Source organism: Tractidigestivibacter montrealensis (assembly GCF_024741235.1).
GTDB lineage: Bacteria > Actinomycetota > Coriobacteriia > Coriobacteriales > Atopobiaceae > Tractidigestivibacter > Tractidigestivibacter montrealensis.
Genome location: NZ_JANSKA010000001.1, coordinates 173,015 through 230,115, shown reverse-complemented (window position 1 = coordinate 230,115; position 57,101 = coordinate 173,015). Strand labels below are relative to the sequence as shown.

Sequence of the window (57,101 nt, the reverse complement as noted above, 5' to 3'; positions counted from 1 at the left end):
AAAAATAAATTGTACACAATTGAAATTTGGGTTTGGATGGGGGCGAATCGTGTTTCGGAGGCCGCGAGCTTCTCGCCGTCCCCAGAGCTCCGAACTACGCACGGCTGAGTCTATCGTCGAGAAAAGCCCAGCAACACACGAACCTGAATCACGACCGTGCGTAATTCCGGCGCGTCGGTTGCTACGACAGGGGTTGGCGCTGGCGGTGAAAAGAACGTCGACGAGAGCGGAACCCCGCGGGAACGCTACCATGGGGCGTACATATTACGACGGAAAGGGTGACGAGATGGACTACCGCATGAGCATCGACGAGGCCGTTGAGTCGCGGCATGCCGTGAGGCGCTACACCGAGGAGCCCATCTCGGCGGAGGAGCGCGCGGCGCTGGAGGAGGCCGTTGCCGCAGCGAACGCCGACGGCGCGCTTCACCTGCGCCTGGCCTACGACGACCCGGAGGTGTTCTCGAGCGCGCTCGCCCGTCGCGCTGGCTTCACCAATGCCAACAACTATCTGGTCGTGGCTGGCCATGAGAGCAACAACCTCGACATGCGTGCAGGCTACTTTGCCGAGAAGGTCGTGCTTGAGGCACAGCGGCTGGGCCTCAACAGTTGCTGGGTTGCCGGTACCGCCAAGCGCCGGGCCGTTCGCCAGACGCTCGCCCAGAAGGACAAGCTCGTGGCCATTGTGGCGCTGGGCCACGGCGCCACGCAGGGAGAGCCGCACCGCTCGCGCACGATTGCGCAGGTATCGCGGCCAGTCAGCAACGTGCCGGAGTGGTTTGCGCGGGGCGTTCGCTATGCGCTGCTCGCCCCGACGGCCTTGAACCAGCAGACCTTCTGGGTGCAGATGCTGAGAAAGACCAGCGCCGACGGGCTGCCGCTGGTGGGCCTGAGCACCAACGGAGGCCCCTGCGCCCGCGTTGACCTGGGCATTGTGAAGCTGCACTTTGAGCTGGGCGCCGGCATGGAGAACTTTGCCTGGGCAGACCCGGTGGTGCACTAACGCCGCGCGGCGCTCCGCACGCCTGCGTGCTGCTCGCCGCGAGACGCCGCTACAGCACCTGCTCCATGCAGGTCTTCTGGATGCTCATGCCCATCGTCTCGTAGAACTTGCGCGCGCCGGGGTTGCACTCCCACACGTTGAGGGTCACGTTGTGGAAGCCGCCCTCGCGCGCAAAGGCAATGATGTGCTGGTAGATTGCCGTGGCCACGCCGTGACCGCGCGCGGCCTCGTCCACGCAGATGTCGTCGATGTAGAGCGTGCGGATGGGCTGGAAGTTGTTTGAGTGCGTGTGGTCCTCCACTACGCAGAAGCCGTAGCCCAAGATCTCGCCGGGTGCGGCGTCCTCGTTCACGGCGACAAAGACGGGCCGGTTGTCGTCAGCGATGATTTGGCGCAGCTCGTCGTCGGTGTACTTGCGCGTGCCAGAACGGAAGAGGTCCGGACGCCCCTTGGCGTGCACCTCGAGCACCTGCGAGAGGCAGTTGTCGATTCCGGGAATGTCTGCGTCGATGGCCCTTCTCACCTGCACGTATGTGGCCTTACCCTTCTGTGTGATCGTTGTACTCGCCAGCGTTTGCCTCCGAGAAGCCCTCGGGCGCGCGCTTCTGTACATAAGCGATGAACTCCTCGCGCTCCGCCTCGGTGCGAACGCGCGCAACGTACATGTGGTTACCCATGTCATCCGAGAGAACCCCAGGCACGCGCCTCTCCATCATGATGCTTCCGCCCCAGCGCGCAAGAATCTCGCGATGGCTGTGCGCGTAGGTATGGTTGTCTCGCCGGCTGGCGTACACGGCGAACCAGTTGTCGTGCGCGTCGTGCAGGCGGCGCTCGCCAAAGCACACCATCTCGGCCCAGATGCGATAGACGTCGGTGGAGTGCGCAAAGTTCATCATGTCTGGCGTGTAGCCGCCGGCTGGGCGGCAGTTGACCTCAAGGCCAACGTAGTCGCCCGCGTGCCCCAGGCCCTCGCGGTCCTCGGCGAGACGGAAGAACTCAAGGTGGACGAAGCGTGCCCGAATCCCAAAGGCGTGCACCGCCGCATGGCCCAGGTCGCGCAGACGGGGATCGATGCCAGGGCAGCAGTAGTACGAGAGGTCAAGGCCCTGCCGCGCGACGTCGGACATCGACGGCGGGAACTCCTCCTGGTTCTCGAAGACCGGCTTGCCCCAGGGGTCGATGATCGCGTCATAGGCGGCGATGCCGCTGGCGGGGACAAACTCCTCGAGCACGTAGGGTGCTGCCCCCTGCCACGAGCAGCGGCCGACAAGGTCTCCGAGCTGGTCATCGTTGTCGATGCGCATGGCGCCGCCGGCACCTACGCCGTACTCAGGCTTGGCGAAGGCCGGAAACCCGCCCCACTCCCACACGGCGCGGCGGGCGTCGTCAAGCGAGCCCACGCGAATCTGCCTGGCAGTGGGCACGCCTCCCGCTGCGTAGAGCGGCTTCATCTGGGCCTTTGACTGCCACTCGTCTATGGTTGCCAGGCTGACACCGGTGGTGACGTGGAAGTCGTCGCGAAGCCGGGCGTCGAGTGGCAGCCAGTGCTCGTTCATCGACTCGATCCAGTCCATGTGGCCGTGCTTCCAGGAGAGATACGCGACGGCACGAAACACCTGGTCGTAGTTCTCAAGGGAGTCAACGTGAACGTACTCGTCGAGCGCGCGATGCAGCTCCGACGAGATTGCCTCCGCGGGGGTGTCGCCAATGCCGTAGACCGAGGCGCCACACGAACGCAGGCGGTCGCACCACAGCCAGTAGGTCTCGGGGAACTGAGGCGAGATGAAGACGAAGTTCATGTTGCCCTCCCTGCTGCTGGTGGAATTGCGGTTGGAGCTCGTGTTTCCAAGGCTTCATGATAAGGCCATCTGGATATTCGCGGCGCACCTGGAGTTTCCCAGAGCTTCTTTCGAGCTTCCCGGAGCTCCCTCCGGGCTTCTCGACAGGCAATTATTGAACGAAAATACTGGCATTACGAAGTGACAACTGGCCAAACACAAAGGATTGTCGGAAAAACGCTCAATAATCTGAGAGTTGCGGGGAGTGCGTACGAGGATGCTGTAAAACGCTCCTCCGGAAAAAGATGGCGCCCGAGAAGCCCCTTTTCACGTAATCCCTGCCACAACGCGTCATTGGGGAAGGCCTAGGCTATGTGCGAGAAGCCCGATCGCACGGATTCTGGCTGCGTTTCGTGTTTCTTGTGTCGGATATCCTGCAAGGCTGTGAGAGTTAGATACAGTGAGCGCATCTGTACATGTGCGAATAGTACCTAAAGCCGGGAGACTGCATTTTGGAACTGTTCTCGCTGCATTTCCTGCTGTTCCTTGCAGCATCTCTTGCTGCCTACCATGTGGTGGGGCACTTTGCGCGCAAGTATGCCTGGCTCGTCCTGCTCGCCGCGAGCCTGGCCTTCTACTGCCTGGTGGGCAGGTGGCAGACGCTCGCCTACATGCTGGCCTGCGCCGCCGTGACCTGGGCGGCGCCCCTCGCGCTCGCGCGCATGGACGCCCGCTGCAAGGAGGAGCGCGCCGCAGCCCCCGACCGCGCGGCGCGCAGGGCCGTGAAGGCCGCCTGGGCGGGGCGCCGCAGGGCGGTGCTGGTGGCCGCGCTCCTCGCCTGCTTCGGGATACTGGCCTACCTCAAGTACTGGAACGTGCTGCTCTACGAGGTGGGGCTGGCGGCGTCCCCGACCAGCCTGGGGCTGCTGCTGCCCCTGGGCATCTCCTTCTACACCTTCCAGTCGGTCTCCTACGTGGTGGACGCCTACAACGGCCGCTTCGAGCCGCAGGGGAACTTCCTCAAGCACCTGCTCTTCGTCTCCTGGTTCCCGCAGGTCATCCAGGGGCCCATCAACAGGTACGCGCAGCTCTCCCCGCAGCTCCTGGAGTACCACGAGGCGCGCTCGGTTCGTTATGACCGCGCCATCCTGCGCTTTTGCTATGGCGCCCTGAAGAAGATTGCCATCGCGAACATGCTGGTGGGGGTCATCGAGGCCATCTTCTCAAACGTCACCACGGGCATCCCCGGCAGCGTGGTGGTCTTCGGCATCCTGCTCTACTCGGCGCAGCAGTACGGCGACTTCTCCGGAGGCATAGACATGGTGGAGGCGGCCTCCTCGCTCTTCGGCGTGGACATGGCCGAGAACTTCCGCCGCCCGTACTTCTCGGTCTCCCTCGCCGACTTCTGGCGCCGCTGGCACATCACCCTGGGCACCTGGATGCGCGACTACGTGTTCTTCCCGTTCGCGGTCTCGCGCCCCATGCGCGCGCTCGGCGCCAGGGCCTCCCGCCTGGGCGAGCACCTGGGCCGGACCCTGCCCGCCTGCGTGGCCAACCTCCTCGTGTTCCTGATCGTCGGCCTCTGGCACGGGGCGGAGCCCCACTACGTGGCCTGGGGCCTCTACAACGGCGTCGTGATCGCGCTGGCGGACCTCCTCGCCCCGGCCTTCCGCCGCGCGAACGAGGCCCTGCGCGTGGACACGGAGGGCCGCGCGCACCGCGTCTTCTGCGTCGCGCGCACCTTCCTGGTGGTCAACGTGGGCTGGTACTTCGACCGCATCTACGACTTCGGCGACAGCCTGCTCTGCCTGCGCAACACGTTCACCAACTTCGACGCCGGTGCGTTTCTCGTCACGCTGAACGAGGACGGCCTCACGATGCTCGACCTGCAGTTCCTGGTATTTGCCGCGTTTGCCTGCCTCATCGTCTTTGTGGTGAGCCTCGCGCAGGAGCGCGGCGTGGACGTGTCCGAGCGCATCCTTGGCTGGAACTGCGTGGCGCGAGCCGCCCTCTACTTCCTCGTCCTTGGCCTCATTGTCATCACGAGCTTCCTCACCCAGAACGTCGCCGGGGGGTTCATGTATGCCAACTTCTAGCGAGAAGGTCAGCACGGCCGAGAAGCCCAAAGTCACCGCGCCCACTGGCTCCCCCGCTGCCCACAGACCCCGCGCACCGCGCCACGGCTGGCAACGCGCGCTCGAGGTCGTTGTCATAATTGCGCTCATCATCGGCGCAAACGTCCTTATCACCCTGGGCTTCGAGCTCTACAGCTCGCTGGCAAACGTGATGTGGGACGAGTACCGCGCGGCGGCAGGCGAGAGCATCGACACCGTGATTGTAGGCTCGTCGACCGGCCAGCGCTCCTTCGACCCTTCGATCCTCGACGCAACCCTGGGCACCACCACGTTCAACATGGCCACCCCCGCGCAGGAGCTCGACGACTCCTACACGGCGGCAAAGCAGGCCATCGAGGACCACCACGTAAAGCGCGTGGTTCTCGCCCTTGACTACGAGTCCATCTCCACGGTCAAGTGGCCGGGCTCGCACGTGGCCTTTGCCCGCGCCAAGATGGCGGGGGAGTCATTCCCGCAGGCCGTGGCCGACTACTGGCAGCTCCTCACCAGCTCCTCGTTCTTCGATGGGGCAGACTCCATCTGTGCGCTCTTCCCGTGGGGCTACAATCACGTGGAGCTTGACGCCGAGCACATCGCGACCAACTTCAACGACCGCGTGAGCGGCACTGCGCCCGTCCAGGCGGCAGAGCGCGTCATGGACGGCTGGACCTACTATGGCAACGGCTACGGCAACTACGACGGCGTGCTCGACTACTCAACGGCGCGCGACCACCTTTCGGTGACGGAGGATGGACCGGCTGACTTTGACCAGCAGGGCCTCGACTGGATCCAGAACATCTGCGACCTCTGCCGCGAGCACGGCGTGCAGCTCGTGGTTGTGGTGACGCCACGTCCGGCGTTCAACGTGCTTGTCTACGGCGAGAAGTACCCCGAGCAGATGTCGCGCCTCCAGCAGGTGGTCGAGCAGGCCGGCGGCACCTTCCTCGACGCCAACCTTGCCAAGGGCGGCTGGTACGAGCCGCGCGACGAAGACTTCTACGACGGCGAGCACCTCAACCACGACGGTGCCACGCGCTTCTCGCAGGCGTTCGCGGGCGCGCTCCAGGTGCTGGACGCGGGCGGCTCTACCTCGGACCTCACGTACTCCTACGACCAGTGGGACCAGTATCTGGCCTCAATAGACGATATCTCGGCGGTCATCTCGACAACGTATCAGGAGGACAACGACACCGTTGTCGAGGCCATTGCCTACACCGGGTCCAACGTGCCGGTGGAGTATCGCTTCTCGCTTGTGGCAGAGGATGGCAGCACGACGGTCATCCAGGACTGGAGCAGCTCCGACAGCTGTACCATCCCGCAAGACAAGATCTCCGAGGGCTCGTCACAGGTGGAGGTCTGCGTGCGCCGGGCGGGCACGACCGTGGGCTACGAGCGCTACTGCATGCAGGACATTTCGGGCTAGGTTTCCTGGCTCAGGGAAGGAAGCGGACATGAGAAACGTAATCGAGTGGCTCGAGGCCACGGCCGTGGCGACGCCGGAGCGCGTTGCCGTGGCGGACCCATACTCGAGCCTCACCTACGGCGAGCTGCGCCGAGAGGCCCAGGCAGCCGGCACGTGGCTTGCGGCGCGCACCCAGCCCCGCCAGGCGGTGGCGCTCTTCCTCGAGAAGAGCTGCGGTGCGCTTGCCTGCATGCTGGGCGCCGTCTATGCGGGCGGGTTCTACTCGGTGATCGACATCCGTCAGCCGGAGGGCCGCGTCCACGCCATCGTCGACGCGCTTGCTCCCTCCTGCGTGCTCACCGACGCCGCGAACGCCGCGCGCGCCCAGGAGCTTCTCGGCGCCACGGGTATCAAGATCGCGCGCATCGAGGACATCGTGGACGGTCCCGTGGACGAGGAGCTTCTAGCACGCAGGCGCGCCCAGGCGCTGGACGTGGACCCGCTCTACGTGAACTTCACGAGCGGCAGCACGGGCACGCCCAAGGGCGTGGTTGTCTCGCACCGCTCGGTCATCGACTTCATTCCCACCTTTGACCAGCTCTTTGGCATTGGTGAGAGCGACGTGATTGCCAACCAGGCGCCCTTCGACTTTGACGTCTCGGTGAAGGACATCTATTCGGCACTGCGCTGCGGCGCCCGGCTGCAGCTAGTGCCGCGCGAGTACTTCACGCAGCCCACCAAGCTCATGGACTACCTGGCGGACTCCCAGGTCACAACCCTCATCTGGGCGGTCTCGGCCATGTGCTTCGTCTCGATCATGAACGGCTTCGACTACCGCGTGCCCACAACGGTGCGCCGCGTGCTCTTCTCGGGCGAGGTCATGCCGCCCAAGCAGCTGGCCGTGTGGCGCCGCTACCTGCCAGACGCCACCTACGTGAACCTCTATGGCCCCACCGAGATTACCTGCAACTGCACGTATTACGTGGTTGATCGCGAGTTTGGCAAGCACGAGGTCATCCCCATGGGTAAGGCCTTCCCCAACGAGCGCGTCTTTCTTCTGGACGAGAACAACCAGGAGGTCACGGCCCCGGGCGTGGAGGGCGAGGTCTGCGTCTCGGGCACGGCGCTGGGGCTGGGCTACCTGGGAGACCCCGAGCGCACCGCCGCGGCGTTCACGCAGAACCCGCTCAATGGCCGCTGGCTCGAGCCCATCTACCGCACCGGAGACCTGGCGACGTACGACCAGGATGGCAACCTGGTGTACTCGTCGCGCAAGGACTTCCAGATCAAGCACATGGGCCAGCGCATCGAGCTGGGAGACATCGAGGCGGCCGCGCAGGCCACGGACGGCGTGGATCGCGCCTGCTGCACCTACGACCAGCGCCGTAAGCGCATCCGCCTCTACTACGTGGGCACCATCGACGAGAAGGGCCTGGCAGACGCCCTTGCGGCGGTGCTTCCGCCCTACATGGAGCCCAACCATGTGCGCCGCGTGGACCAGATGCCGCTCACCAAGAACGGCAAGATCGACCGCAAGGCGCTCGACGGAATGGGGAGGTAGTCATGACCAACGAGGAGCTTCTCGCCTGCGCAACCGAGCTGGGCACGCCAACCTACGTCTTCGATACGCAGACCTTTGGCGCTCGCCTGGACGCCGTGCGAGAGATCTGGGGGCCCAAGGTCGACCTCTGCTACTCGATTAAGGCAAACCCCTTCCTGGTTCCCACGGCCTTGGCGCATGGCTACGCGCTTGAGGTCTGTAGCCCCGGCGAGCTGGCCATCTGCGAGCGCGACGGCGTGGACCCCGCGCGCATCGTCTACTCCGGCGTGTGCAAGCAGGCCAAGGACGTGCGCGAGGCCCTGCGCTTTGGCGCGGGCACCTTCACGGCCGAGTCGCTGGGGCAGCTGGCCCTGGTGGACGCCGAGGCCGCCGCTGCCGGCGTGCGCGTGCCCACGCTCCTGCGCCTGAACGGTGGCAGCCAGTTTGGCATGAGCCGAGAGGACCTCGTCCACGCCGTTGACCACCGAGACGAGCTTGCCGGCTGCGAGCTGGTGGGCATCCACTACTTTGTGGGCACCCAGCGCGCCAAGCTCAAGTGGCAGCAGCGGGAGCTGGCCATGCTCGCCGAGCTCATCGACGAGCTGCGCCGCGACCACGGATGGCGCGCGCAGCGCCTGGAGTACGGCCCCGGCCTCGCGGTGCCGCTCTTCGAGGGCCAGGACTTCTCGGACACGCTTGCCCCCGCACGCGACATTGCGCCCGGGCTTGCAGCCATGGCCGACCGCGTGGAGCTGCAGGTTGAGATGGGCCGCTTCCTGGCAACCGAGTGCGGCTACTACCTGGCGCGCGTGGTGGACGAGAAGGACAACGAGGACACGAGCTACGCCTTCATCGATGGCGGCATGAACCACGTGACCTACTTTGGCCAGATGATGGGCATGAAGGAGCCGCGGATCCGCAACCTCTCGCACGACGAGCGCGTGCGGTCTGGGGAGGCGGCGGGCGAGGCCCGTGACTGGGCGCTCTGCGGGAGCCTCTGCACCACGGCTGACGTGCTTGTGCGCAAGGCGCCCTTCGCAGACCTGCGGGTGGGCGACCTTCTCGCCTTCGAGAACATTGGCGCGTACTCGGTGACCGAGGGCATCTACCTGTTCCTGAGCAGGACCATGCCCGCTGTTGCCCTGCGCGATGGCCGCGGGGTGCGCGTTGTGCGCGAGCCCATGGAGACTTGGCAGAACAACTGCTGCTAGGCATTACGCGCGTGCATACTGCGATAGTCTCTTATCGAAATCGACGAAATGTGCTGGACATTTTGGAGGTAGCCATGGATGACGATTTGACGCTCGACCACATGATTGAGCTGCTTGAGGATGTCAAGGGTAACGTCGACTACGAGAACTGCACCACGCTTGTGGACGACCGCGTGCTGGATTCCTTCGACATCCTCTCCATTATTAGCTCCATCAACGACGAGTTTGACGTCTCGGTGCCTGCCAAGGACATTGTCCCTGACAACTTCAACAGCGCCCAGGCAATGCTCGACATGGTGAAGCGCCTGGTGGACGAGGAGGGCTAGGAGCCGACTCTTGGATCTACTCTCACTTTCGTTCGTTCTGTTCCTTGCGGTGTCGCTTGCGGCCTACTACCTGGTAGGCCGCATTTGTTCTCGCGTGCAGTGGCTGGTCCTGCTCGCCGCGAGCCTGGCCTTCTACTGCCTGGTGGGAAGGTGGCAGACGCTTGCCTACATGCTTGCCTGCGCCGCCGTCACCTGGGCGGCCCCCCTCGCGCTCGCGCGCATGGACGCCCGCTGCAAGGAGGAGCGCGCCGCCGCGCCCGACCGCGCCGCGAGGAGGGCCGTGAAGGCCGCCTGGGCCAGGCGCCGCAGGGCGGTGCTGGTGGCCGCGCTCCTCGCATGCTTCGGGATACTGGCCTACCTCAAGTACTGGAACGTGCTGCTCTACGAGGTGGGGCTGGCGGCGTCCCCGACCAGCCTGGGGCTGCTGCTCCCCCTGGGCATCTCCTTCTACACCTTCCAGTCCGTCTCCTACGTGGTGGACGCCTACAACGGCCGCTTCGAGCCGCAGGGGAACTTCCTCAAGCACCTGCTCTTCGTGTCCTGGTTCCCGCAGGTCATCCAGGGGCCCATCAACAGGTACGCCGACCTTGGTCCCCAGCTGCTTGAGGGACACTCCGCCAAGGGCGTGCCCGTCCGGCGGTCGCTCTTGCGCTTTGGTTACGGCGCGCTCAAGAAGTACGCGATTGCCAACATGCTCGTTGGCACCATCGACAAGATCTTCTCCAACGTGACGCCCGATATCCCCGGCAGCGTGGTGGTCTTCGGCATCCTGCTCTACTCGGCCCAGCAGTACGGCGACTTCTCCGGCGGCATAGACATGGTGGAGGCCGCCTCCTCGCTCTTCGGCGTGGACATGGCCGAGAACTTCCGCCGCCCGTACTTCTCGGTCTCCCTCGCCGACTTCTGGCGCCGCTGGCACATCACCCTGGGCACCTGGATGCGCGACTACGTGTTCTTCCCGTTCGCGGTCTCGCGCCCCATGCGTGCGCTCGGCGCCAGGGCCTCCCGCCTGGGCGAGCACCTGGGCCGGACCCTGCCCGCCTGCGTGGCCAACCTCCTCGTGTTCCTGATCGTCGGCCTCTGGCACGGGGCGGAGCCCCACTACGTCGCCTGGGGCCTCTACAACGGCGTCGTGATCGCGCTGGCGGACCTGCTGGCCCCGGCCTTCCGCCGCGCGAACGCCGCCCTGCGCGTGGACACGGGCTCGCGCGCCCACCGCGTCCTCTGCGTCGCGCGCACCTTCCTGGTGGTCAACGTGGGCTGGTACTTCGACCGCATCTACGACTTCGGCGACAGCCTGCTCTGCCTGCGCAACACCCTCACCAACTTTGCGCCCCAGCAGTTCTTCCTGTGGCTTGCGCAGGTGGGCGTGCGGGACTCTGACCTTAAGTTCATGGTCTTCACGGCAGTGGCCTGCGCCTTCGTCTTTGTCGTGAGCCTCCTGCAGGAGAATGACGTGGACGTCGATGGGCACATCCTGAGATGGAACTGCGTGGTGCGCGGCCTGTTCTACTCTGCAGTCCTTGGCCTCATCGTCATCACGAGCTTCCTCACCCAGAACGCTGCCGGGGGGTTCATGTATGCCAACTTCTAGGGGGAGGCGCTCCGGCGGGGAAACGCGTGACGCCGCTCCTCGCAGCTGGCGCAGGAAGGTCGTGGAGACGCTCGTCGTGCTTGCCGTTATCGTTGCGGTAGACGCGCTCTGCTCGTTTGCCCTCGAGCAGTACGGGTCGCTCTCGAGCGTCATGTGGAGCGAGTACCGCGCGGCGGCAGGGGAGAGCATCGACACCGTTGTGGTGGGCTCCTCCACGGCGCAGCGCGCCTTTGACCCTGCCGTCTTGGACGCGACGCTGGGCACAACCACCTTCTCAATGGCCACGCCCGCTCAGCCGCTCGACGACTCCTACACGGCGGCAAAGCAGGCCATCGAGGACCACCACGTGCGTCGCGTGATTCTGGGCGTGGACTACGAGTCCCTCTCGAACGAAAACTGGGCAGGCTCGCATGTTGCCTTCGCCCGCGCCAAGATGGACGGCGAGTCGCTTTCCCAGGCCGTGGCAGACTACTGGAAGCTGCTTGTGAGCCCCGCCTTCTTTGGGCGGGCGGACTCGCTGTGCGCGCTCTTCCCGTGGGGCTACAACCACGTGAAGCTCGACCCCGGAAGCGTTGTGGCAAACGTGCGCGAGCGCCTGAGCGGTGACAGCACGCTAGAGGCGGCGGCGGTCGTGAACGGCGGCTGGACCTACTATGGCAACGGCTACGGCAACTACGATAACGTCATCGACTACTCCCTGGCGAGAAAGGACACCTCTGTTGCCATCCATGGTCTGGACGACTTCAAGGAGACCTGCCTTGACCAGGTGGCCTCCATCGCCCGGCTCTGCCGCGAGCACGGCGTGCAGCTCGTTGTGGTGGTGACGCCGCGCCCGGCGTTCAACGTGCTTGTCTACGGCGAGAAGTATCCGGAGCAGATGGCGCTCCTGCAGCAGGTGACGGAGCAGGAAGGCGCCACCTTTGTGGACGCCAACCTGCTGCATGCCGAGACGTACAGCCCTCAGGACGCCGACTTTGGCGATGGCGAGCACCTCAACCGCGACGGCGCCACGCGCTTCTCGCAGGCGTTCGCAGGGGTGCTCCAGGCTCTTGACGCGGGGCAGGACGTGGGGACCCTCTCGTACTCCTATGACAACTGGGACCAGTACCTGGCCTCGATTCACCAGATCTCTGCCGTGGTGTCGCGCCTCGACGTGGACGGGGGAGGCTCCGCGACGGTCACAGCGCAGACCTACACCGGCACAGACGTCCAGGTGGAGTACCGGTTCCTGTTGGTTGACAAGGATGGCGGCACGACGGTCCTCCAGGACTGGAGCAGCTCGGACAGCTGCGACGTGCCCCGTGGGTCGCACGGTACGGTTATGGTCTGCGCGCGGCAGGTGGGCTCGGCTTCGGACTACGAGCGCTACTGCGTGCAGGAGCTGCCACACTAGCTGCGCTGACGACTGTTGCCTGTGCTGTCTGTACGTGCCGGAGGAGGCATCTAGTGACATCGAGAAGGGCGGATAATGGCACCCCCAAGCGGCCGCGGAGCGTGCTGCGCCGCGTCGTTGAGACCCTGGTCATCTTTGGCATTGTGGTTGGCCTGGACGTGCTTCTCGTCTACGCGCTCTTTCCCTTTGGCTCCACGAGCGAAGTCGTGTGGTCCGAGTACGCTGCGGCAGCCAATCAGGACATCGACACCGTGATCGTTGGATCATCGACTGGCCAGCGCTGCATCGATCCCAACGTGCTTGACGGTGCGCTGGGCACGAGCACCTTCTCGCTCGCGACGCCGGCCCAGCCGATCGAGAACACCTACCTGTCTGTGAGCGAGGCGATCTCCAGCCACCATGTTCGCCGGGTGATCATGGGAGTGGACTACGAGACCATGTCGCTTGACCCCTGGGACAAGGGCACCGTCACCTTTGTTCAGGCAAAGGCTGCCCACGAGTCGCTGCCCAAGGCGATTGGGGACTACGCCTGGCTGCTCACGATGCCTGGATTCCCCTCCACAACGAAGTTCCTGGAGGTTCTCTTCCCTTGGACCCTTGCGCACGTGAAGGGCGGGGTTGGGTCGATTGCGGACAACGTGCGCATGCGCCTTGACGGAACAACCACCATCGAGGCGGCGGAGGTCCGCGACTCTGCCTGGACCTACGTAGGCAAGGGGTACGGCAACTACAGCTACCAGCTGGATACGAGCAAGGCCAGGGAGGCAATGTCTCCCACCCAGCATGGGATTGCCGACTTCACCGATGCGAACATGGCGACGCTCCAGAAGATCGTCGACCTCTGCCGCGAGAACGACGTGCAGCTTGTGGTGGTGGCCACGCCGCGGCCTGCCTTCAACGTGCTGTGCTACGGCGAGAAGTACCCGGAGCAGATGGCGCGGATGCGCGACGCGGTCGAGTCCGGGGGTGGCGTGTATCTCGACGCGAACCTCCTCAAGGCCAGCTATTACGCGCCGACGGCAGAGGACTTTGCCGATGGCGAGCACCTTAATGCCACCGGCGCGGAGGGCTTCTCGGCAAAGCTTGCGGATTACCTGGGGCGCCCTGATGCTGGCGAGGACGTCTCGGGGCTGTCCTACTCGTATGACGACTGGTCCGAGTACCTGGCGTCAATCGACTACATCTCGGCGGTGACGCTTGACGGAAGCGTCGAGGATGGGATGGCGACGCTTTGCGCTACGCCGTACACGGGAACGAACGTGCAGGTGGAGTATCAGTTCTGCCTGTGCGACGCGGGCGGTAACGTGACGGGCGTGCTGCGCGACTGGAGCAGCGACGCAACGGTGACGTGCGCGGTTCCGGCGGACGGGAGCCTTACGGTGCGAGTGAACACGCGGCAGGTGGGGTCCAGCGCGGACTTCGAGCGCTACTGCATGTGGAGCTCGGCGCACTAGGACGCCGTGGGCACCCTGCAAAGCCGGAGGGGCCGTTGCCGCGGCAATCCCGTACGAGATGACCGCGTGCCACAGGCCATTTTGCAGAGAATAGCTCCTTTTCTTAAACGCCCGCCGCGTTTCCGCAGGTCGCCGTAATCGGTTTAAGAAATGGAGCTATTCTCTGCGGGGAGAGCTCCATGTACGGTCGTTGGGGCCAGGGGCGAGAACAACGAGGCATACGAGAAAGGCGAGGCAGGAGAAATTCCTGCCTCGCCTTTATTGCGTGCGATGGTTGTGGGACTAGCGGGTCGACTTGCGGGTGCGCTTCGTCTTCTTTGCAGCGGGCTTTGCGGGCGCGACCTTCTTTGCAGGTGCCTTGGGGGCCGTGGCGGGCTTTGCAGCGGGCTTCTCGGCGGCCGCCGGCTTCTTGGCGGGTTCAGCCTTGGACGCAGGCTTGGCTACCGGTGCGGCCTTGGGTGCGGGCTTGGCTGCGGGCTCGGCCTTGGGTGCGGCCTTGGGTGCGGGCTCGGCCTTGGCTGCGGCCTTGGGTGCGGGCTCGGCCTTGGCTGCGGCCTTGGCTGCGGCCTTGGCCTTTGCCGCGGGAGCTGCCTTTGCCGCAGGCGCGGACTTTGCCGCAGGTGCGGCCTTTGCCGCGGGAGCCGCCTTTGCCGCAGGTGCGGCCTTTGCTGCAGGCGTGGCCTTCTTCGCAGCAGGTGCCTTCGCGCGAGACGTGCGCGTGGCCTTGGTTCCCGCGGGCTTCTTGGCGGTCACGGGCTTGGCCGGCGCGTTCTTTGCGGTCTCGGCAACCTCCTCGGCGTGGTACTTCTCGGCCTCGTCCAACACGTAGGGGAGGAAGTACTGGACCTGCTTCTGCCACCAGGGCCAGTCGTGGTCCACGTCGGTTCCCCAGTAGTCGCACCAGGCGTTCACGCCCAGCGCACGGAAGGCGTCGTCCACGATGTGCTCGGTGCGCAGGCCCTCTTCCTCCCAAGCGCCCTGGCCGCAGCACAGGGCGATCTCGCGCCTGTTGTAGAGGTCGATGTAGGGGTGGTCGTGCGGGGTGTTGGGCAGGAAGTGAACGGGGGAGTTGAAGTACAGGGTGGTGTTCATCCAGTCGCCAAAGAAGAACTGCGCGTCGTATCCGCCGGAGAGCGCGATGACGCCCTGGAAGAGGTCCGGGCGGCGCAGGAAGGCGACAAGGGCGTGCGTTGCGCCAAGCGAGCAGCCCATCGTGAGCGGGCGCAGGTCAGAGCCGTTGCGCTCGTGAACGAAGGGGACGACCTCCTCGCATACGTAGTTGTAGAACGCCTCAATCACCTTGACGCGCAGCACGTTGTCACCGCCGCGGTCGGACCAACCCTCGGCGTCGACGGAGTCGAGGACAAAGAGCTGGACCTTGCCGCCCTCGATGTAGTCCTTCATGGCGTCGACCATGCCGAACTGCTCGTAGGAGTCGCTCATCGCATCCTGGATGGGAAAAGCGACGATGGGCCATCCGGACTCACCATAGACGCGGACGCTCATGTCCTTGCCAAGATTCTTGCTGTGCGCGGTTACCGTTTCCCGATTCATCTGACCGCTCCCCTCAATTTATTGCTCAAGGTTGCAGCTTTATGGTAGCAAAACTGCGTTTCGTGCGGTTTTCCAATCTGATGAATGCAGAACCATCGTTATGCTATCCATTTGTGCGCTGCGCGCCAGGAGGACGTAACCTCGTCCACCAAAGCTGGTCGACCACCGAACCTCGCAGTTAACGCCGTTGTCACGGCGTCCTGCTATGCTAAAACCTCATGCGGGCAGAGCTCGCTTCTGTGCGTTGGGGCTCAGGTAGGGGTAAGCGTTGCGTTTGCGGAGGTTGTCTCATGGTCAGGACCCTTGTTCTCGTGCGGCATGGTAAGGCCGAGAAGGCACCGGATGACTCGTCGGATCTATACCGCGAGCTCACTCCAGATGGCAGGCACGCCCTAGAGATTGCGTATCCGCGCACGTTCTCTCTGCTCGAGGACTATGACGACGTGAACGTGTGGTCAAGCCCGGCAATTCGGGCCATGCAGACGGCGCAGGTGGTCGCAAACGTGCTGGGCGTGGATGGCATTGAGGTTGACCAGACCCTCTACGACCAGAACGTGGACGCCATTTTCGCGCAGATTTCCACCACGTCCGAGGACACCGTGGTCATTGTTGGCCATGTGCCCTCGCTTGATGCCATCGCGTCGCGCCTGTTGGGCATGACCATCAGACTGAACAAGGGTGCCGCGCTGGCGCTCGAGCTGCCGCAGCCCGAAGCTGCGGCGGAGGGCGAGGTGGCCACCCCGGCACCCGCGTCGCTTCTCTGGTTTGTGGATGGCCCCAAGCCCAGCGTTTGGGGGTCGCTCGTCTCCATCGAGGGCGAGGTCACCGCATCTGCCGGTGAGCTTGCGGCCAGCGCCGAGCGCTTCTTCAGCAACCCCGATGACACTGACGCCCTCTGTGACTTTCGCATGGCCGTCCGTAGGCTCCGCTCGCTTGTCTCGTTCCTCTCCCCCTGGGAGTCCAAGAAGCAGGCCGAGCGTGCCGACAAGATCCTGCGAAACCTGCTTGACGCCACCGCGCGCCTGCGTGGGATAGACATCTTCTCCCAGACGGTCGACGACCTTGTCGAGGCAGGCGAGCTGGGCGAGAACAGCCTGCTTCCCGTTGCGTGCGCCCACGAGCGCAAGCTCGAGCGGAGCTCGTTCATGGAGCTGGTGCGCAAGAAGAGCCTCGTCAAGAAGCTCGACGCGCTGGTGGAGGAGCTCTCGAGCTTTCGCTGGAAGAAGTCCGTGCTTGCGCGCGGCCTTAGCGAGGAGGACCTCAGGTCTCGCTTTGACGAGGAGCTCGATGCCCTTGACCAGGCGCTCTTTGGCCTTGACCTCTCTAGTGCCAATGCGGTCTACGACGCCCGTCGCGACGCGAAGGAGCTGCACTACGTGGCTAACCGCCTGGGCGTGGTGCTGGGCGACGAGCGCGCGCAGATGAGCCAGTACATGGACGAGATTCAGCGCGACCTGGGTGCGCTCTGCAACGCGCGCACCAACGCGACGCTGGCAGACGAGTTTCGCCACAGCCCGCGCTTCCGCGGCGTGCGCGCAGACCTTGGTGTTGCCGGGCGCGACCAGAGCGAGGTCGTCTCGGCGATTGTCTCGGGCATGAAGCGTCGCGAGGCAAGCGACGAGGCCGCGGAGGAGGGTGCGCTGTCCGAGGAGGCGCCTGCCGCGGACGCCGCTGAGGTCGAGAGCACCGCCCCCACCGAGGACGCCACGACCGAAACCCCTGTGGAATAGGAGACGCAGCGCATGGAGTATCGCCGCGAGCACGACTCGATGGGGGAGGTCCTTGTCCCCGCGGATGCTCTCTGGGGCGCCCAGACCCAGCGAAGCCACGAGAACTTCCCCATAGGCGCCGAGCGTATGCCCAAAGAGATCATCCGTGCGTTTGCAGTGCTCAAGAAGGCCGCCGCGCTGGCAAACGCATCGCTTGGCCGCATGGACGAGAAGGACGCCGGGCTTATTGCCCAGGTGGCGGACGAGATCCTTGCTGGCAAGCTTGACGGGCAGTTCCCGCTGGTGGTGTGGCAGACGGGGTCGGGCACGCAGTCCAACATGAACGTCAACGAGGTCATCGCCAACCGCGGCAATGCCCTTGCCGGCGAGCGGCGCCTGCACCCCAACGACACCGTGAACATGAGCCAGAGCTCCAACGACACCTTCCCCACGGCCCTGCACATCGCGGCCGCCACGGCCATCACGCAGGACCTTCTCCCCGCAATCGACCAGCTCGTGGCAACGCTGCGACAGCTTGAGGAGAGAAGCGCCGGCATCGTGAAGTGCGGGCGCACGCACCTGCAGGACGCCGTGCCCATTGCCTTCTCGCAGGAGGTCTCTGGCTGGCGCGGCCTGCTGGAGGACTCGCGCGAGCAGCTCGAGGCAACACTTCCGGGGCTCTACCGCTTGGCGCTCGGCGGCACCGCCGTGGGCACCGGCCTCAACGCGCCAGAGGGCTTCGACACGGCCGTCGCCGCGCAGGTTGCCAGCCTCACGGGCATGCCGTTTGTCTCGGCGCCCAACAAGTTTGCGGCTCTCTCCGGCAAGGACGCGGTCGCGTTTGCACACGGCGCGGTGCGCACGCTGGCCGCTAACATGATGAAGATCGCCAACGACGTGCGCTGGCTGGCGTCTGGACCGCGCTGCGGCCTGGGCGAGATTCGCATCCCTGCCAACGAGCCGGGCAGCTCCATCATGCCCGGCAAGGTCAATCCCACCCAGTGCGAGGCCGTGACCATGGTTGCGGTTGAGGTCATGGGCAACGATGCCACCATTGGCTTTGCCGCCAGCCAGGGCAACTTCGAGCTCAACGTGTTCATGCCGGTCATCGCCTACAACTTCCTGCGGTCCACGCGGCTCTTGGCGGATGCCATCCGCTCCTTCGACGAGCGCTGCGTAACCGGCATCGAGCCCATCCGAGAGCGCATGGACGAGAACCTCCACCGCTCCCTCATGCTGGTGACCTGCCTTAACCCCTACATTGGCTACGAGAACGCGGCAAAGGTTGCCCACAAGGCCTTTGACGAGGGCACGAGCTTGCGCGATGCCTGCATTGAGCTGGGTTTTCTCACCCCGGAGCGCTTCGACGAGGTGTTTCATCCAGAAGAGATGGTGTGAGCGCGGGCGACCCTCGCGCGCACGGCAGAAAGGAGTTCTCATGAGCGAACAGAGCATCGAGACCCGCTGTGTGCAGGCGGGCTACACGCCGGGTAACGGCGAGCCGCGCCAGGTGCCCATCGTCCAGTCCACCACCTTCAAGTACGACACCTCCGATGCCATGGGGCGCCTCTTCGACCTGGAGGACACGGGCTACTTCTACACGCGTCTCCAGAACCCCACGAACGACCACGTGGCCGCCAAGATCGCCTCGCTCGAGGGCGGAACGGCAGCCATGCTCACCAGCTCCGGCCAGGCGGCCAATTTCTTTGCCGTCTTCAACATCTGCGAGGCCGGCGGCCACGTGGTGGCAAGCTCCGCCATCTACGGAGGCACCTTCAACCTCCTTGCCCACACGCTGGGCAAGATGGGCATCGAGTGCACCTTCGTTGACCCCAACTGCACGCCGGAGGAGCTAGACGCCGCGTTCCGCCCCAACACCAAGTGCGTCTTTGGCGAGACCATCGCCAACCCGGCGCTGGCGGTTCTCGACATCGAGAAGTTCGCCGCGGCGGCCCATGCCCACGGCGTGCCCCTCATCGTGGACAACACCTTCCCCACGCCCATCAACTGCCGTCCCATCGAGTGGGGCGCCGACATCGTGACCCACTCCACCACCAAGTACATGGACGGCCACGGCGCGTGCGTGGGCGGCGCCATCGTGGACTCTGGCAAGTTCGACTGGATGGCCAACGCGGAGCGCTTCCCCGGCCTCACGACGCCCGACGAGTCCTACCACGGCATTGTCTACGCCGAGAAGTTCGGCCAGGCCGGCGCCTACATCACCAAGGCAACGTCGCAGCTCATGCGCGACTTTGGCAGCATCCAGAGCCCGCAGAACGCCTTCTATCTGAACCTTGGCCTCGAGAGCCTGCACGTGCGCGTGCCGCAGCACTGCAAGAACGCCCGCGCCGTAGCCGAGTTTCTCTCCACAAGTGACAAGGTGGCGTCGGTGCGCTATCCGGACCTTCCGGGAGACCCGTACCACAAGCTTGCCGAGAAGTACCTGCCCAACGGAAGCTGCGGCGTGGTGAGCTTCGAGGTTGCCGGCGGTCGCGAGGCAGCGGAGCGCTTCATGGCGGGGCTGCGCGTCTTTGCGATCGAGACGCACGTGGCCGACGCGCGAAGCTGCTGTTTGCACCCGGCGTCCTCGACGCATCGCCAGATGACCAACGAGGAGCTGGTGGCAGCCGGTATCTCTCCCGCGATGGTGCGTATGAACTGCGGCATCGAGGGAACCGACGACCTTGTGGCCGATGTGGAGCAGGCCCTGGCGCGGGTGTAAGGGAGCCTGCGTTTCTCTTGTCACTGGTATGTGCAAAACATCCGCATGGCGACAAGAAAACACCATTCAGAGGGGTGGGCGCGAGCGTCCGCCACTCTCTTCCTACCGTTCGCGGATTGACGGTTGGCGTGGCTCCGTCAGCCGGGAAACTTGAAACGTTATGCGCCCGCCTGGGTGGGGACCCAGGCCGGACGACCAAGACAAGGAGAGGACCTTATGGCTAGGCTTCATGTGATGCAGCGTAGCGAGGCCCAGGCCGTCATGGACAGCCTGCACGAGGCGCTTGGCAGGCGCCTTGCGGTTAGCTCGCTCGCTCCCTGCCCGGTGGAGTTCACCGCGGCTTACGTCAACATGTGCGCCACGCAGAGCTGCGGCAAGTGCACGCCCTGCCGCGTTGGCCTGCGCGCTCTCTCGGACCTTTTGAACGACGTCCTGGAGAACCGCGCGGACGAGCACACGCTCGACCTCATCGAGCGCACGGCGCGCACAATCTACCTCTCGGCTGACTGCGCCATTGGCTACGAGGCCGGCGACATGGCGCTTACCGCTATTCGCGGCTTCCGCGACGACTTCGAGCACCACGTCCAAAAGCACGCCTGCGGCTTCACGCAGAGCCAGCTCGTGCCCTGCGTCTCCGGCTGCCCGGCGGGCGTGGACATCCCTGGCTACATCAGCCTGGTGGAGGCGCGCCGCTACACGGACGCTGTCCGTCTCATTCGCAAGGACAACCCGTTGCCCCTGGTCTGCGGCTATGTCTGCGAGCACCCCTGCGAGATGAACTGTCGCCGCGGCATGGTCGACGACCCCATGAACATCCGCGGCCTCAAGCGTTATGCCGTCGACCACATGGAGACGGACTACCGTCCCAACATGGCCGAGAAGACCGGCAAGCGCGTTGCCGTGGTGGGCGGTGGCCCCGCGGGCCTTTCGTGCGCGTACTATCTCTCGGTCATGGGCCACGACGTCACCATCTATGAGGCGCGCCACAAGCTGGGCGGCATGCTGCGTTATGGCATCCCAAACTACCGTCTGCCCCACGAGCGCCTCGACGCCGAGATCCAGTGGATTCTCGACTGCGGCATCCAGGTGAAGTGCGACACCAAGGTCGAGGACCTCGCTGCGCTGCGCAAAGACTATGATTCCGTTTACCTGGCCATCGGTGCCCACCTCGACCGCAAGCTGGGACTTCCGGGGGAGGACTCGGTGGGCGTGCTCTCCGCCGTCGAGATGCTGCGTGCCCTGGGTGACGAGGTCCGCCCGGACTTCTCGCACGAGCGCGTCTGCGTGATTGGCGGCGGCAACGTGGCCATGGACGTGGCACGCTCCGCCATTCGCCTGGGCGCCAAGAAGGTCACCATCGTTTACCGCCGCCGCGTCGCCGACATGACGGCCCAGGACGAGGAGATCGCAGGCGCCAAGGCCGAGGGCTGCGAGCTCCTCGAGCTCCACGCGCCCATCGCCATCGAGTCTCAGGACGGCTACGTCACTGGCCTGCGCGTGCAGCGCCAGATTATTGGCGGCCTTTCTCGCGGTCGCTTTGCCCCGCGGGAGGCGGACGCCCCCGAGGAGGTCATCCCCTGCGAGCGCGTGGTGGTTGCCATTGGCCAGGCCATCGAGTCCGGGCCCTTCGAGGAGCAGGGCGTGCCCTGCAAGCGCGGGCGCATTGACGTGGGGGAGGACTCCGCCGTGCCCGGCATGGAGGGCGTCTTCTCGGGCGGCGACTGCCAGAGTGGTCCCGCCACGGTTATCCGCGCCGTCAACGCAGGCAAGGTCGCCGCGGGCAACATCGACAACTACCTGGGCTTCAACCACCAGGTCATGCTCGACGTGGACCTGCCGCCCGTGCAGTTCAAGGGCAAGACGAGCTGCGCCAGGTGCGAGATGACGCTGCGCGAGGCCGAGGATCGCAAGCGCGACTTTGACCTCATCGAGAACGGGCTCACCGAGGAAGAGGCCCACCAGGAGGCGTCGAGGTGCCTGAGGTGCGATCACTTTGGCTTTGGTGCGTTCCGCGGGGGGAGGATCGAGCAGTGGTAACCCTTACTATCGACGGCAAGCAGGTCACGGTCCCGGAGCACACATCCATCCTGGATGCGGCCAGGTCCGTGAACATCAACATCCCAACCTTGTGCTTCCTGCGCGACATCAACGAGATCGGTGCGTGCAGGGCGTGTGTGGTCGAGATCGAGGGCATCGACCAGCTGGTGGCGGCCTGCAACAACACCGTGCTCGACGGCATGGTGGTGCGCACCAACAGCCCCAAGGTGCGCATGGCTCGCAAGGCCAACGTGGAGTTTCTCCTCTCGCAGCACGACTCCGAGTGCACGAGCTGCGTGCGCTCCGGCAACTGCACGCTGCAGACGGTTGCCAACGACCTTGGCATCACGAGCCTTCCCTACACCAAGCACCTCCCGCACCAGCCCTGGAACCAGGACTTCCCGCTCATCCGCAACAACGACAAGTGCATCAACTGCCTGCGCTGTATCCAGGTGTGCGAGAAGGTCCAAGCCGAGGGCATCTGGGACCTCACCAACCGCTCGAGCCACACCTGCGTGGGCGTTCGCGGCGGCGGCTTGATCGAGGACTCCGACTGCGCCCTCTGCGGCCAGTGCATCACCCACTGCCCCACTGGGGCGCTCCGCGAGCGCGACGACACCGACCGCGTCTTCGACGCCCTGGCGGACCCCGAGAAGATTGTGGTGGTGCAGGTGGCGCCCGCCGTGCGCACCGCCTGGGGAGAGCCCTTCGGCCTGCCGCGCGAGAAGGCCACCGCGCAGCGCCTGGTTACCGCGCTCAAGGGGATGGGCTTCGACTACGTGTTTGACACGGACTTCTCGGCTGACCTCACCATCATGGAGGAGGGCTCCGAGCTGGTGGAGCACCTGAAGCACCCCGAGGGCGTCAAGTTCCCCATGTTCACGAGCTGCTGCCCCGGCTGGGTGCGCTACTGCAAGGCGCGCCACCCCCGCTTCACCGACCAACTCTCCACCTCAAAGTCGCCCGGCCAGATGTTTGGCGCCATAGCCAAGAGCTACTACGCCGAGCTTCTGGGCGTCGACCCGCACCGCATCTTCTGTGTGGAGATCATGCCCTGCCTGGCCAAGAAGGCCGAGGTCGACATTCCCGTGCTGAACGACGCCTGCGGTGACCCCGACGTGGATGTGTCGCTCACGGTGCGCGAGGTGGACCGCATGATCCGCGCCGAGCACATCGACGTCTTCTCGCTTGCCGAGACGGACTTTGACCAGCCACTTGGCACGGCAACGGGTGCCGGCGTGATCTTTGGCGCTACTGGCGGCGTCATGGAGGCTGCGCTGCGCTCGGCATACTACCTGGTCACGGGCGAGAACTGCGACGCCGACGCGTTCAAGGACGTGCGCGGCCTCGACGGCTGGAAGGAGGCCAGCTTCGACATTGCTGGCACCACCCTTCGCGTGGCTGTGGCGAGCGGGCTGGGCAACGCCAACCGGCTGCTCAACGCGCTCGAGGCCGGCGAGGTCTCCTACGACTTTGTCGAGATCATGGCGTGCCCGGGAGGCTGCTCTGGCGGCGGCGGTCTGCCTATCCACGATGGCGAGGAGCTCGCGGGCGTCCGCGGCGACGTCCTGTGGGGCCTTGACCGCGTGGCCAAGCTGCGCCGCAGCCACGAGAACCCTGCGATCCAGGCGGTCTACCGCGACTACCTGGGTGCGCCGCTCTCCGAGCGCGCGGAGGAGCTGCTCCACACCAACCAGCACGCGTGGAAGATGCCGAGAGAGGCATAGGCGCTGCGGCTAGGTTGCAGGGTACTTTACGGCTTTTACGGCAACTCGCCCTCTGGCGTCAATCCGGCGCCAGAGGGCGAGCTATTGCGGGGTTCTCGTACGGAGTGTGTCTTTGGGCATCGTGCGCTGCCGCCGGGCGTGGCGAGAACTACTCCTCCACCTCGAGGAGCTCGATCTCGAAGTTGAGGTCCTTGCCGGCCATCTCGTGGTTGAGGTCGAACGTGATGTTGGTGTCGTCCTTGGCCGCGACCAGGGCGGGGAAGGGCTGGCCAGAGGGGGTGGCCAGCGTCACGTGGTCGCCCACCGAGAGCTTCTCGGCTCCGGGCATCATCGCGATGGGAAGTGTCTGGACGAGGTCCTCGCGCCTCTCGCCATAGGCCTCGGCGGCGGGGATGTGGACGTTTCTCGTCTCGCCGACGGTCATCTGGTCGACGGCGGCGTCAAAGCCCTTGATCATCTGGCCTGCCATGCACGTGAAGGCCAGCGGTTCGTTGCGGTCGCGGGACGAGTCGAACTTGGTGCCGTCGTCGAGGGTACCAACATAGTGCACCTTGACCTTCTTGCCTGCGTTGCTCATGGGTCCTCCTTGGGGCGGCCGCGCACGGCCGCTTGTGGCTGCAATGGCAACAACTCTACGCCACAATACCTGCGGCTGCGAGTGGCATACTGGTTCCATGCAGGTATCGTGGGGAGGAACGCATGGCGGAGCAGGACAAAGGTTTTGTGGGGGTGTTCGACTCGGGAGTGGGCGGCCTCACGGTGCTGGGGTGCCTTGTCGCCGAGCTGCCGCACGAGCGCTTTGTCTTCTTTGGCGACTCTGCCCATGCGCCCTATGGTGACAAGCCCCCCGAGGAGGTCCTGGAGCTCTCGCGGCGCATTGCCGCTTCGCTTGTGGACCAGGGCGCAAAGGCGCTGGTCATCGCCTGCAACACCGCCACCTCCGTAGCCGCGCAGGCGTTGCGCACGGAGTACCCCACCATTCCCGTGATTGGCGTGGAGCCGGCACTCAAACCGGCAACGCTCGCGCCGCAGCACCGCCGCATTCTGGTGATGGCCACGGCGGCCACGCTGCGGCTGGGAAAGTTCCAGCGTCTCGAGGACCGCTGGGGCGCGGATTCCGAGGTCATCGAGGTGCCATGCGTGGGGCTGGCCGACCTCATCGAGAAGGGCGACCCCGCGTCGCCCGCAATCCACGAGCTGCTCGAGCGCTACCTTGGTCCGTGGCGCGGCAAGGTCGACTCGGTGGTTCTCGGCTGCACGCACTACCCGCTGATTCGCGAGCAGATCCGCGAGGTCATGGGTGACGTGCCGCTCTTTGACGGTGGAGAGGGCACGGCGCGAGAGACGCGCCGGCGCCTTGAGGCGGCAGGCCTTCTCGCCCCGGATTCCCAGGAGGGGAGCGTGGAGCTTCGCTCAAGCATCGATACCCCGGATGAGCTGGCGATCTACCAGCGGATCTTCGAGCTGGCGCGACGCTAGGGGCCTGCGTACGGCGAGGGCGCCTCTTCCAACGCCCCTCTCTGCAACTTGCCCAACGTCCTTCTCTGCAGAGAATAGCTCCTTTTCTTAAACTGCCGTTGCGTTTCCGCAGGTAACGAGCACCGGTTTTAAGAAAGGGAGCTAAACTTTGCGGCTGGCAGTTATGCCCGGAGCAAGTATTGGCCGCCGCTCGTTGTTATTGCGCGATATTCCTCGTCAATAGAACGTTCGCCCAGTTGGCAACCACTACATCAAGGAATTTCGCGCAATAATTTCTACCGAGAAGACCCGATGCCCCGAGGCGAGGCCACGGACGAAGCTGAGGGGGCCTCACCCACCCACCCACCTACCCATCCATCCGCCCAGTCGTTCTTTAGCGGTTGTTGAGATTCGAACGTGACGTTTCCGCAGGTCGCAGTCAGCACGATTCTTAGATGCCGATAAAGAACGGGAGATGGGAGATTGGGGGAGAGGGGCGCAACGGCAAAGAGTACGGCCGGCACCCAGAGGGGGCCGGCCGCGTTGCGGTTCTCGCTATGTTCTGGCTTCTAGAAGATGCCGAGGAACCCGTGCACGAAGAGCGCGGCCACCGTCGCGCCCACAAATGGCGCGAGGCCTGGGACGGTGAGGCCGTACTTCCAGTTGTTGTCGGCCTTGTTCTTGATGGGCAGCACCTGGTAGGCCATGCGGGGGCCAAGGTCGCGCGCCTGGTTCATGGCAAAGCCGGTGATGCCGCCCATGCCCATGCCAACGGCCCACACCAGAAGTCCAACGCAGATGGCGCACAGCAGCAGGTTGTCGCCGGCGTAGTGCGCGATGGCGAGAATGCCCGAGATGAAGAAGAACGTGCAGAACGCCTCGCAGAAGAAGTCGTGGGGCAGGTTGTTCCTGGTGGGGTTGGTCGAGAAGATATTGCGCTGGGCAATGGGGTCAACCACGCCCTCGGAGTCCTTGAACTCGTCCTTGTACATGAACCACGCGGCAACGGCACCCACAAAGCCGCCGAGCATCTCGGCAATCACATACGGGACGAACATCTCCCAGGGAACCAGGCCAAGGATGCACTGCGCAAGCGCCATGGCGGGGTTCATGCAGATTGAGCCGCCAAAGATGAAGAGGCACACCGAGATGCCAAACGACCACGTGGTGATGGCGAACATGTGACCGGAGCCCTGGTACTTGGTCCCCTTGAGCACGGTGTCGCAGTGGACGCCAACACCAAATATGATCATGAGGGCTGTACTCCCAAACTCGGCAAGGATGTTGTAGGGCATGGAGGCTCCTTCTCGCTGTGCTGCCTGTGATGGATGTGGAGATGAATCTGCCGTTCGCAGCAAGAATCATACCGGTTACGGAACAGAATGAGGATATTTACGTATTTCTGCGAGAGAAACGCATAAGTCACGAGGATTTGGAGAAAGGCGCCTCCAAATCACGTAGGCGAGAATCCCGCGCATACAACAACAGGGCCGCCACCCAAAGGTGACGGCCCCGAAAACCGTGCAGCGCAAAGAGCGATGCCGAGAAGCGCAAGCCTGCCGAGAGGCGCAAGCCTACTTCTTGAGGGACTCCTCAACGGCGACGGCGCACGCAACGGTGCAGCCGACCATGGGGTTGTTGCCCATGCCGATGAGACCCATCATGTCGACGTGCGCAGGCACGGAGCTGGAGCCGGCGAACTGCGCGCTGGAGTGCATGCGGCCCATGGTGTCGGTCATGCCGTAGGAGGCGGGGCCGGCAGCCATGTTGTCCGGGTGCAGCGTACGACCGGTGCCGCCGCCCGACGCCACGGAGAAGTACTTCTTGCCGGCAAGCACGCGCTCCTTGAAGTAGGTGCCCGCGACGGGGTGCTGGAAGCGGGTGGGGTTGGTGGAGTTGCCGGTGATCGAGATGTCGACGTTCTCGTGCCACATGATGGCCACGCCCTCGCGGACGTCGTCGGCGCCGTAGCAGTTGACCTTGGCGCGCGGGCCGTCGGAGTAGGGGATCGTCTCGACGATCTTGAGCTCGCTCGTGTAGTAGTCGAACTGCGTCTTCACGTAGGTGAAGCCGTTGATGCGGGCGATGATCTGCGCGGCGTCCTTGCCCAGACCGTTCAGGATGACGCGGAGCGGCTTCTTGCGGGCCTTGTTGGCGTTGTTGGCAATGCCGATGGCGCCCTCGGCAGCAGCGAAGGACTCGTGGCCAGCCAGGAATGCGAAGCACTCGGTGTCCTCACCAAGGAGCATGGCGCCCAGGTTGCCGTGGCCAAGGCCGACCTTGCGGTCGTCGGCGACGGAGCCGGGGACGCAGAAGGCCTGCAGGCCCTCGCCGATGGCGGCGGCAGCCTCGGAGGCCGTGGTGACCTCGCCCTTCTCGGCCTTCTTCAGCGCGATGGCGCAGCCCAGGGTATAGGCCCACTTTGCGTTCTCGAACGCGATGGACTGGATGCCGGTGGTGATGTCATAGGGGTTGAAGCCACGGTCGGTGCAGAGCTTGAGGGCCTCCTCGAGGTCCTTGATGCCGTACTGCTCGCACGCCTTGTTGATCTGGGCGATGCGGCGCTCGTAGCCTTCGAACGTGATGGCCATGTGCTGTACCTCCTTCTCTCTACTCGGAGTTACTCGTGGACGGGGAACGTGGACTCGGTGCTGTGGGTCTCCTCGTCGGTACGAGGATCGATGAACTTCACAGCCTGATCCCACTGGCCGTAGTGGCCCATGGCCTTCTGGACGGCCTCTGCGGGATCGACGCCAGCCTTGACCGCGTCGGTGAACTTGCCGAGGTTGAGGAACTCAAAGCCCACGATCTCGTCGTTCTTGTTGATGGCCATGCGGGTGACGTAGCCCTGGGTGAGCTCGAGGTAGCGCGCGCCCTTGGCTGCGGTGCCGTACATGGTGCCCACCATGGAGCGCAGGCCCTTGCCGAGGTCGTCAAGGCCGGTGCCGATGGGCAGGCCGTCCTCGGAGAATGCGGTCTGGCTGCGGCCGTAGACGATCTGCAGGAACAGCTCGCGCATGGCTACGTTGATGGCGTCGCACACGAGGTCGGTGTTCAGGGCCTCGAGGATGGTCTTCTTGGGGAGAATCTCGGCGGCCATGGCGGCGGAGTGGGTCATGCCCGAGCAGCCGATGGTCTCGATGAGGCACTCCTCGATAACGCCGTTCTTGACGTTGAGGCTGAGCTTGCAGGCACCCTGCTGCGGGGCGCACCAACCAACACCGTGGGTGTAGCCGGAGATGTCAGTGATCTCCTTGGCCTGAACCCACTTGCCCTCCTCGGGGATGGGCGCCGGTCCGTGGTATGCACCCTTGGCAACCGGGCACATGCGCTCCACTTCTGCCGAATACTGCATGTGTTCTCCTCTCCGAACTCCCTCGCCGATGCCCCTTGCACCGACGCGATCGTTGCCGGCCATGCCGGTTAGAGCTCTGGTGCCGGAAATCCTCCAGCGCTTTCAAGTTTACGGCATGCACGGGGCTGCGGAGACGAGCGCGAGAAAAATCCCTGCGCTCGCTATGTGAGACCGTTCTCGGGTCGTATAATCGCCCGCATGCCAAACACGCGTGACATACGAACCGCTCCCATGTGGGCATGGAAGATCGGGATGCTTTCCTGTGCCGTCATCTGGGGCGCATCGTTTGTCATCATCAAAGACACGCTGGACGTTGCCCCCGCATGCTGGCTCATGGCCATTCGCTTCTTAATGGCCACGGTGCTCATGGCGGTTATCTTCTGGAAGCGTCTGCGTGACAACTTTGATTGGAGCCATGTTCTTGCGGGGGGAATCCTGGGCGTGCTGTATGGCGCGGGGTTTGCCGTCCAGAACCTCGGTCTTGCCTACACGACGCCGGGGAGAAGTGCCTTTCTCACTGCAACCTATTGCGTGTTGGTGCCGTTTATCAACTGGGTGGTCGTTCGCAGACGTCCGGGTGCGTCAAGCTTGGTGGCGGCGCTGCTGAGCATTGTGGGAATCGCGCTCATCTCACTGGGGGACGACATGCGCCCGTCGTTGGGGACTGGCGAGTGGCTCACGCTCCTCTCGGCGGTGCTCTTTGCCATCCAGATTGTGTTTGTCGACAGGCTCTCCAGCTCGCACGACATGACCACCATCTCTGTGGTGCAGCTGGGCTTCATGTCTTTGACCTGCGCCGTGTTCTCGCTGGTTCTGGGCGAGCAGGCACCGGCGCTATCCGGGCTTGGCACCTCGTTCTGGTTTTCCCTTGCCTACCTGGTGATTCTCTCGTCCTGCGTGACAACGCTCATCCAGAACGTGGGACAGACCGTTGTGCCGCCGGCTCAGTCTGCGCTGCTCCTCTCGCTAGAGAGCGTGTTTGCGGTTATTGCGAGCGTGATCTTCTACCACGAGCAGCTCACGCCCCAGCTGGTCCTGGGGTTCTCGCTGGTGTTTCTCGGTGTGCTTGCGAGCGAGCTTGGGCCCATGCTGCTGAGAAGGGCCACGGCACAGCGGGCGTGAGCGGCGTGCGGAGACGCGGGGGCTTCGCGGTCCCCGTGCGCTGGTTCTACTCGGCAGCTACCGCCGCAATGCCAAAGGCACCTGGGCCGGAGTGGCTTGCAATCACGCAGCCGGACTTGACCCACTCGATCTCCTGTGCGCCGTGGTCGCGCAGAATCTTCTCGACCAGCGCGCGGATGATGGGGTCGGGCGCGTTGCCCACCGTATACGTGAGGTTCACGCGCGAGAGGTCCATGGGCTCGCGGGTCACGAACTCCTCGACGAGCTGGCCCACGCACTTGACCATGGCGCCGCGGCGCTTCTTGGTAGCCACGAGCTTGCCGTCGAGCACCTCGACCGTGGGCTTGATGCGCAGGAGCGTCGCGCCGAGAAATGCAGCGTTGGAGAGGCGACCGCCCGCGCGCAGGTACTCGAGGTCACCGGGGATGAAGGCAAAGCGGATGCGGCGAACCTGGCTCTCGACAAATGCCTTGACCTCGTCTTCCGTGGCGTCGGGGTTGACCTCCATCATGCGGGCGACGTTGGTGACCACCAGGCGCAGCGCGCAGGAGACGGACTTAGTGTCCATCATGGTCACGTAGTCGCGGCCCTCTGCGGCGAGGTGCGCGCTGCGGTAGGAGACCGTGGTCGCCGCGGAGTAGGACAGGTAGAGGATCTTGGCCGTGGGGTACTTCTCGTGGATGCGGTCGAATGCTGCGGAGAAGTCCGCAGGTGTGCAGCCCGAGGTCTGTGGCAGCTTGCCCGTGGTCTTGTAGTACTCGTAGAGCTCCTCGGGCGGGAAGGAGTCGTCGTCGCGGGAGACCTCGCCAAAGTTCACGTGCATGGGAACAACCACAATGCCGTGGCGGCGTGCGGTCTCCTCGTGGATGTCGGAGCCGGTCTCGGTGACAAGGATGTAGTCTGCCATGGTTGCCTCCGCAGCCTTGGTGGTGATATTTCAACGCATCTCATAGCTATTGTACGGATATGTTGGCGCGCTACGGGCATTCGTCGGCGCGCGTGGGGATAATGCACACATGAGACAAAGGGACAGTCCCTTTGTCTCATCGGGGAGGAGCTGGCGTGATCCAGGAGACGGGCAAGGCATACGACAACCACTTCGAGCCCAAGGAGGCCAAGGCCGAGAGCTACGTGCTGCACTACCGCGACCGCTCGGCGCTTGTGCGCGTGGTGGCTGCAGGCGAGCGCGGCGCGGACGAGTTCTCCTCGGGCGAGATGATCGAGCTGCCGCGTTTGGTGGACTATCCCACACCGCCGGAGCGCACCGTGTTTGCGTTCCGCATTGGCGAGGATGACTTCTTCCTTGCGCTGGACGATGAGGTTGCGACACCGGCGGGATTCACTTACGAGCGCGTGGGGTGGCTGCGCGGGGTGGGCCCGGCCGACCTCGCGTTTGCCGCGGCTGTTGGGTCCCAGCTTGCCTCGTGGTATCGCGACAACAGGTTCTGCTCGCGCTGCGGACACGCCATGGAGCTTGCGCCGCGCAGCCGCGAGATTGTGTGCCCCAACTGCGCAAAGATCGTCTACCCCAAAATCCAGCCGGGCGTGATTGCCGCCGTGACGGATGGCGAGAGGATCGTGCTCACGCGCTACCAGGGACGCGCGCTCAAGCTGTGGGCGCTTGTCGCCGGGTTCACAGAGATTGGCGAGTCAGTGGAGGACACCGTGCGCCGCGAGGTCATGGAGGAGGTGGGGCTGCGCGTGCGCGACCTGCATTTCTACAAGAGCCAGCCCTGGCCCTTCTCGGACACGCTGCTCATGGGGTTCTGGTGCCATGTGGACGGGAGCCGGCGCATCCGCACCGACCACCAGGAGCTTGCGGAGGCACGCTGGTTTTCCCCGGAGGAGATTCCGCTGGAGCGCGCGAACGACCACGCCAGCCTTACGGGCGAGATGATTGAGCTGTTCCGCACGAAGGGTGCAGCCGGGCTGGGACTGTAGGGGCGGCGCAACTGCTACCAGAGGCCGTCTGCGGAGGGATGCTTCTTCTCGTTTGTTGCCACGGTGAGGCCATAGCCAGCGTTTACACAGCCGGCATCGCAGAGGACATCGGTGCCCATGAGGTAGCCGCAGCGCTCGTCGGCGAGGCTCACGATGAGAAAAGTCTGTTCTTCGGACTTGGCGCCACGTCCTGGGCCGGAGTAGGAAAGCAGAATATCTGTTGCCTTGCCTTTTTCCTTCTCAGTCATGGGGGTCTCAACGTAGCCAGGACTTACTGAGAGCACGCGGATACCTCGACGGCGCATGTACTTGAAGGCGCAGCCTGCAGCGTACCAGCGTGCGAAGTTCTTCGAGATCATGTAGGCCATCTGTGGGTCTACGTCCTTGTTGTGCATGAGAGATGCACGGCGGACGAGGCGCTTTACGAAGGCGTCCTCGTTAGTGAGGGCGAGGGGGAAGGCGCGGCGCGGAACCATCGCGCCAGGCAGCATGTAGCCCGAGTTGGAGGCCACGTCGACGATCACGCCGCCGTCCATCACCTTGTAGAACTCCTGGTTCACATAGACCGTGCCCAGGGCGTTGATGCGCACGATCTTCTCGGCGTCTGCCATGGATCCCGAGATGCCTGCTGAGTGAATTACCTTGGTGACTTGGCCTAGTTTTGCCGTGCGCTGGGCGAGGGAGCGAACTTCGGTGCGATTTGAAACGTCGCACGTGAAAGGTACCACGTGGTGGCCATTGGCATTGAGTGCGTCGGCCGTGCGCTGCAGCTTTGCCATCGTGCGGCCTGTGATGACAACGGTTGCCTCCTTGGGCAGTGTCTCTGCCACCGCGCGGCCAATCCCCGAGCCTCCGCCAGTAACAACGTAAACCTCGCCCATTGCCTCTCCTCGCACTCCCGTTCTGAAATTCCTGAGTAAACTTCAGGAATGATAGAGATAGCTCCTTTGGATTGTTGCAGTATTTGTCACTGCTCTGATTATTTTGTCATCGAAATCTATGGGACTCAAAAGTTAGGTGCCGTTCTTGTGCTGAGTCCGTCTGCCGTAGAGATGGCTGGATACACAAAAGTGCTCTATCGGACAGAAAAATCGCATCCGCTGCACAAAAGCGCTCTATCGGACGGTGCTGTTGACGAAGCTATATCAATTCCGAAAATGCATATGCAAAAATTAGACAATTACTAAAAAAATATGCATACATATGCAATCTTAGTAAAAAGATTGATGGTGAGCGAACGAAAGCACCGTCCGATAGAGCACTTTTATGCTGAAGTTTCGAAAACGCCGTCCGATAGAGCATTTTTATGCAGAGGTTGATCTTCCCCATGTCTTTGGAGCCTTCTGAATGTGGCAATGTTGGAGATGGATCTGGGGGGTGCTGAGAACGAACACCCCTGTGAGGTGGAGACAGGCCGAGACGTTGTCCAGGAGGTATCCCTGCAATGTTTCCGTTCGGCTACCGCTCGCAAAACTCCGGCGTCCGTTCCATGTCGCTGTGCCACAGTAATCAACACCGGCTGCAGTCAGCAGCCTCGGCCAAGAGGGGAGGGAACATGCGCATGAATCACCAGGAGCTGCCCATGGACCTTCTCGCCCTCGATCTACTCGGCCTAGAGCTTACGTGCGCGAGCGCACGCTAGGTCCGAGGTCCAGCAGGTATCATTAGACCCAGCTTGCGTTCGCGTCCCGCCTTGGGACAGCGGCAGCTGGGTCTTGTCGTGTGTCATGCCACCATCCCAAGGCAACCTGGTACCAGTCACTGGGTCCATATCCAATGGAGGTAGCAATGACCCGCAAGATCGCCATCTTCGACACCACCCTTCGCGACGGTGAGCAGTCGCCCGGCGCGTCCATGAACACCGAGGAGAAGCTCGTCATCGCCCAGCAGCTGCTGCGCCTGCACGTGGACGTCATCGAGGCAGGCTTCCCCATCTCCTCCCCGGGCGACTTCCGCTCGGTGCAGGAGATCGGACGCCTCGCCGGCGACGACGCCGTGGTGGTTGGCCTCACGCGCGCCGTTGACAAAGACATCGACCGCGCGGCCGAGGCGCTGAAGACCGCCAAGCGCCCGCGCATCCACACCGGCCTGGGCGTCTCGCCGCAGCACCTGCGCGAGAAGCTCCGCATCTCCGAGGACGAGTGCGTCGAGCGCGCCATCCACTGCGTGAAGTACGCCAAGCAGTACGTCGATGACGTGGAGTTCTACGCCGAGGACGCCGGCCGCGCAGACCAGAAGTTCCTGGAGCGCGTGATCCAGGCCGCCGTCGACGCCGGCGCCACCGTGGTGAACATCCCGGACACCACCGGCTACCAGATGCCGGATGACTTTGGCGCCCGCATCAAGGGCCTGGCAGACAACGTCCGCGGCATCGAGAACGTCACCATCAGCGTCCACACCCACAACGACCTGGGCATGGCAACCGCGCTTGCGCTGGCCGGCGTCAAGAACGGCGCAACGCAGATCGAGTGCACCATCAACGGCCTGGGCGAGCGCGCCGGCAACACCGCGCTCGAGGAAGTCGTCATGGCCATCAAGATGCACGGTGACGAGCTTGACGCCTACACCGACGTCAACACCCGCGAGCTCACGCGCTCGAGCCACCTGGTGAGCCGCATCACCGGCATGAACGTGCAGGCAAACAAGGCCATCGTGGGCGCCAACGCGTTCGCGCACAGCTCCGGCATCCACCAGGACGGCGTGCTCAAGGCACGCGACACCTACGAAATCATCAACCCCGAGGACGTTGGTGCCGCAGGCTCCGAGATCATCCTCTCCGCGCGCTCCGGCCACGCAGCCCTCAAGCACCGTCTTGCCGAGCTGGGCTACACCTTCTCCGCCGAGGAGTACGACGACATCTACAAGCGCTTCCTCGAGGTCGCGGATCAGAAGAAGGAAGTCTACGACGAGGACCTGGAGTCCATTGTCCAGGAGCGTCAGCGCGAGGTTGCGGCCGTCTACACCCTGGATGCCCTGCAGGTCTCCTGCGGCGATCCGCTGGTGCCCACCGCCACGGCTACCATCACGGACGAGTTGGGCGTGAGGCACGTGGTCTGCGCCACCGGCACCGGTCCCGTCGATGCCGCCTACAAGGCCGTCGACCAGGTGGTTGCCGTCCACGGCGACCTCGCGGAGTTCTCGGTCAAGGCCATCACCCGCGGCATCGACGCCATCGGCGAAGTCACGGTGCGCATCACGGCCGAGGACGGCAGAGTCTACACCGGCCGCGGCGCCGACAACGACATCGTGGTCTCCAGCGCAAAGGCCTACGTCAACGCCATCAACCGCATGATTCAAACCGCACGTTCCAAGGAGGGCAAGTAAATGGCACGTCCCATGACCATGGCCGAGAAGATCCTCGCAGCCCACGCGGGCCTTCCCGAGGTTGTGCCCGGCCAGCTCATCGAATGCGACCTCGACCTCGTGCTCGCCAACGACATCACGGCGCCCATCGCCATCAAGACCGTGCGCGAGATTGGCGCTGGCGTCTTTGACCGCGACCGAATCTGCCTGGTGCCCGACCACTACAGCCCCAACAAGGACATCAAGAGCGCCGAGCAGACCAAGGTCACGCGCAACTTTGCGCACGAGATGGGCATCACGCACTACTTCGAGCAGGGCTGCATGGGCATTGAGCATGCCCTTCTCCCCGAGCGCGGCATTGTGGGCCCTGGCGACCTGGTCATTGGCGCGGACTCCCACACCTGCACCTACGGCGGCATCGGCGCGTTCTCGACGGGCGTTGGCTCCACGGACGCCGGCGTGGGCATGGCGACCGGTCGCGCGTGGTTCAAGGTGCCCGAGACCATCCGCTTCGAGATCGACGGCAAGCTGCCCGCTGGAGCCAGCGCCAAGGACATCATCCTCTATGTGATAGGCAAGATCGGCGTGGATGGCGCGCTCTACTGCGCCATGGAGTTTGCAGGCTCGACCATTCGCGACCTCTCGGTTGAGGGGCGCCTCACCATTGCCAACATGGCCATCGAGGCCGGCGGCAAGGCTGGCCTCTTCGAGGTGGACGATACCGCACGCGCCTGGCTGGAAGGCCGCACCGAGCGCCCGTACACCGAGTACCACCCCGACCCGGACGCCACCTACAAGCAGGTCATCAAGATCGACGCGGCAGACATTGTGCCGCAGGTCTCCTGGCCGCATCTCCCTTCCAACACACATCCCGTTGCCGAGAGCCGCGACATCACCATCGACCAGGCGGTCATTGGCTCCTGCACCAACGGGCGCATCGAGGACATGCGCGCTGCGGCAGACGTGCTGCGTGGCAGGACTGTCAACCCCAACGTGCGCTGCATCGTGATTCCCGCGACGCAGACCGTGTGGCTGCAGTGCGTGCACGAGGGCCTCATGGACGTCTTCATCGACGCTCACTGCGTGGTCTCGACGCCTACCTGTGGTCCGTGCCTGGGCGGCTACATGGGCATCCTGGCGGCAGGCGAGAGGTGCGTGAGCTCCACCAACCGCAACTTCGTCGGTCGCATGGGAGACCCCACGTCCGAGGTCTACCTGGCGAGCCCGGCCGTGTGTGCCGCGTCGGCCGTGGCCGGCCACATCGCGCTGCCGTCTGACCTGTAGGCACAGGGGGGTGCGGCCTTTCTTCCCGTGCTCAGACAGCTTGGCTGCGCCAAGAACTCGCACAGGAGAGAAAGGCCGCACCCTTGGGTCGCAAGATAGCCGCAAGCTTGCAGCCGGCCACGGGCGTCCCACAGGCCGCGCTCTTTGCTTCTTTTGTTTTACCGGGGTGGAGGTTCCGTCAGGGTTCTGACGCGAAAGGCGGTTCCTCTCGCCTGCGTTTTTGTTTCAACTCCGGGGCAGCGGTCACCCTTGCCGCTCCGCGAGTTCCGCAGCCGCGCCTTTTGCGGCGAGGACTGTCCGAAGCGGGAGGCAAGGGTGGCCGCCGCTCCCGAGTAGAAAGGAAACCCATGCAGTTCCGAGGAACCGTCTTTCGCTACGGCAGAGACATAGACACCGACGTCATTATTCCTGCTCGCTACCTCAACACGTCAGATCCCGCCGAGCTTGCCAAGCACTGCCTTGAGGACCTCGACAAGACCTTCGTCTCTCGCGTGAAGCCAGGCGACATCATCGTGGCCGACGAGAACTTTGGCTGCGGATCGTCTCGCGAGCATGCACCCGTGGCAATCAAGGCTGCGGGCGTCTCGTGCGTCATTGCCAAGAGCTTTGCGCGCATCTTCTACCGCAACTCGATCAACATGGGTCTCCCCATTCTGGAGTGCCCCGAGGCCGCGGACGCCATCTCTGACGGCGACGTTGTGAGCGTTGACGCCGATACCGGCACCATCACGGACGAGACCACGGGCGCCGTCTTCCACGCGCAGCCGTTCCCGCCGTTCATCCAGGACATCATCAACGAGGGCGGGCTTGTCGCGCGCACCAAGCGCGTGCTGGCCGAGAAGAAGGGCGAATAGCAATGGCTAAGGCAACCTATCGCGTGTGCACACTGCCGGGCGACGGCATTGGCCCCGAGATCATGGCCGAGGGCAAGAAGGTCCTGGCAGCAGTGGGCGAGAAGGCCAATGTCGACTTTGTCTGCGAGGACCACCTCATTGGCGGCGCTGCCATCGATGCCTGCGGAAGTCCCCTGCCCGACGAGACGCTCAACGCTGCCAAGGCCTCGGACGCCGTCCTTCTCGCCTCTGTGGGCGGGCCCAAGTGGGACTCTACCGACCCAAACGCCCCTCGTCCGGAGCAGGGGCTTCTCGGCATTCGCAAGGGCCTGGGCCTCTACACCAACCTGCGCCCCGTGAAGATCTACGACGCCCTGGCGGGCGCCTCGACGCTGCGCCCGGAGGTCATCAAGGGCGTTGACCTGGTGATTGTCCGCGAACTCATCGGCGGTCTGTACTTTGGGCGCCGCGAGCGCTTCTACGATGAGCCTGGCGCGGGTGCCAACGGCGGCCGCGGGCAGCGCGCCTATGACACCATGGAGTACCGCGAGTACGAGGTCGAGCGCATTGCGCGCAAGGCGTTTGAGGCTGCCCGCAAGCGCCGCAACAAGGTCACGAGCGTCGACAAGCGCAACGTGCTGGAGACCTCCCGCATGTGGCGCGAGGTTGTGCATCGCGTCCATGACGAGGAGTTCCCCGAGGTCGAGCTTGAGGACCTGCTCGTTGACAACACCGCCATGCAGCTCATAAACAGGCCAGCGGACTTTGACGTCATCGTGACAGAGAACATGTTTGGCGACATCCTCTCCGACGAGGCCGCGCAGATCACGGGCTCGCTTGGCATGCTCGCGAGCGCGAGTCTGGGCGACGGCGTCTCGCTCTTTGAGCCCTCCGCTGGCTCCGCGCCGGACATCGCCGGCAAGGGTATCGCCAACCCGCTGGCGCAGATCCTCTCGGCGGGCATGATGCTCACCTACGCCTTCGACATGACCGAGGAGGCTGGCTGGGTCGAGTCTGCCGTGGAGCGCGTCCTCGACGACGGCTGGCGCACCCGCGACATCGCCGATGACGCCACGCCGGCAGACCACGTGCTGGGCTGCGCCGCGATGGGCGACAAGGTCGTGGAGTACCTGTAGGGGGCGTGCGCCTTCGTCGGCCGTGCGCTTCTCGGCGCCCGTGTCGCCAGAAGGCCCGTTTTGGCGACAATTGCAACAGAACAAGCCCTCCGGAGGCAAACTGTCGCCGGGGGGCACATTTTTGCGTGAATCTGCAACAAAATACCCCCTCCGGCGACACGAGGTGCCGGAGGGGGTAGCGCTCCTGCGCTCCTACAGCGACGTCTGCACCAGCGTGGGGTCGAAGCCTGCCTTGTGGATGGCGTCCACGATCTGCGCCTTGTGCTCCTCGCCGTACGCCTCGATGGTCACGCGCAGCTCGACCGCCGCGTTCCTGTTGGTCGAGACAAACTGGTTGTGCTCGAGCTTGATCACGTTGCCGTTCTGCTCGGCGATCACGCTGGCGACGCGCACCAGCATGCCCGGGCGGTCGGGGAGCAGCACGCTCACGGTGAAGATGCGGCCGCGCTGGATGAGGCCGTGCTGCACCACGCTCGACATGGTAATCACGTCCATGTTGCCGCCGGAGAGAATGCACGCCACGCGCTTGCCTTCGGCGGGCAGGTGCTTGGCGGCGGCAACCGTGAGCAGGCCGGAGTTCTCGACGATCATCTTGTGGTTTTCGACCATGTCGAGGAACGAGACAACCAGCTCATCGTCGTCCACGCAGATGACGTCGTCGAGGTTCTGCTGCAGGTAGGGGAAGACCTTGTCGCCCACCTCAAGCACGGCCGTGCCGTCGGCGATGGTGTTGGCGCTGGGGAGCTTCACCACGTGGCCCGCCTCGAGCGCCGCCGTGAGGCTAGCTGCGCCGGTGGGCTCCACGCCTATGACGCGGATCTTGGGGTTGTAGAGCTTGGCGAAAGTCGAGACGCCGCAGGCCAGGCCGCCGCCGCCCACGGGCACGAGGATGGTGTCGACCAGCGGCAGCTCCTGGATGATCTCCATGGCGATGGTGCCCTGGCCGGTTGCTACCGTGGTGTCGTTGAACGGCGGGATGTAGGTGAGGCCCTGTTCCTCGGCCAGCTCAACGGCACGCTGCTTGGCATCGTCAAAGACGTCCCCGTAGAGGATGACCTCGGCGCCGTAGCCCTTGGTGCGCTCGACCTTGATGAGCGGCGTGGTGGTGGGCATGACCACGATGGAGCGCGCACCTGCGTGGGTGGCGGCATATGCCACGCCCTGCGCGTGGTTGCCGGCGCTTGCGGTGATCACGCCGCGGTCAAGCTCCTCCTGGGAGAGCTTCGAGATCTTGTAGTACGCGCCGCGCAGCTTGTAGGCGCCGGTGCGCTGCATGTTCTCGGGCTTGAGCCACATGCGGTTGCCGGTCGCCGCCGAGAGGTACGGGCTCTCCACAAGCTTTGTCTCGAGCGTGACCTCTTTGACCTTCTCGGATGCCTCCTCGAAGGCCTCAAGCGTGAGCGTCTCTGGCATGTGGACCCCTATCTGCGCAAATGACGTGTGGGTGTGTTACGGCGCGTCGCCAACCTGCCGCGAACGCGCGCGCATTGCCTATAGTAGGTCTTCACGACCCGCCAGTTGGTGGTGCGTTTGTGAGAAGTTACCTCAATGAAGTCTAGGACCGGGAGACCGCATGCAGGGCGAGAACAACGCCGGCGAGAAGACGCCGCTCTTTGCCATCCACGACGCAAGCGTGGTGAGGGCGAGCAAGACCATCCTCCACGTGGACGACTTCACGCTGCACGAGGGCGAGCACGTGGCGCTTCTCGGCCCCAACGGTGCGGGCAAGTCTACCTTCATACAGCTCCTCACCAGGGAGGTCTTCCCGCTCTACCGAGATGAGCCGCCCGTGCGCTTTCGCGGCAACCCGCGCCCGCAGCTCACCGACGTGCGCCGCGCGCTGGGCGTGGTGAGCTCCACCATGCACGAGCAGATTCGCGTGCACCTGCCGTCCGTCGACATCGTGGTAGGTGGGCTCTTTGGCACGCTGGGGCTGCCCAAGCAGGTGGAGGTCACCGAGCGCGATCGTCAGCTGGCGCTCGACGCGCTTGACCGCCTGGGTATCCCCGAGGTGGCGGAGCGCGACGTGATGACCCTCTCGACCGGCCAGGCCAGGCGCGTCCTGGTGGCACGTGAGCTTATCCGCGACCCGCAGGTGCTTGTCTTTGACGAGCCGTGCACCGGCCTTGACCCCGAGGGCATGTACCACGTGCGCGAGACCATGAGCACGCTTGCCGCAGAGGGCCGCTCGATCATCCTGGTCACGCACTACCCCGAGGACATCATCCCGGCCATCGGGCGCGTGATGCTCATCAAGAATGCAGCCATCTTCGCTGACGGCCCCAAGGAGCAGATCCTGTGCGATGAGGTCCTCTCCAACCTCTTCGACGTGCCCCTTGTGGTGGACGAGCACGACGGCTGGTATTCGATGCGCGGGCAGTACGGGGCGTAGGCGCTGGTGGAGGGCCTGGTTGTAGAAGTTGGTGCGGGCGGGGACGCCGTTCGGGCGCAGAAGCTTGCGGCGCGTCTCGGCGTGCCCGTGGCGCCTGTGGGCACTGCGCAGGCAGCAGGTGGGCTGTGCCTTCTTGTGGGCGAGAAGGGCCTCTCGCTCGAGGGCGACGGCATGTCGCTTGCCGCGGACCTCTCACGCATGGTGCCGCGCCTTCGCGCGGGCAACCTCAATCGCGAGCTGGTCGTGCGCGCGGCGCGCATCCGTGGAGCGGCCGGTCCGCTCACGGCCGTGGACGCGACGGCCGGGATGGGGGAGGACTCGCTGCTCCTGGCTGCGGCGGGCTTTTCGGTGACGCTCTTCGAGCGCGACCCCGTGATCTGCGCGCTGCTTGCCGACGCGCTGGCGCGCGCGGCGTCGGACCCGGCGCTGGCGGAGGCGGTCTCACGCATGGAGCTTCGCGGAGAGGACTCCGTGCTGGCGCTTCCCGCGCTGGGCTTCTCGCCTGACGTGGTCCTTCTCGACCCAATGTTTCCCGAGCGCCGCAAGAGCGCGGCTGTCAAGAAGAAGCTGCAGCTCATCCAGCGCCTGGAGCGGCCGTGCGACGACGAGCGCGGCCTCATGGACGCCGCTAGGACTGCGGGCCCTCGCCGTATTGTGGTGAAGCGTCCGGCCAAGGGGCCATGGCTTGCTGGCGAGAAGCCCAGCTACACCGTGGCCGGCAAGGCCATACGCTACGACTGCTACGCGCTGTGAGCGTAGGCGGCGTGCCGAGAGACGCCCGGTCGCCGCACGCTGCGAGCCTCTCGGCCCCTCAATCTCACCACACGTATGCCCTAGACTCTTCCAGTTAACCAGACTCGTAGCCAGCGTCTCGCGCGCCGGCAGAGGGGGGCACGCATGCCCACGAAGGACACCACGACTCCGGTCAAGATTGTCATGCTCACCGGTTACCTGGGAGCGGGTAAGACCACACTCCTCAACCACATCCTTGCTAACGACGAGGGAATCCGCGCCGCCGTCATCGTGAACGACATCGGCGAGATAAACGTCGACGCAAGCCTCATCAAGAACGGCGGCCTCTCTGCCACGGACAGCCTCATCCCCATGAGCAACGGCTGCATCTGCTGCACGCTTGCCTCCGACCTGGCGCAGCAGCTCACGTCCATCGCCGAGACCGGCGACTTCGACTACATCATCATCGAGGCCTCGGGCATCTGCGAGCCCATTCCAATTGCCTACACCATCTCGTCCATCTGCGACCAGACCAAGGGTGGCACTGCTCCGCTCGACCTGGACAACATCGTGGCCGTGGTCGACTGCGCCCGCATGTACGACGAGTTCAACGGTGGCCACGCCCTTCTCTCCGACGACATAGAGGAGGACGACGTCGAGAGCCTTCTCATCCAGCAGATCGAGTTCTGCACCACGCTCGTGCTCAACAAGTGCGACCGCGTGACGCCCGAGCAGGTGGCCGAGCTCAAGGCCATCGTGCGCGGCCTGCAGCCCCACGCGCGCATCGTGGAGGCCGTGAACGGCAACGTCCCCATGGACGAGCTGCTCAACACCGGGCGCTTTAGCTTTGACGAGGCGTACGGCTCGGCTGCGTGGGTGGATGCCATGGAGCACCCCGAAGAGCACGAGAACCCCGAGGTCCTGGAGTACGACGTCTCCACCTTTGTCTACCAGCGTCGCCAGCCCTTCGACTACCACGCGCTCTCCGAGTTCGTGAACAACTGGCCCGAGTCCGTGATCCGCGTCAAGGGCCTCATGTGGGTCAACAACGACCCCGACATGTGCTACGTGTTTGAGCAGGCCGGCCAGCAGTTCACGCTCACCGAGAACGGCCAGTGGGCGGCGCTCATGCCTGAAGACGAGCTCAAGCGCAACATGGAGGAGGTCCCCGAGCTGCGCCGCGACTGGGATTCCAAGGTGGGCGACCGCATGGTTCGACTCTGCGTTATTGGCCGTCACATGGATCGCGAGGCTGTCGAGCGCGGCCTTGACGCCTGTCTCACCACGTGGGAGGGCGAGGCGCCTGCCGTCGACGGCCTGGAGTAGGGCAGCCGTTTGGGCTTGGAGCTGAGCTGGATTCTAAGAGGGGAGGGCAGCATGGACGAGAGTGACGAGACACGCCTGATAGGCGGTGGTTCCGGGGTCGAGAACGATGCGACGCAACTGATGGGTGGTGGCGCAAGGGTCGCGGGTGACCCCGACGCCACGGTGTACGCCCGTCCCGGCGAGAACCCCGACGCCACGGTGTACGCGCCGCCCGTGGCCTCCCGCACGACTGCGGCTCCCCGGCGTGCCCCGGAGCCCGTGCGCAACGCCGTTCCCTCGCCCTCGCAGACGAGCTACTACGGCTATGGCTACGGTGGCGCCGCCGGCGGCGATGGGCGCGGTGCTCACCGCGGCCCCAACCTCAAGCGAATCACGCTTGTGCTGGTGGGGGCGCTGGTGGCTCTCTTCGTCTTTGCGGTGGTGTCAAGCTGCGTGAGCGATGCCGTTTCGAGCGTTGCCGCCGGCGCCTCCAGCGGCGCTACGTCAAGCACCACGACGATGGGCACCACGACGGGCACTACTACGCCCACGACCACGGGAACTAACGGCTCCGGCAGCACCGAAGGCACCAGTTCCGGCACCGATACGGGCATCGACCTCGGTGGGATTGCGGACGCCCTGGGAGACACTGCCATCACCGCGCAGGAGGTCGTGCAGAACGTGGGTGGCGTCGCGCGGGAGGTGGCGTCCCAGCTCCCCTCCCAGGTCAAGGGGCTTCTCTCCTCTCGCTAGGCCCTGGACGAGTCCGTGATTGCCTGCGGTCCGGCAAGATTTTGCAGATTTCGATTGGTTAGCGATTCCGGCGTTCGGTCTGCGACCTTGCGCGCGAACAGCCTGCACACCGAGCAAACCTTTGCGTACCGCTCGCAGAATTGTTGCTGCACCGCAACACAGGGCTGGTAACGTTTTGACAATTTAAAAGTCGGGCGTCGAGAGGGGCTGTCATGCTCAATCGCTTCTGCAAGAGTCCACTGTGGGAATGCAACCGTACGCTCATCCGCGTGGCGCAGGGACAGGAGCCCGCTGACCTCGTCATTCGTCACGCCCGGCTGGTAAGCGTCACCACGCACGAGGTCCTTGAGGACGCAGACATCGCCGTTGCCGCAGGGCGCGTTGCGTACCTGGGCATTGGTGGCCACACGGCCGAGCACTGCATTGGCGAGAAGACCACCGTTATCGATGCCGCTGGCCGCTACGTGGCGCCGGGCTTCATGGATGGCCACATCCATGTTGAGTCTGCCATGGTGGGCCCCTCCGAGTACGCCCGCGCCGTGGTGCCGCACGGCACAACCGGCATCTACTGGGACCCGCACGAGGCCATGAACGTCGCTGGCCTGCCCGCGTTGAAGGAGCTCATCCGCGACTCCGAGCGCGTGCCGCTCAAGTGCATGGTCACGCCGGGCTCGTGCGTGCCCGCGGTGCCGGGCTTCGAGGACACCGGTTCCAAGATTGATGCCAAGGACATTCGCGAGACCATGGGCTGGGACGCCGTGGTGGGTCTTGGCGAGATGATGAACGACCCAGGCGTCCTTTCCTGCGACGAGGGTCCGCTCTCCGAGATGGACGAGACCCTCAAGGCCGACAAGACCCTGACCGGCCACTTCACCGTGCCGGACACGGACCGCCAGCTCAACGCCTACATCGCCTCCGGTATCTCCTGCTGCCACGAGTCCATCACGCGCGAAGAGGCGCTCGCCAAGCTCCGCCTGGGCCAGTATGCGCAGCTGCGCGAGGGCTCCGCCTGGCAGAACCTCGAGGAGCTGGCGCACGTTATCACCGAGAACAACATCGATACGCGCCACGTGAACCTCGTCTCTGATGACAACCACCCCGAGACCCTGGTCTCCGAGGGCCACATCGATCGCATCCTGCGCAAGGCTGTGGGCTATGGCATCGATCCCGTCTCGGCCATCCAGATGGTCACGATCAACGTGGCAGACTGCTTTGGCATGTCGCGCGACCTGGGCTCCGTCACGCCGGGCAAGTGCGCTGACCTCGTGATTCTCGAGGATCTCAAGGACTTCCGCGTGACGCACACCTTCATCGACGGTGAGCTTGTTGCCCAAGACGGCGCGGCGCTCTTCTCGCCAGAGTCCTATCCCTGGCCCAACTTCATGTTCAACTCTATGCACGTGGGGGCGGACATCAAGCCCGAGATCTTCCGCATTCCCGCCGTTCATGCGGACGGCTCGCCCATCGCGGGTGACCGCGCGCTGGTGCGCGTGATGACCTCGAGCGCCGGCTCCACCATCACCAAGGAGGAGCACCTCGAGGTGCCCGTGGTCGACGGCTGCCTGGAGGGATCGCCCGCAGACGACATCCTTAAGGCCTTTGTCTTCGAGCGCCACCACAACACGGGCTCGTTTGCCTACGGCTTTGCCAAGGGCTTTGGCATCCATGGTGCGCTTGCGCAGACCGTGGCCCACGATGCCCACAACCTGCTGGTCATTGGCGACAACGATGAGGACATGGCCCTGGCGGCAAGTCTCCTTGTGGACTGCGGTGGCGGCGAGGTAGCCGTTGAGGACGGCAAGGTGCTCGGCCAGGTGAAGCTGCCGATCCTGGGCCTCATGAGCCCCAAGAGCGTGGAGGAGGTCGCCGCCGAGGTCCGTGGCGCCGAGGCGGCCTGGGCAAAGATGGGCTGCACCATGCCCTCGCCGTTTATGACCATGGCGCTTCTCTCGCTTGCCTGCATCCCTGACCTGCGGCTCACCAATCGAGGCTACGTGGACTGCCACACGTACCAGTTTGTGCCAGTGGTTGTGGAGTAGGGCGAGAAGGCCGCGCGCGCCGGGATGTCCCGGTCCGCGCGGCCATAGCCGCTACCGTTGCGTTGCGCGCCTAGAGCAGCTGGTCGAGCGTCTTGCCGTAGCTGGGGAGAAACTCCGCCACAAAATCCGCGACCTCGGGCATTTGCGCGGCCATCTCGTCTACCTTGGCGCGGATACCCTCCTCGGCGGTCTTGAACTCGACGTTTCCGGACTGCGCCTCGTCGACGCACTTGATGAGGGCGGAAATCTTGTCGGCCGCCTTCACCAGGCGGCGCAGGTAGACGTCGTCCTCGTCCGCGGGGTCGCCGCGAAAGATCGCCTTGTAGGTGGGGCGCAGGTCTTCCGGCAGCGTGTCAAGCAGCGTGTCCTCGGCGCTTCTCTCCACGTCCTTGTAGGCGTCGCGGATGCCACGGTTGGCGTACTTCACGGGCGTGGGCATGTCACCGGTCACAATCTCTGTTGTGTCGTGGAAGAGGCCGATAAGCGCGGCCTTCTCGGCGTCAAGGTGGCGTCCGTGGCGGACGTTGCCCAGGGTTGCCAGGCCGTGCGCGATGGCAGCAACCTCGAGCGAGTGCTCGGAGAGGTTCTCCGGGCGAGCGCTGCGCATGAGTGCCCAGCGCTCGATGTACTTCATCCTCGAGACGATAGCGAAGAACGTGGACTGTTCAGTCATGGCAATCCCTCCTCCCAGAATGGTACGCTCGGATGAGACAAAGGGACAGTCCCTTTGTCTCATCCGAGAGAGGGAACGCACATGAAGGTCCTAATGCTCAACGGGGGCGCGAGCCCCAAGGGAAACACCGGCATCGCGCTGGCGGAGGTGGCAAACACGCTTTCCGAGCAGGGCATAGATACCGAGGTCTACCACCTGCCCCTCACACCCACACGTGACTGCATAAGCTGCGGCAAGTGCTCCAAGCTGGGTCATTGCATCTTTAATGATGACGGCGTGAACGAGTTTGTCGAGAAGGCCGCCCTAGCGGATGGCTTTGTCTTTGGTACGCCCGTCTACTACGCGCACCCCGCCGGTCGCATGCTGTCCTTCCTCGACCGCGTCTTCTACAGCGAGAGCGGCCAGTTTGCCTTCAAGCCGGGCGCCTGCGTGACCGTGGCGCGCCGCGGTGGCTGCACCGCGTCGTTTGACGTGATGAACAAGTACTTTGGCATCGCCAACATGATCACCGTGGGCTCGTCGTACTGGAACATGGTCTACGGTGCCAAGACCGGCGAGGCCGCGCTGGACATCGAGGGTTTGAAGACCATGCGCAACCTGGGGCGCAACATGGCGTGGCTGCTCAAGAGTATCGAGGCGGGCCGCGCTGCCGGTGTGCCTGCGCCCGAGGTCGAGGGTGGCTCCTGGATGAACTTCATTCGATGAGACAAAGGGACTGTCCCTTTGTCTCATCCTAGCGCGACGAGGAGGGAGACCATGGCTGCCGTGGCCGCAAATGCCGTGACATCGCGCGCGCCAAAGTGCAGCGGATGCCAGTGCGAACGCGTGCCGCCGCTCTCGTAGCAGCGCGCGTCGAGGGCGCGCGCGAGGTCGTCGGCATGGTGCATCGAGCTTGCCATGAGCGCCACAAGCACCGAACCAACCGCGCGAAGGCGCCGGCCCAGGCTGCCGCGTGCCACCTCGCCACCGCGTGCGACCTGCGCATCCATGATTGCCGAGGCGTCGTTTGCCAGCGTGGGGATGAAGCGCAGCATGAGCGAGAAGACCATGGCAAGCTCGTGGCCGGGAAGGCCCAGCCTGGTGAGCGGCGAGCAGGCGGCGTCAAAGGCGTCGCCCAGCTCGGTGGGCGTGGTGGTGAGCAGGAGCAGTGCGCCCACCACGATGGCGGCAAACACGCGCACCGGATAGAGCACCGCCGACCACGTGCCGCCCGTGGTTATCGTGATGGGTCCCGCGGCGAGAAGCACGCTGCCATCGCGAATGAGCAGCAGGTTGAAGACCGCAAGGAAGAGAAGCACCCAGAGCACGCCACGCACCGATGAAAGGACCTCGCCTGCCGGGACGCGCGCCGCAAGAAGCAGCGCGAGCACGCACGCCGCAAGCGCTGCCAGCCCAAGCGGCGAGTGAACGAAGAACGTGGCGACCATGAGCGCCAGGGCGCAGGCCGCCTTGGTGCGGGGGTCAAGCCGGTGGATGGGGGAGTCCGCAGCGTAGTACTGGCCCACGGAGATGCGAAGCGCCATGGCTACTCGCCCCTTTCGTCGGCGGTCGCGGACGTACCGGCCGCGCTAGGAGCGCTGGGCTTGTCGGCCGCGCCGGCCGCGCGGACGATGGCGTCTGCCAGGGTCTCGTTGGTGAGCGGGTCTCCCAGTGGCGGGCAGCCGGCATCTTCCAGCGCCCGCGCAAAGGCGAGCGGATGGGGGATGCCCAGCCCCATGTTGTGGAGCTTCTCGGCATTGTCTACCGAGAAGACTTGGGCTGACGTGTCCGTGAGCACCACGCGCCCGCCGTCGAGCACCGCCACGAGGTCTGCCCGCGCGGCGTCCTCCATGGCGTGCGTGACCTCCACAAGCGTGGTGCCGGCGGCGTTGAGGCCATCGAGGATGCGTCGCAGCTTGCGGCGGCCTCGGGGGTCAAGGCCGGCGGTGGGCTCGTCCAGGACGAGAAGGTCCGGCTCCATGGCCAGGATGCCGGCAAGCGCGCAGAGGCGCTGCTGCCCGCCGGAGAGCTGGAACGGCGAGGCGTCGTCCTTGTCCGCAAGACCCACCAGGTCGAGCGCGCACCTCACGCGCTGGTCCACCTCGCTGGGAGAAAGCCCCAGGTTGGAGGGGCCGTAGGCCACATCCTGCGCTACGGTCTCCGCAAAGAGCTGGCGCTCCGGGCGCTGCATCACGTAGCCCACGCGGCCATGGAGCCGACGCCGGTCGCGACGGTCTGCCGTGGGGATGCCATCCACCTCAATGCGACCCTGGTCAGGTACCTCGAGTGCCGCAATGAGACGCAGCAGCGTGGACTTGCCCGAGCCCGTCTGCCCCACCAGCGCAACGTGCGCGCCATGTGGCACGTCAATCGTCACGCCGTCAAGGGCTGCGGGCGCGGCGTCAGCGCGGCGCCGGCGGCGGGACTGCTCGTACGAGAAGCGCACGTCCTCTGCGCGCACCACGGGTGCTCCGCCGGCGTGAGGCGCATCGCCTGGTGCAGAGGCTACACGCCCAGCGCGGTGGCCGCGCGTTCTTCTCGCCAGCTCGGCGAGAAGCGCGTCCTCGTCGCAGGTCCAGGAGACGTCCAGCCCGCGCTCGCGCAGCTGCGAGGAGAGCTGTCCGGCGAAGGGCTCCTCTAGGCCCAGGCCGCGTACCTCCTCTACGTGCGAGAAGACCTCCTGCGGCGTTCCTGCCAAGGCAACGTGGCCGTGGTCGAGCACCACCACGCGGTCAGCGCCCAGGGCCTCGTCCATGAAGTGCGTCACGTGGACCACGGTGCAGCCCACGCCACGGAGCTTCTCTACGACCTTCATGACCGAGCGTCGCCCGCGCACGTCGAGCGAGGACGAGGGCTCGTCGAGCACCAGCACGCGGGGCTCCATGGCAAGCGCGCCTGCGATGGTCACGCGCTGGCGCTGGCCGCCGGAGAGTCGCATCGGGTCCGCCTTTGCGTAGCGCTCCATGGCAACGCGGTGCAGTTCCCGGCGGACCAGGTGCTCGATCCTCTCGGGCGGAAGGCCCAGGTTCTCGGGGCCAAAGGCCACGTCCTCCTCGACCACGCTGGTCACGATCTGGTCCTCCGGGTTCTGGAAGACCAGCCCCAGCTTCCGGCGTGCGCGGCGGTAGGCGTCAAAGTCCGCGGCACCGCTTGCGAAGACCTTCTCGCCCACAAGCGTGACCTCGCCAGCGTCCGGGGCGAGAAGCCCACAGATAACCGAGGCCAGCGTTGACTTGCCGGAGCCGTTGGCACCCAGGACACAGAGGTGCTCTCCCTGGCGCACGTCGAGAGAGACGTTGTCGAGTGCCCGCAAATCTCCATAGGAAAGCGTCACGTGCGCGAGCGAGACGATGGGCGTCTCGCTCGCGTTTGCGCTGGCGGCTGAGGTTGAGGCTGGCTGCGCCATCTAGCGGGCGTCTCCTGCGTTGTTCGCGCCGGGAACCTCGATACCCATTGCCTTGAAGGCGGGCCTCATGATGAGGACAAACACGACGCAGTTGATGACAATCTTGATGAGGTTGAAGGGCAGCAGCGCCGGCACGATGAGGGCGACCACGGCGTCGACGGGCATGCCGGTGTAGAAGGGCGTCACGATGAGGTTGCCCACGATGCAGGCCGCGAGGCACACGATGCCACCCGTGACCAGCCCGATGATGGCGCCGCGCATGGTGCGCTGCTTGCGGTAGATGAGAGACGCGGGCATGACCAGCGCGAGCGTAGCGAGGATTGCCATAACCATGCCGTAGACGCCGCTGGTTGTGGCGATGTGCACCAGGTACGGGATCACAGAGACCACGGCGCCGATTGCCGGGCCAAACGCAAAGCCGGCGATGAGGGCGACGATGCCCGAGGGGTCGTACTTGAGCCAGGTGACGCCGGGCAGGATGGGAAACTCAAGCAGCAGCGTGCAGATGGCGGCCATGGCGCAGAGAAGCGCGGTTACCGCGATGCGCCGGGTGTCCCAGCCCGAGGCTGCATGCGTGGAGTGGCTTGCGTTGCGTGATGAAGTGGGTGCCATAATGACTTCTCCGTTTCTTCCATCCGGACTGTAACCGTTGGTCCTGGAATCTCACCAGGTCAGCCGCCTTTTTAGCGGGTCGCGGACTTCGCGCGCCTGCGCGTCACCACCAGTGGGGAATCTCACCCCGCCCTGAAACTGTCAGAGGAACTATAGCACGTGAGAAGGAGCATGCAAGCGACATTTGGCCTCGTGGCTATGCCCGGGCGTTCTCCTTGGGGACGTAGGAGACGGATTCCTTGTCGGAAAATGTGGGACGGATTCCCGGGAAGAGGGCGAGCGCGGCGCACACCCACACCGCGGCACCCAGCGCGACCTCCACAGCGTAGAGCCACGGGTTTGACCAGGGCACCAGGAAGGCGAGAAGCACCACGGCGCCCGCAGGCGGCATCCAGGTGCGCAGGCCGTTCCAGGCGAGCACCAGCCCCACGAACGCAAATGCCGCCACGAGCGGGCTGGGCAGGCCAAAAGTGATCACGGCGTCTCTCGCCAGCGTGCCTATGACGCCTGCGATGGCAAGCACCGCCCAGGCGTGCCAGGGGCGCAGGCGCAGCGTGAAGTCGGGGCGGGTGAGCTCGGTGTAGGCTACGAGCAGCGGCGGAACTGCGAGGAAGAGGTTGCCGGTGGCATAGGCGGGCACCGCGAAAAGCGCAAACACCCCCAGGCGACGGGCCCAATTGGCGAGTGCCTGCTCGGCGGGGAGACGGAAGGGATGGTAGTCGATTGTCTCACGCAGGCCCACGCGCTCGAGGGCAACCTGGCCCAGCTCGACGAGGACCACCAGCACGAAGACGGCCACGGGGTAGATCCAGGAGTCGGTCCCCAGGAGCATGGGAAGGATCGCCGCCGAGAGCATGGGGGTCATGTCGGCACCGGCAATGTTCATGCACAGGGCGCAGAAGGCGTAGCCGATGACCGCGCGGACAGGCAGCGGAATGTCGGGGAAGGCAAGGTTCATAACCAGGCCAAAGACGGCACCGGTGGTCATAAGTGCGAGCATGCGAGGACGGTTGACGTTCCAGGCCTGCTTGGGCTGGATCCACGCGCCGCAGAGGATGGCGGTCATCTCGGGGAAGAGGACCTCGGGCGAGCCGATGAGCACCGAGGCACCCACCATGGCAACGACGAAGATTCCAGCCAGGAAGATGGGCAGCCAGCGCTTTTGGAATGACATGCGGAACGGCCTTCCGTGTTTGTGGTGTCGGGAGTGTAAGCGCAGGGTGAAGGCCCGCGCACAACATCCAACATCGTAGTCTACCTTGCTATACTCAAGAGCCAAGCGCGTGTATGCAGCGTGCAAAACCCAAACTGAGGAGCAAGATGTCCGAAAGTGGCACTACCGGCGACGACCACTTGCAATCGCTCGCCTGGAAGCTTCGCTCGATTGTTGGCGAGGACAACGTCCTTGTGAACGAGCCGATGAGCGAGCACACGTCGTTCGAGATTGGCGGTCCGGCCGACCTCTTTGTGATTCCCGAGGACTTTGACGAGGTCCATGACGTTATCGATGCCTGCAAGCAGGAGGGAGTGCCTTACTTCGTGCTGGGCCGCGGCTCGGACCTTCTGGTTGCGGACGAGGGGTACCGCGGCGTGATTGTTGCCGTGGCTGACGGCCTCGTTGGCGTGAGCGTCGATGACGACGAGATGTGGTGCCAGGCGGGTGTGACCCTGCGTGAGGCCTCCGAGATGGCATGCGAGCTGGGGCTTTCTGGCCTTGAGTTTGCGTGTGGCATTCCCGGTTCCATTGGCGGGGCCTGCTTCATGAACGCGGGCGCGTACGGCGGCTGCATGGCAGACGTCCTCAAGAACGTACACGTGCTGCACCAGGATGGCCACGAGGAGACCATTCCCGTTGACGAGCTTGACCTGGGCTACCGTCACAGCCGGATTGCGGACGAGGGCATGGTGGTTCTCTCGACGACCTTCAACCTTGACCGTGGCGACCCCGAGAAGATTCGCGAGACCATGGACGAGCTCACGCGCAGGCGCGAGGAGAAGCAGCCGCTCGAGCTGCCCAGTGCCGGCTCGACGTTCAAGCGTCCTGAGGGCTACTTTGTTGGCAAGCTCGTGACCGATGCTGGTCTGCGCGGCTACCAGGTGGGTGGCGCTGCTGTCTCGAAGAAGCACGCTGGATTTGTGGTCAACGTGGGCGGAGCCACGGCAGCAGACGTTCGCGCGGTTATCGCGCACGTCCAGGACGAGGTCGAGCGCCAGTTTGGCGTGCGTCTCGAGCCCGAGGTTCGCTTCCTGGGATAGCGCTCCAGGTGCGTTGTGCGCGCTTGATGGCACGTTTTTACGGTTGGTGGCAGTTTTTCGGGGTGTCCCCGAGTATTGGACGGCTCTGGTTCCGCGGAACCGCAGGTCAACGATTTGCGACTCTGGCTGTCTCACATAAGGTGTTTTCCGATTACTGCCACCAACCGTCATTTCTTGCAATGACTGCTCAAGAACCTAAGCGCAAGGGCCTTCGTGGGTGCTGCCTTAGAAGCTGACGGTTTTCTGTCGATATTCCTATTCCGCCTTATGCGTAGGTCTACCTGCGCGTTCATACGTTCATCACGACATTTCTCTACCTCTAGCTGCGGTGTCAGTTTCGTGCAAGCGGCTCAAGAACGTGCCTGTCCTCCGCGCGCTATTCTCAGCCAACAAACGTGGATGGGGATTGAGATGAGTGTAGTTCTGTGTCATGAATCGGCTTTGAGATATTGGTTGACCAAGATCTCTAACGAGGCGGTCCCATCTGTGAGCCCCTGCCAGAGTCTCTCGTTTTCAAGTGCCAACATGCGTGACGTGCGCCTTGATGCACTGTCCTTTGACTATTCCGAGAAACGACCGCTACACGTTTTGGTTTGCGATTCAGATTCGGTGCGAAATCAACGATGCCTGGTAGCACACCGCTGGAGCGGTGTGCTACCACCAGGATCGTTCTATGAACTCTCTGGTTCCAATCTCGTGAGTTCTCCCGAGTTCACATTTCTACAGATGGCAGCAGGAAGGTCTTTGCGAGAGGTCGTCGAAATCGGCGACTACCTGTGCGGCCTCTTTTCTATAGGCGACTCTGGCCACGGGTACACAGGTCAGCGTGACGCGCTCACAACACCTGAGTCGATCGCCGGTTTTCTTGATCAAGCCCCAGGAGCCTATGGCGCAAAGCAGGCGCGCCGGGCGCTGCGTTATGTCGTTGAGCGCACGGCGTCACCTAGAGAAATCATGCTCTGCAGTGCCCTTGTCCTTCCCAAGTCGGAAGGTGGGAGGGGGATTCGTCACATTGTCGCGAACCAAGAGGTCAAGGTTCCCGAGCACCTGTGGGAGTTCGCGGGTACCGATAGTTTCTACTGCGACGTGTATATCCCCAGTGCGCGTGGCGATGTGGAATACGATAGCGAACAGTATCACACGGGGCGCTACCGACTGGATCACACGCAGAAGCGCAGAAACATCCTGGAGGTCTCGGGTGTAAAAACGATGTCGGCTACGCCAGGGCAGCTCAGCTCTTTCGAGTACTTCCAGAACTTTATGTGGATGCTCAACAAGCGGTTTGGCCTTCGGGAGCGGGGCCTTACGGATGTGCAACTCGGTGCCCGACGTGACCTCTATGAATTTTTCAACGACCCGCACCGCATCCTTTTTTGAGTGCTGCAGACAATTAATCAAGAACCTGTTGCGAGAAATGACGGTTCGTGGCAGTTTTCGGAAAACCCTTTATGTGAGACCGGTGAAGCCGCAAATCGCTGACCTGCGGTTTCCCGGAACACGAGCCGCCCGATACTCAGGGGATCTCCGTAAAACTGCCACCAACCGTAAAAACGTGCCAACAGAGGGAGCATCTGACAAGAATGACGCAGGAGACACATCTTCCGTGAGCCCTATGATGACCTCGTCCCTAGTTCTTAAGGCTGTTGAGCGGGGCGGGGAAGCGACCGCCGCGATGTGCCAGCACGTTTCCGGCGAAGCGGTTCACGCTCATGACCGGCGCGCTGCCAAAGAGGCCGCCAAACTCCAGCATGTCGCCCTCCTTGTGGCCAATCGCCGGAATCAGGCGCACCGCCGTGGTCTTGGTGTTTATCACGCCGATGGCCATCTCGTCGGCGATGATGCCGGCAATTGCCTCCACGGGCGTGTCGCCGGGAATGGCGATCATGTCGAGGCCCACGGAGCACACGCTGGTCATGGCCTCGAGCTTCTCGATCGAGAGAGACCCGTCCTCGGCGGCGCGGATCATGCCAGCGTCCTCGGAGACGGGGATGAAGGCGCCCGAGAGCCCGCCCACGCTGGAGCTGGCCATGACGCCGCCCTTTTTGACGCAGTCGTTGAGAAGGGCGAGCGCGCAGGTGGTGCCGGGGCCGCCGCACTCTCCCACGCCGATGATCTCTAGGATCTTGGCTACGGAGTCGCCGGCGGCGGGGGTGGGCGCCAGCGACAGGTCGACGATGCCCTTCTCGACGCCCAGGCGGCGCGATGCCTCGCGGCTCATGAGCTCGCCGGCACGCGTGATCTTGAACGCCGTCTTCTTGATGGCCTCGGCCACCTCCATGAGGTTGGCGTCGTCGGGCAGCTGCTCAAGCGCGGCGGCCATCACGCCGGGGCCAGAGACGCCAACGTTTATTACGGCGTCGGCCTCGCCGACCCCGTGCACGGCGCCGGCCATGAACGGCGAGTCCTCCACCATGTTGGCAAAGACGACAAACTTCGCCGCGCCGTAGCAGTCGATGTCGGTGGTGCGGCGCGCGCACTCGAGAATGGTCTGTGCCGAGAGAAGCACGGCATCCATGTTGATGCCGGCCCTGGTAGATGCGATGTTCAGTGAGGAGCACACGCGCTCCGTGGTGGCGAGCGCCTCGGGCACCGAGTTGATGAGGCGACGGTCGGCGTTGCCGATGCCCTTCTGCACCAGCGCGGAGAAGCCGCCCATGAAGTCGATGCCCAGCGTCTGCGCGGCGCGGTCCATGGCGTGCGCAATGGGGGAGAGGTCCTCGTCTGCGCAGCACGCTGCCACCTGTGCCACCGGCGTCACCGAGACGCGCTTGTTCGCGATGGGAATGCCGTACTCGGCAGCAAGGTCGTCGGCAACGGAGACCAGATGCTCCGCCTGGTGCGTGATGCGGTCGTAGATCTTGTCGCACATGCGGCCCATGTCCTCATCGGCGCAGCCTGCAAGCGAGATGCCCATGGTGATCGTTCGGAGGTCAAGGTTCTGCTCCGTGACCATGGCAAGCGTCTCGGATACTTCCTGCGGCGTGATATCCATCTGGGCCCTTTCGCTGTGGCTGCTGGCTTCGTCACGCCATTATAGGTGAGCGAGCGTAGGAGCCGCTCCATGGCTCGCAATAGGAAAAGGCCTCGCAAAGTTGGCGCCAGGGAGGCCAGCCGTCGCCCTACCGTTGTCGTCCTACCGCAGTCGCCCTACTCCTGTAGCCGCCACTCGCGCGGGGTCATGCCCGTCTCGCGCTTGAAGACGGCATTGAAGTGGCTCTGCGAGCAGAACCCGAGGTACGTGCTTATGTCGAGAATGGATTGCTCGGTGTTTCTCAGCAGGGACTTTGCCTCGGCGACCTTCTCGCGGCGAATGTAGTCCGCAAGTCCCATACCGGTCTCCCGCTTGAAGCGAGACGAGAGAAACCCGCGGCTCACAAAGAGCGCCTGCGCAACGTCCTCGGTGCGGATGGGCTCAAAGATGTGACTGCGCACGTAGTTGGTCACGCCAAGCACCAGCTGGGACGGGTCCTCGCCAAGGCGCAGATGCCCCACGCGCTCGGCGTATTCTACCGCCATGTGGTAGCCCAGCTCGCTTACCTGCTGCGTGTCGCTTGCAAGCTCGCAACGATTGATATAAGAGTCGCTAAGGGAGAAGGCCTCGTCCGCATTCATCCCGCCGGCAATTGCCGCGCGAGAAACCACAGTCACGCTTGTCACAAAGGTGTCCTTCGCGTTGCGTAGCAGGTTGGGCGAGAGCACGCCTGCCCTGAAGGACGGCAACGCCGAGAAGTACGCGCGCAGCTCGTCGGGCCGGCCTTGGCGCACAAGGTCGCAGAGCACCTGCTCGACCTTGAGGGACGAGTTGCCCAGGGACTTCTCCTCGGGAAACTCCGCGGCGTGAAACTCCTCGTTGACGAGGTTGGATCCGATGGTTCGCTGTGCGTCGTCGTGAACAAGCACGCGGTCAAGCTCGACTTTCTCGCCCGTCGCAGCAAATGCGACGGCGCAGAGTACCTGCACGGTGGTAAGCAGTGGCAACGGCGTGAGCGAGCATATGCCCTCCTGGAACTGTGGGAGGTCGGCCGGAGACACCCCAAGCTGCGCTGCCATCTGGGTGACCTGTGCCGCCGGCAGCGGTGCCTCGGGGATAGGGCCAACCACCAGACGCGTGTCTCCCGCGCAAACGACGCCCACGTAGAGGCTGTCGCCCACAGACAGATAGCCAACGGGGCTCGCCAGCGCGAGGGCGTCCTGCTCGCAAAGGGCAAGCGGGTCTGCCGGCAGCCGCACCGGAATGTGGGCCGAGACGAGCTTCTCGCCTTGGTAGACGTGCACGGGTACCACTGCGATGCTCGCAAGGGAAGTGGCAAGGTAGTCAAGGCCATCAAGGTCCATCATGTGGTGTCCCTTCGGCGTGCGGAATCTGTAGGGTTCTCAGTAGAGGACAAAAGCATCAAAGCGAGAACAACAACGACAGTATAGACCGTGCGCCTCCTCTAGTCTGCTGCCATGCTCGAACACTCTGTCCAGGCGCAACGAAAGAGGGGGCACCATGAAGGTGTTCATGATTGGCGGTACGGGACTTCTGGGAAGCGAGGCGGCCCGCGAGCTCATCGCCCGCGGCCACGAAGTGACGGCTCTCGCGCTGCCTCCGGTGCCCAAAGGGGCAACGCTTCCGCCCGAGATGAAGATTGAGTTTGGCAACTATCTTGAGATGACCGACGACGAGATGCGCGCCCACCTCCGAGGCTGCGACGCCTTCGTCTTCGCAGCGGGTGTCGACGAGCGCGTGGAGGGGCCAGCCCCCATCTACGACCTGTACAAGAAGTTCAACATCGACCCCATCCGCCGCCTGCTTCCGCTCGCCAAGGAGTGCGGAGTCAAGCACGTGGTTATCTGCGGCAGCTACTTTGCCTACTTTGCCAAGAAGCACCCCGAGATGCAGTTCACCCGCTGGCATCCCTACATCCGCAGCCGCATCGACCAGGAGAACGCCGCCATGGACGTGGCAGGCCCGGACT

General features: G+C 64.3%; 48 protein-coding genes and 1 riboswitch (1 of these 49 cut by a window edge). Of the genes, 31 read left to right on the top strand and 17 right to left on the bottom strand.

The window, feature by feature from the left end:
• Nucleotides 1-250 precede the first annotated feature (250 nt).
• Nucleotides 251-1,000 carry a nitroreductase family protein gene (locus NVS32_RS00935; protein WP_118310849.1) on the top strand — a complete coding sequence of 250 codons (750 nt, stop codon included), beginning with the start codon at nucleotides 251-253 and terminating at the stop codon, nucleotides 998-1,000.
• A 49-nt stretch (nucleotides 1,001-1,049) separates the two neighbouring features.
• On the opposite strand, the gene NVS32_RS00930 is transcribed toward NVS32_RS00935, so the two are convergent.
• Complete coding sequence (locus NVS32_RS00930; protein WP_118310848.1) at nucleotides 1,050-1,529, bottom strand: GNAT family N-acetyltransferase; 480 nt, start codon at nucleotides 1,527-1,529, stop codon at nucleotides 1,050-1,052.
• A 10-nt stretch (nucleotides 1,530-1,539) separates the two neighbouring features.
• Entirely contained in the window at nucleotides 1,540-2,799 is a 1,260-nt protein-coding gene (locus tag NVS32_RS00925; protein ID WP_258498366.1) for an ATP-grasp domain-containing protein, read from the bottom strand.
• Nucleotides 2,800-3,290: 491 nt separating this feature from the next.
• Here NVS32_RS00925 and NVS32_RS00920 point away from each other — a divergent pair, with 491 nt between their 5' ends.
• The 8 genes from NVS32_RS00920 (at nucleotide 3,291) to NVS32_RS00885 (ending at nucleotide 13,812) form a co-directional block, all read left to right on the top strand.
• Nucleotides 3,291-4,874, top strand: coding sequence for an MBOAT family O-acyltransferase (locus tag NVS32_RS00920; protein ID WP_258498365.1), 1,584 nt, complete (start codon nucleotides 3,291-3,293; stop codon nucleotides 4,872-4,874).
• A complete protein-coding gene (locus tag NVS32_RS00915) occupies nucleotides 4,861-6,315 on the top strand; it encodes an SGNH/GDSL hydrolase family protein (RefSeq protein WP_258498364.1) in 1,455 nt (484 codons plus the stop codon). Before NVS32_RS00920 ends, NVS32_RS00915 begins: the two co-directional genes overlap by 14 nt.
• A 28-nt stretch (nucleotides 6,316-6,343) precedes the next feature.
• Entirely contained in the window at nucleotides 6,344-7,855 is a 1,512-nt protein-coding gene (locus NVS32_RS00910; protein WP_258498363.1) for an amino acid adenylation domain-containing protein, read from the top strand.
• A 2-nt stretch (nucleotides 7,856-7,857) separates the two neighbouring features.
• Nucleotides 7,858-9,045: a diaminopimelate decarboxylase family protein gene (locus tag NVS32_RS00905; RefSeq protein WP_117652400.1), complete on the top strand. Its 1,188-nt coding sequence runs from the start codon at nucleotides 7,858-7,860 to the stop codon at nucleotides 9,043-9,045.
• A 74-nt stretch (nucleotides 9,046-9,119) separates the two neighbouring features.
• Complete coding sequence (locus NVS32_RS00900; protein WP_059055019.1) at nucleotides 9,120-9,371, top strand: hypothetical protein; 252 nt, start codon at nucleotides 9,120-9,122, stop codon at nucleotides 9,369-9,371.
• Between the two features lie 10 nt (nucleotides 9,372-9,381).
• The gene (locus NVS32_RS00895; RefSeq protein ID WP_258498362.1) at nucleotides 9,382-10,965 is read left to right on the top strand and encodes an MBOAT family O-acyltransferase; all 1,584 of its coding nucleotides are present in this window, start codon (nucleotides 9,382-9,384) and stop codon (nucleotides 10,963-10,965) included.
• Nucleotides 10,952-12,358 (top strand): SGNH/GDSL hydrolase family protein, encoded by a 1,407-nt coding sequence (locus NVS32_RS00890; protein WP_258498361.1) that lies wholly within the window; start codon nucleotides 10,952-10,954, stop codon nucleotides 12,356-12,358. The genes NVS32_RS00895 and NVS32_RS00890 overlap by 14 nt, the downstream gene beginning before the upstream one ends.
• Before the next feature lie 53 nt (nucleotides 12,359-12,411).
• Nucleotides 12,412-13,812: an SGNH/GDSL hydrolase family protein gene (locus NVS32_RS00885; RefSeq protein WP_147335497.1), complete on the top strand. Its 1,401-nt coding sequence runs from the start codon at nucleotides 12,412-12,414 to the stop codon at nucleotides 13,810-13,812.
• A 282-nt stretch (nucleotides 13,813-14,094) separates the two neighbouring features.
• On the opposite strand, the gene NVS32_RS00880 is transcribed toward NVS32_RS00885, so the two are convergent.
• Nucleotides 14,095-15,366: an esterase family protein gene (locus tag NVS32_RS00880; RefSeq protein WP_258498360.1), complete on the bottom strand. Its 1,272-nt coding sequence runs from the start codon at nucleotides 15,364-15,366 to the stop codon at nucleotides 14,095-14,097.
• 290 nt (nucleotides 15,367-15,656) lie between these two features.
• Between NVS32_RS00880 and NVS32_RS00875 the strand changes: the two genes are divergently transcribed.
• The 5 genes from NVS32_RS00875 (at nucleotide 15,657) to NVS32_RS00855 (ending at nucleotide 23,561) form a co-directional block, all read left to right on the top strand.
• On the top strand, nucleotides 15,657-17,096 hold the full coding sequence (locus tag NVS32_RS00875; RefSeq protein ID WP_032110306.1) for a CHAD domain-containing protein: 1,440 nt from the start codon (nucleotides 15,657-15,659) through the stop codon (nucleotides 17,094-17,096).
• 12 nt (nucleotides 17,097-17,108) lie between these two features.
• Nucleotides 17,109-18,473, top strand: a complete 1,365-nt coding sequence (gene fumC, locus NVS32_RS00870) for a class II fumarate hydratase (protein WP_258498359.1) — start codon at nucleotides 17,109-17,111, stop codon at nucleotides 18,471-18,473.
• Nucleotides 18,474-18,513: 40 nt separating this feature from the next.
• Nucleotides 18,514-19,797 (top strand): O-acetylhomoserine aminocarboxypropyltransferase/cysteine synthase family protein, encoded by a 1,284-nt coding sequence (locus NVS32_RS00865; RefSeq protein ID WP_258498358.1) that lies wholly within the window; start codon nucleotides 18,514-18,516, stop codon nucleotides 19,795-19,797.
• Between the two features lie 216 nt (nucleotides 19,798-20,013).
• The gene (locus NVS32_RS00860; RefSeq protein WP_258498357.1) at nucleotides 20,014-21,834 is read left to right on the top strand and encodes an NAD(P)-binding protein; all 1,821 of its coding nucleotides are present in this window, start codon (nucleotides 20,014-20,016) and stop codon (nucleotides 21,832-21,834) included.
• Complete coding sequence (locus tag NVS32_RS00855) at nucleotides 21,828-23,561, top strand: [FeFe] hydrogenase, group A (RefSeq protein WP_258498356.1); 1,734 nt, start codon at nucleotides 21,828-21,830, stop codon at nucleotides 23,559-23,561. The genes NVS32_RS00860 and NVS32_RS00855 overlap by 7 nt, the downstream gene beginning before the upstream one ends.
• Nucleotides 23,562-23,709: 148 nt before the next feature.
• Here the strand turns inward: NVS32_RS00855 and NVS32_RS00850 are convergent, their stop codons facing one another.
• Nucleotides 23,710-24,138: an FKBP-type peptidyl-prolyl cis-trans isomerase gene (locus tag NVS32_RS00850; RefSeq protein WP_258498354.1), complete on the bottom strand. Its 429-nt coding sequence runs from the start codon at nucleotides 24,136-24,138 to the stop codon at nucleotides 23,710-23,712.
• A gap of 122 nt (nucleotides 24,139-24,260) precedes the next feature.
• On the opposite strand from NVS32_RS00850, the gene murI reads away from it, so the two are divergent.
• Nucleotides 24,261-25,040 carry a glutamate racemase gene (murI, locus tag NVS32_RS00845; protein WP_258498352.1) on the top strand — a complete coding sequence of 260 codons (780 nt, stop codon included), beginning with the start codon at nucleotides 24,261-24,263 and terminating at the stop codon, nucleotides 25,038-25,040.
• A 548-nt stretch (nucleotides 25,041-25,588) separates the two neighbouring features.
• On the opposite strand, the gene larD is transcribed toward murI, so the two are convergent.
• From larD to NVS32_RS00830, 3 genes are all read right to left on the bottom strand, one after another.
• Nucleotides 25,589-26,314 carry a D/L-lactic acid transporter LarD gene (gene larD, locus NVS32_RS00840; protein ID WP_258498351.1) on the bottom strand — a complete coding sequence of 242 codons (726 nt, stop codon included), beginning with the start codon at nucleotides 26,312-26,314 and terminating at the stop codon, nucleotides 25,589-25,591.
• 279 nt (nucleotides 26,315-26,593) lie between these two features.
• Complete coding sequence (locus NVS32_RS00835) at nucleotides 26,594-27,610, bottom strand: GGGtGRT protein (protein ID WP_032110298.1); 1,017 nt, start codon at nucleotides 27,608-27,610, stop codon at nucleotides 26,594-26,596.
• A 29-nt stretch (nucleotides 27,611-27,639) separates the two neighbouring features.
• The gene (locus tag NVS32_RS00830) at nucleotides 27,640-28,374 is read right to left on the bottom strand and encodes an iron-sulfur cluster assembly scaffold protein (RefSeq protein ID WP_032110297.1); all 735 of its coding nucleotides are present in this window, start codon (nucleotides 28,372-28,374) and stop codon (nucleotides 27,640-27,642) included.
• A gap of 252 nt (nucleotides 28,375-28,626) precedes the next feature.
• On the opposite strand from NVS32_RS00830, the gene NVS32_RS00825 reads away from it, so the two are divergent.
• The gene (locus NVS32_RS00825; RefSeq protein ID WP_258498349.1) at nucleotides 28,627-29,496 is read left to right on the top strand and encodes a DMT family transporter; all 870 of its coding nucleotides are present in this window, start codon (nucleotides 28,627-28,629) and stop codon (nucleotides 29,494-29,496) included.
• Nucleotides 29,497-29,542: 46 nt separating this feature from the next.
• Here the strand turns inward: NVS32_RS00825 and NVS32_RS00820 are convergent, their stop codons facing one another.
• A complete protein-coding gene (locus NVS32_RS00820; protein ID WP_258498348.1) occupies nucleotides 29,543-30,403 on the bottom strand; it encodes a DegV family protein in 861 nt (286 codons plus the stop codon).
• 155 nt (nucleotides 30,404-30,558) lie between these two features.
• Here NVS32_RS00820 and nudC point away from each other — a divergent pair, with 155 nt between their 5' ends.
• Nucleotides 30,559-31,437, top strand: a complete 879-nt coding sequence (gene nudC, locus NVS32_RS00815) for an NAD(+) diphosphatase (RefSeq protein WP_258498347.1) — start codon at nucleotides 30,559-30,561, stop codon at nucleotides 31,435-31,437.
• Between the two features lie 14 nt (nucleotides 31,438-31,451).
• On the opposite strand, the gene NVS32_RS00810 is transcribed toward nudC, so the two are convergent.
• Nucleotides 31,452-32,318, bottom strand: a complete 867-nt coding sequence (locus NVS32_RS00810) for an SDR family NAD(P)-dependent oxidoreductase (protein WP_258498346.1) — start codon at nucleotides 32,316-32,318, stop codon at nucleotides 31,452-31,454.
• A 563-nt stretch (nucleotides 32,319-32,881) separates the two neighbouring features.
• Here NVS32_RS00810 and NVS32_RS00805 point away from each other — a divergent pair.
• From NVS32_RS00805 to leuB, 5 genes are all read left to right on the top strand, one after another.
• Entirely contained in the window at nucleotides 32,882-33,079 is a 198-nt protein-coding gene (locus NVS32_RS00805) for a hypothetical protein (RefSeq protein WP_258498345.1), read from the top strand.
• 146 nt (nucleotides 33,080-33,225) lie between these two features.
• The gene (locus tag NVS32_RS00800; protein ID WP_258498344.1) at nucleotides 33,226-34,761 is read left to right on the top strand and encodes a 2-isopropylmalate synthase; all 1,536 of its coding nucleotides are present in this window, start codon (nucleotides 33,226-33,228) and stop codon (nucleotides 34,759-34,761) included.
• Nucleotides 34,762-36,024: a 3-isopropylmalate dehydratase large subunit gene (gene leuC, locus NVS32_RS00795; protein WP_258498343.1), complete on the top strand. Its 1,263-nt coding sequence runs from the start codon at nucleotides 34,762-34,764 to the stop codon at nucleotides 36,022-36,024. It begins immediately after the preceding gene.
• Nucleotides 36,025-36,371: 347 nt separating this feature from the next.
• Entirely contained in the window at nucleotides 36,372-36,878 is a 507-nt protein-coding gene (gene leuD, locus NVS32_RS00790) for a 3-isopropylmalate dehydratase small subunit (RefSeq protein WP_118111174.1), read from the top strand.
• A 2-nt stretch (nucleotides 36,879-36,880) separates the two neighbouring features.
• Nucleotides 36,881-37,993: a 3-isopropylmalate dehydrogenase gene (gene leuB, locus NVS32_RS00785; protein ID WP_258498342.1), complete on the top strand. Its 1,113-nt coding sequence runs from the start codon at nucleotides 36,881-36,883 to the stop codon at nucleotides 37,991-37,993.
• A 192-nt stretch (nucleotides 37,994-38,185) separates the two neighbouring features.
• Here the strand turns inward: leuB and ilvA are convergent, their stop codons facing one another.
• Nucleotides 38,186-39,406: a threonine ammonia-lyase gene (ilvA, locus tag NVS32_RS00780; protein ID WP_258498341.1), complete on the bottom strand. Its 1,221-nt coding sequence runs from the start codon at nucleotides 39,404-39,406 to the stop codon at nucleotides 38,186-38,188.
• Between the two features lie 160 nt (nucleotides 39,407-39,566).
• Between ilvA and NVS32_RS00775 the strand changes: the two genes are divergently transcribed.
• The 5 genes from NVS32_RS00775 to NVS32_RS00755 all read left to right on the top strand — a co-directional run bounded on the left by NVS32_RS00775 (nucleotide 39,567) and on the right by NVS32_RS00755 (nucleotide 45,214).
• Nucleotides 39,567-40,385, top strand: coding sequence for an ABC transporter ATP-binding protein (locus tag NVS32_RS00775; protein WP_258498340.1), 819 nt, complete (start codon nucleotides 39,567-39,569; stop codon nucleotides 40,383-40,385).
• A gap of 6 nt (nucleotides 40,386-40,391) precedes the next feature.
• Nucleotides 40,392-41,138: a class I SAM-dependent methyltransferase gene (locus NVS32_RS00770; RefSeq protein WP_258498338.1), complete on the top strand. Its 747-nt coding sequence runs from the start codon at nucleotides 40,392-40,394 to the stop codon at nucleotides 41,136-41,138.
• A gap of 144 nt (nucleotides 41,139-41,282) precedes the next feature.
• Nucleotides 41,283-42,443, top strand: a complete 1,161-nt coding sequence (locus NVS32_RS00765) for a CobW family GTP-binding protein (RefSeq protein ID WP_258498337.1) — start codon at nucleotides 41,283-41,285, stop codon at nucleotides 42,441-42,443.
• A 51-nt stretch (nucleotides 42,444-42,494) separates the two neighbouring features.
• The gene (locus NVS32_RS00760) at nucleotides 42,495-43,175 is read left to right on the top strand and encodes a hypothetical protein (RefSeq protein ID WP_258498335.1); all 681 of its coding nucleotides are present in this window, start codon (nucleotides 42,495-42,497) and stop codon (nucleotides 43,173-43,175) included.
• Between the two features lie 212 nt (nucleotides 43,176-43,387).
• Nucleotides 43,388-45,214 carry an adenine deaminase gene (locus NVS32_RS00755; protein ID WP_258498334.1) on the top strand — a complete coding sequence of 609 codons (1,827 nt, stop codon included), beginning with the start codon at nucleotides 43,388-43,390 and terminating at the stop codon, nucleotides 45,212-45,214.
• 70 nt (nucleotides 45,215-45,284) lie between these two features.
• On the opposite strand, the gene yfbR is transcribed toward NVS32_RS00755, so the two are convergent.
• Nucleotides 45,285-45,887: a 5'-deoxynucleotidase gene (yfbR, locus tag NVS32_RS00750; RefSeq protein WP_258498332.1), complete on the bottom strand. Its 603-nt coding sequence runs from the start codon at nucleotides 45,885-45,887 to the stop codon at nucleotides 45,285-45,287.
• Between the two features lie 81 nt (nucleotides 45,888-45,968).
• Between yfbR and NVS32_RS00745 the strand changes: the two genes are divergently transcribed.
• Nucleotides 45,969-46,592, top strand: coding sequence for a flavodoxin family protein (locus NVS32_RS00745; RefSeq protein WP_258498331.1), 624 nt, complete (start codon nucleotides 45,969-45,971; stop codon nucleotides 46,590-46,592).
• A gap of 23 nt (nucleotides 46,593-46,615) precedes the next feature.
• Here NVS32_RS00745 and NVS32_RS00740 read toward each other — a convergent pair whose 3' ends face one another.
• From NVS32_RS00740 to NVS32_RS00725, 4 genes are all read right to left on the bottom strand, one after another.
• A complete protein-coding gene (locus tag NVS32_RS00740; RefSeq protein WP_258498330.1) occupies nucleotides 46,616-47,410 on the bottom strand; it encodes an energy-coupling factor transporter transmembrane component T family protein in 795 nt (264 codons plus the stop codon).
• Between the two features lie 2 nt (nucleotides 47,411-47,412).
• Nucleotides 47,413-49,272 carry an ABC transporter ATP-binding protein gene (locus NVS32_RS00735; protein WP_258498329.1) on the bottom strand — a complete coding sequence of 620 codons (1,860 nt, stop codon included), beginning with the start codon at nucleotides 49,270-49,272 and terminating at the stop codon, nucleotides 47,413-47,415.
• Nucleotides 49,273-49,884 (bottom strand): ECF transporter S component, encoded by a 612-nt coding sequence (locus NVS32_RS00730; RefSeq protein WP_258498328.1) that lies wholly within the window; start codon nucleotides 49,882-49,884, stop codon nucleotides 49,273-49,275.
• 7 nt (nucleotides 49,885-49,891) lie between these two features.
• A riboswitch (FMN riboswitch) is annotated at nucleotides 49,892-50,028 on the bottom strand.
• 52 nt (nucleotides 50,029-50,080) lie between these two features.
• The gene (locus tag NVS32_RS00725; RefSeq protein WP_258498327.1) at nucleotides 50,081-51,058 is read right to left on the bottom strand and encodes a hypothetical protein; all 978 of its coding nucleotides are present in this window, start codon (nucleotides 51,056-51,058) and stop codon (nucleotides 50,081-50,083) included.
• A gap of 146 nt (nucleotides 51,059-51,204) precedes the next feature.
• Here NVS32_RS00725 and murB point away from each other — a divergent pair, with 146 nt between their 5' ends.
• Entirely contained in the window at nucleotides 51,205-52,140 is a 936-nt protein-coding gene (gene murB, locus NVS32_RS00720; protein WP_258498326.1) for a UDP-N-acetylmuramate dehydrogenase, read from the top strand.
• Nucleotides 52,141-52,665: 525 nt separating this feature from the next.
• The gene (locus tag NVS32_RS00715; protein ID WP_258498325.1) at nucleotides 52,666-53,517 is read left to right on the top strand and encodes a hypothetical protein; all 852 of its coding nucleotides are present in this window, start codon (nucleotides 52,666-52,668) and stop codon (nucleotides 53,515-53,517) included.
• A gap of 250 nt (nucleotides 53,518-53,767) precedes the next feature.
• Here NVS32_RS00715 and NVS32_RS00710 read toward each other — a convergent pair whose 3' ends face one another.
• A complete protein-coding gene (locus NVS32_RS00710) occupies nucleotides 53,768-55,132 on the bottom strand; it encodes a PFL family protein (protein WP_258498324.1) in 1,365 nt (454 codons plus the stop codon).
• Between the two features lie 155 nt (nucleotides 55,133-55,287).
• Nucleotides 55,288-56,478, bottom strand: a complete 1,191-nt coding sequence (locus NVS32_RS00705; RefSeq protein WP_258498323.1) for a helix-turn-helix domain-containing protein — start codon at nucleotides 56,476-56,478, stop codon at nucleotides 55,288-55,290.
• Between the two features lie 154 nt (nucleotides 56,479-56,632).
• On the opposite strand from NVS32_RS00705, the gene NVS32_RS00700 reads away from it, so the two are divergent.
• Nucleotides 56,633-57,101: the beginning of an NAD-dependent epimerase/dehydratase family protein gene (locus NVS32_RS00700; protein ID WP_258498322.1), read on the top strand. The gene runs 545 nt beyond the window's last position; only the first 469 of its 1,014 coding nucleotides appear in the window; its start codon is at nucleotides 56,633-56,635; the stop codon falls past the right edge of the window.

Excerpts from the sequence above, each read along its gene's own strand:
- NVS32_RS00935 (WP_118310849.1), top strand. The coding sequence starts at position 251 with ATGGGGCGTACATATTACGACGGAAAGGGTGACGAGATGGACTACCGC.
- NVS32_RS00925 (WP_258498366.1), bottom strand. The coding sequence starts at position 2,799 with ATGAACTTCGTCTTCATCTCGCCTCAGTTCCCCGAGACCTACTGGCTG.
- NVS32_RS00915 (WP_258498364.1), top strand. The coding sequence starts at position 4,861 with ATGCCAACTTCTAGCGAGAAGGTCAGCACGGCCGAGAAGCCCAAAGTC.
- NVS32_RS00910 (WP_258498363.1), top strand. The coding sequence starts at position 6,344 with ATGAGAAACGTAATCGAGTGGCTCGAGGCCACGGCCGTGGCGACGCCG.
- NVS32_RS00905 (WP_117652400.1), top strand. The coding sequence starts at position 7,858 with ATGACCAACGAGGAGCTTCTCGCCTGCGCAACCGAGCTGGGCACGCCA.
- NVS32_RS00900 (WP_059055019.1), top strand. The coding sequence starts at position 9,120 with ATGGATGACGATTTGACGCTCGACCACATGATTGAGCTGCTTGAGGAT.
- NVS32_RS00890 (WP_258498361.1), top strand. The coding sequence starts at position 10,952 with ATGCCAACTTCTAGGGGGAGGCGCTCCGGCGGGGAAACGCGTGACGCC.
- NVS32_RS00880 (WP_258498360.1), bottom strand. The coding sequence starts at position 15,366 with ATGAATCGGGAAACGGTAACCGCGCACAGCAAGAATCTTGGCAAGGAC.
- NVS32_RS00875 (WP_032110306.1), top strand. The coding sequence starts at position 15,657 with ATGGTCAGGACCCTTGTTCTCGTGCGGCATGGTAAGGCCGAGAAGGCA.
- fumC (WP_258498359.1), top strand. The coding sequence starts at position 17,109 with ATGGAGTATCGCCGCGAGCACGACTCGATGGGGGAGGTCCTTGTCCCC.
- NVS32_RS00865 (WP_258498358.1), top strand. The coding sequence starts at position 18,514 with ATGAGCGAACAGAGCATCGAGACCCGCTGTGTGCAGGCGGGCTACACG.
- NVS32_RS00860 (WP_258498357.1), top strand. The coding sequence starts at position 20,014 with ATGGCTAGGCTTCATGTGATGCAGCGTAGCGAGGCCCAGGCCGTCATG.
- NVS32_RS00850 (WP_258498354.1), bottom strand. The coding sequence starts at position 24,138 with ATGAGCAACGCAGGCAAGAAGGTCAAGGTGCACTATGTTGGTACCCTC.
- murI (WP_258498352.1), top strand. The coding sequence starts at position 24,261 with ATGGCGGAGCAGGACAAAGGTTTTGTGGGGGTGTTCGACTCGGGAGTG.
- larD (WP_258498351.1), bottom strand. The coding sequence starts at position 26,314 with ATGCCCTACAACATCCTTGCCGAGTTTGGGAGTACAGCCCTCATGATC.
- NVS32_RS00835 (WP_032110298.1), bottom strand. The coding sequence starts at position 27,610 with ATGGCCATCACGTTCGAAGGCTACGAGCGCCGCATCGCCCAGATCAAC.
- NVS32_RS00830 (WP_032110297.1), bottom strand. The coding sequence starts at position 28,374 with ATGCAGTATTCGGCAGAAGTGGAGCGCATGTGCCCGGTTGCCAAGGGT.
- NVS32_RS00825 (WP_258498349.1), top strand. The coding sequence starts at position 28,627 with ATGCTTTCCTGTGCCGTCATCTGGGGCGCATCGTTTGTCATCATCAAA.
- NVS32_RS00820 (WP_258498348.1), bottom strand. The coding sequence starts at position 30,403 with ATGGCAGACTACATCCTTGTCACCGAGACCGGCTCCGACATCCACGAG.
- NVS32_RS00810 (WP_258498346.1), bottom strand. The coding sequence starts at position 32,318 with ATGGGCGAGGTTTACGTTGTTACTGGCGGAGGCTCGGGGATTGGCCGC.
- NVS32_RS00805 (WP_258498345.1), top strand. The coding sequence starts at position 32,882 with ATGTTTCCGTTCGGCTACCGCTCGCAAAACTCCGGCGTCCGTTCCATG.
- NVS32_RS00800 (WP_258498344.1), top strand. The coding sequence starts at position 33,226 with ATGACCCGCAAGATCGCCATCTTCGACACCACCCTTCGCGACGGTGAG.
- leuC (WP_258498343.1), top strand. The coding sequence starts at position 34,762 with ATGGCACGTCCCATGACCATGGCCGAGAAGATCCTCGCAGCCCACGCG.
- leuD (WP_118111174.1), top strand. The coding sequence starts at position 36,372 with ATGCAGTTCCGAGGAACCGTCTTTCGCTACGGCAGAGACATAGACACC.
- leuB (WP_258498342.1), top strand. The coding sequence starts at position 36,881 with ATGGCTAAGGCAACCTATCGCGTGTGCACACTGCCGGGCGACGGCATT.
- ilvA (WP_258498341.1), bottom strand. The coding sequence starts at position 39,406 with ATGCCAGAGACGCTCACGCTTGAGGCCTTCGAGGAGGCATCCGAGAAG.
- NVS32_RS00775 (WP_258498340.1), top strand. The coding sequence starts at position 39,567 with ATGCAGGGCGAGAACAACGCCGGCGAGAAGACGCCGCTCTTTGCCATC.
- NVS32_RS00765 (WP_258498337.1), top strand. The coding sequence starts at position 41,283 with ATGCCCACGAAGGACACCACGACTCCGGTCAAGATTGTCATGCTCACC.
- NVS32_RS00760 (WP_258498335.1), top strand. The coding sequence starts at position 42,495 with ATGGACGAGAGTGACGAGACACGCCTGATAGGCGGTGGTTCCGGGGTC.
- NVS32_RS00755 (WP_258498334.1), top strand. The coding sequence starts at position 43,388 with ATGCTCAATCGCTTCTGCAAGAGTCCACTGTGGGAATGCAACCGTACG.
- yfbR (WP_258498332.1), bottom strand. The coding sequence starts at position 45,887 with ATGACTGAACAGTCCACGTTCTTCGCTATCGTCTCGAGGATGAAGTAC.
- NVS32_RS00745 (WP_258498331.1), top strand. The coding sequence starts at position 45,969 with ATGAAGGTCCTAATGCTCAACGGGGGCGCGAGCCCCAAGGGAAACACC.
- NVS32_RS00740 (WP_258498330.1), bottom strand. The coding sequence starts at position 47,410 with ATGGCGCTTCGCATCTCCGTGGGCCAGTACTACGCTGCGGACTCCCCC.
- NVS32_RS00735 (WP_258498329.1), bottom strand. The coding sequence starts at position 49,272 with ATGGCGCAGCCAGCCTCAACCTCAGCCGCCAGCGCAAACGCGAGCGAG.
- NVS32_RS00730 (WP_258498328.1), bottom strand. The coding sequence starts at position 49,884 with ATGGCACCCACTTCATCACGCAACGCAAGCCACTCCACGCATGCAGCC.
- NVS32_RS00725 (WP_258498327.1), bottom strand. The coding sequence starts at position 51,058 with ATGTCATTCCAAAAGCGCTGGCTGCCCATCTTCCTGGCTGGAATCTTC.
- murB (WP_258498326.1), top strand. The coding sequence starts at position 51,205 with ATGTCCGAAAGTGGCACTACCGGCGACGACCACTTGCAATCGCTCGCC.
- NVS32_RS00715 (WP_258498325.1), top strand. The coding sequence starts at position 52,666 with ATGCGTGACGTGCGCCTTGATGCACTGTCCTTTGACTATTCCGAGAAA.
- NVS32_RS00710 (WP_258498324.1), bottom strand. The coding sequence starts at position 55,132 with ATGGATATCACGCCGCAGGAAGTATCCGAGACGCTTGCCATGGTCACG.
- NVS32_RS00705 (WP_258498323.1), bottom strand. The coding sequence starts at position 56,478 with ATGATGGACCTTGATGGCCTTGACTACCTTGCCACTTCCCTTGCGAGC.